This window comes from Cytobacillus sp. SAFR-174, from assembly GCF_051964675.1.
GTDB lineage: Bacteria > Bacillota > Bacilli > Bacillales > Cytobacillaceae > Cytobacillus.
The window spans coordinates 57672-115342 of sequence record NZ_JBQCMZ010000010.1; the positions used below are offsets into that span (position 1 = coordinate 57672).

Here is a 57671-nt window from a genome sequence, read left to right on the forward strand (position 1 = left end):
ACAAATGAAAAACTTTACCGGGTGGATGCTACCTCATTAAATGTCCGGAAAGGTTCAGGTACAAATTACGGGAAAATAGGGTCCTTGAAAAACGGATCTGAATTGAATGTTATACATAAGGAAAGCAATGGCTGGTATAAAATTTCCTACAATGGCGGCACGGGTTATGTAAGCGGTGATTATGTGACAGTCAGTGACGCCCGCCTGTCCAAGACCAATGTGCCGCTCATTGCCCAGCGGCCAGAGCTGCCAAGCGGATGTGAAGTCACTTCACTGGCGATGGCACTGAAGTTTTATGGAGTGAATGTCAGCAAAACCACACTAGCAAAAAAAATGCCATATGACTCAACCAAGCTGGTAAGAAATGCAGACGGATCAATTAAAACCTGGGGGGACCCTGATGTCGGGTTTGTTGGAACACCTTTTGGCAACGGACACACGATAAATCCGGGGCCGCTGAAAAAGCTGCTTGATCAATATCGTCCTGGCGGTGTAAATTTGACCGGGAAGGATTTCTCGGAAATAGAAAAAGCTGTTTCAGAGGGTAACCCTGTACTGGCATGGTTTACAATCAGCCATGAAATGCCGAATAAAAGAACCTGGAAAACGCCTGCAGGCAAAACGATCAGTGCACCGACACCTCTGCACTGTATTGTCGTAACCGGTGTGGATGCCGATTATGTTTATTTTAATGACAGTGAAGCTGTTAAAAAAGATGTTAAAATGCCAAAAGAGAAGTTCATTAAGATCTACAATGCCATGGGCAAGCGTGCATTGGCGGTTAAATAGCCATAAAACACCTGCGGAAAATTTCCGCAGGTGCTTTTTTTTACAAAATATACGTCTCAGGTCTTAGCAACGATTACTTTTGTGGTCTATGGCGGGCAATCGTGTTATTTTGTATCGTATAACTTGAGAAGTTTTTTAAAAGTGTTTTAATAGATTTAAGGATATATGCCTTTTTTGCTGAAAGATGTCTGTGGATGAAACTTTAGGTTTATCAATTACGTATAAATAAGTAGGACTATGAGTAGGAGTCGATAAATATGAATTCCTTTTTAGCATTTGCTTTTCGCCTGCTGACGGCTGTTCCATTGTCTGTCAGTGTCTGGCTGGCCAGTTACTTTGCTTTCGGGCAAACATTTTTTCTGTCAGGGGTTTATGGAGCTGGAGCCGGGCTGCTCACTTATTGGGCCGGAGGATTGATTCAGCGCCGCCGCTTTTTGAAAAAGCATGGATTGACGAAAAGGGAATACCAATATATAAAGCGAAATCTTGATGAGGCACGCCGCAAAATAACCCGTCTGCACAAAGCGATGTTCTCAATACGGCATTTCCCGACACTGAAGCAGCGCATGGAGTTCATGAGGGTGACAAGGAGGATTTACAGACTGACCAGAAGTGAGCCGAAACGGTTCTATCAGGCGGAGCAGTTTTATTTTTCCCATTTGGATTCTGCTGTGGAGCTGGCGGAAAAGTATGTCTTTCTATCTTCCCAGCCGAGAAAATCCCGTGAACTGGATCAGTCCCTCCAGGAAACGAGACGTACACTTGATGCACTTACCCATCATGTGGAGGAAGATCTTCACCGGGTTATAGCGGAAGATATTGATCAGCTTCATCTTGAAATTGATGTTGCCAGGAATTCGATTGAGAAGATAAAAGAATCAAGAATTCATGATGAAAGCAGGAGATTAAAATGACCGAAGAAAAACCGTCCCTGTTAAAAAATACTGATTTGATGGATGATTTGCTGGCAGATCCTTTCGGGGTGAATCAGCAGCCTGTTTCCTCGCCGCTGCAATCGGAAAAGCGGACAAGGCTGATAGATGTGATCCCGGAAGAAAACCGCGAAAAAGCCTATCAGCTTGCAAAGCAAATCGATCCTGCCAATCACCAGGCGATGATCTCATACGGAACACCAGCTCAATCAAAGCTGTTATCGTTCTCCCATACTATGCTCGAGCATGTTCAGAAAAAGGACGTTGGTGAAGTGGGAACGATCATCAATGACCTGATGAAAAAATTCAGCGATGTGAATCCGGATGAGCTGAAGCCGGAGAAATCATCCTTTTTTGCGCGTATGTTCGGAAAGATTTCCGGTTCAGTTCAGGAAGTCTTGTCCAAATACCAGAAAACGGGAGCTCAAATCGACCGCATCAGCGTCAAATTGGAAAGAAGCAAGAATGCGCTTCTTTCCGACATTGTCATGTTAGATAAGCTTTATGATAATAATAAAGAGTATTTTCATGCGTTAAATGTCTATATTGCAGCCGGTGAACTGAAGCTTGAAGAACTTCATGAAAAGACGATTCCTGAACTGAAGAAGAAGGCAGAAGAGTCAAATGATCAGATGAAGTTCCAAGAAGTAAACGATATGATTCAGTTTGCTGACCGCCTGGATAAACGCCTTTATGACTTGAAGCTGAGCCGTGAAATAACGATTCAAAGTGCGCCGCAGATCCGGCTGATACAGAATACCAATCAGGCATTGGTTGAAAAAATCCAGTCTTCCATCATGACCGCCATCCCTCTTTGGAAAAATCAGGTGGCCATTGCCTTGACGCTGCTTCGCCAGCGCCATGCCGTCGAAGCCCAGAAGAAGGTTTCAAAAACCACCAATGATCTTCTATTGAAAAATGCGGAGATGCTGAAAGTGAATACGATTGAAACGGCACGTGAAAATGAGCGGGGCCTTGTCGATATTGAAACATTAAAGAAAACACAGGAGAACCTGATCTCTACTCTTGAAGAAACCTTGAGGATCCAGGAAGAAGGCAGGAATAAGCGCCGGCAGGCGGAACATGACCTGGCCAATATGGAAAATGACTTGAGACTGAAGCTGCTGGAGATTAAGGGAAATTAAAAGAAGAGCGATGTTCAATCAAACGTTTGATTGAACATCGCTCTTTTGCTGTTTAAACTGTTAATTCAGTTTCAGTGGCAGGTGTTTGTTTTTTTACAGGGAGCTTGATGACAGCTTCTGTTCCTTTCCCTTTCTCGCTATTGAAATAAATGGAACCATTATGGGATTGGACAATCTTGAAGCTGACTGTGAGTCCGAGGCCTGTTCCCTTCTCCTTTGACGAATAAAAAGGTTCACCGATCCTATTTAGGCGATCTTCCGACATGCCGCAGCCATTATCTTTAACCAGGATAGTCAGCAGATGGTCTTCCGCCAGCAGTGTAACGGTTACTTTGCCGCCTTCTTTAGATGCCTCGATGGCATTTTTTATGATATTGATAAAAAGCTGCTTTAGCTGATTTGGTTCACATTCAATCATATAAACATCAGATTTTAACAGAAATTCAATCTGGACATTGTGCATGCTGGCTTCTGTTTTTAAAAGCGAAATGACATTAAACAGGATCTTTTGGACATCTGCTTTTGTAAAACAAATATCCTGAGGTTTGGCAAGAAGCAGCAGCTCGCCGACAATATGGTTGATCCGGTCCAGTTCCTCCTGCATGATCTGATAATAGAACTGATGCTTTTCATCTTCCAGCTGCATGAGCTGCACAAAGCCTTTTAAGGATGTCAGAGGATTTCTGATTTCGTGCGCAACACTTGCAGAAAGCTCCCCAACCACAGAAAGCTTTTCAGTGCGGCGCAGTCTTTCTTCAGCCTGACGAAGCTTTGTCACATCTTTCCCATATCCGATGACCCCGGCAATTTGACCATTCACAATAAGCGGAAGGGCAGTGCATTGAATAGTCAGTGTGCTGCCATTTTTATGATTGAAATCAAACTCACAGGTCTTTGGCTGTTTATCTTCAAGGATGCCTGTAAAGTCTTCAATGGCCTTCGCTTTATAAGGAACCGGTATTATTTCATTGATGCTTTTACCCAATGTTTCATCAGGGCTGTATCCTGTCACGGCTTTAAATTGGGGATTTACTTTCGTAATTGTGCTATGAAGGTCTGTCATAAAGACTATCTCGGTATTATATTCAAACAGGGATTTATACTGCTGCTGGCTTTCGGCAAGCAGCTTCTCCACATGCTTTCTTTCTGTAATGTCCCGGCCGATAATAACCAGTCCTTTGCGGCTTCCATCGGCATGGAAGAGCGGAACTTTAATTGTATCGAACGTTTTTTCTGTTCCGTCAGGTAAAGGAATAACTTCTTCAATGCGTGTAATTTTACCGTTTCTCCAGGTTTCTTCATCTGATGTTTCACAGTAGCGAAGTGCGTCTGCATAAAAATCAGTGTACTCGGCCAGTTCTGAGTCCTTCTTGCCTTTATAATCGACATTTTCGAGATTGAATAACTTAAGTCCAAACTCATTAGACTCAATCCAGCGGCCTTGACCGTCTTTGAAATTAACGAAATCCACCATGGAATTAATTAAAGTGGAAAGGCGCTTTTCTTCTTCTCTTGAGGCGCTGAGCTCATCTCTTTTGCCTATAAAATAATAGAGCAGCCATCCTGTAGCAATGATGTACAGAAATTCTTTAGCTCTGAATAGAAAACTGACAAGAGAAGAAGGTTCAAGCATATGTAAAAGGTAATTCGTTCCGAATACCCAAATAAGGCTGATGATCACATATAAGCCCAATACCTTTTTTTTATTCATTAGCTTATATTTCTCCTGTTCTTTATTTGGCTGAAAAAAAGCTGGAATTCAGTCAAATTAGTATTTTTCACGTATAATAATAGAATATACAGGTTGCATATACAGATTATATATAGCTTCTATTCTATATGATTTTGGCAGAGTCTTCTAGTGCCAGGAAATTAGTAAAATCATATTATAAGGAAAAAGAAAGGGAAGGACAAGCATGTATCTGACCATTAAAGAAACCGCAGAATATTTATCTTACCCTGAGTCATATGTAGAAAGCCTGATTCAGCAAAGGAAAATACGCGCCATTTATGACGGAGAACAGTATTTAATTTACAAGGAACAGTTTAATGCCCATCTAAAGCAGGTGGAAAAATACAGGGAGCTGGTGGAGGAAATTTTAAATGAGCCGATACCGGAGGACCGGGATATCAAAGATGAGGATTAAATTGTACAATTTCCCTTGAATCACATTATTTTACAATTATTATTAGCTTGGATAAACTATAAGTAAATAATGTGTTAAAGGAGGAAGTATGGATGTTTGATATTTTAATAGTGGGTGCAGGTCCTGCCGGTGCAAGTGCTGCGCTGTTTGCCGCCAAAGCGGGCAAGAAGGTAGTGGTTGTGGATAATGATAAAAGCATGACTAAACGTGCATGGGTTGAAAATCATTATGGCGTTATGGAAATCACTGGCCCGGAACTGATTGAAACAGGCAAAAAGCAAGCTGTTAAGTTTGGGGCAGAGATCACTGAAGGAACTGTAGAAAACATTGAAAAAGCTGAAAGTGGTTTTACTGTAACAGCAGGAGAAAAATCATATTCAGCGAAACATGTGATTGTAGCAGCTGGTCTTTCAACTGATTTAGCAGAAAAAGCCGGTTTGAAAACAAAAGCAGGGACTGAGCCTCGCATTAAAACGGTTCTGGATGCTGATGCTGACGGTAAGACGAATGTTGATGGCATTTGGGCAGCCGGAACTATTGCAGGAGTCAGCGTCCATACAATCATTACAGCTGGAGACGGTGCGAAAGTGGCGATTAATGTAATCAGTGAATTGAACGGCGAGCGTTATGTGGACCATGATTTAATGAAATAGAATGGGAGAAGGCTTGCATTGAGCAGCCTTCTTTTTTGTCTATTCTTCCTATTATAAATTTACTAATAATAACAAAATATCCAAAATATAGATTTTTGTACCTACAGGATTCTAGTATCTTGTACCCTTATAAGAGTTTTCGAAACATTATAATATTTAATGAGCGGAATCTATTATTCTATTGGAGGTACTAGATGAGGAAGCCAATTTTAAAAGTAGCGTTAGCTTCAACTCTTGTTTTTGGGGCAGTCGGAGCACAAGCAGCTTTTGCACAGCCAGTCGGCGTAAACCAGAACCAGCCGGTAAATGTATTCGATAAGAAAGCAGTCAATAAAATTAATGCAGAAAATATCTATAATAATATTGATTTTCTTTCACAAACCCCGCGTGTAGCCGGTACGGAATCGGAGTATAACGCTGTTCAGTATATTAAAAGCCAATTCGAGTCCTATGGCTATGAAACGGAGATTCAGCCATTCACGTTTTATGGATATACACCTCCAAGCAGTATGGAAGTGACCATTGACGGCTATGAAGGAGAACTGCAGCCAAGATCCTTTACCTATTCAGTCAATGGGAATGTGAGCGGGGAGCTGGCATTTGCCGGTCTGGGCACAGTCGAAGAACTGGAAGGTGCTGATCTCACAGGCAAAATTGCACTAATTCAGCGAGGTTCCATTTCTTTTGCTGAGAAAGTACTAAACGCAGCCGAAAAAGGCGCTGCCGGTGTAATTGTTTTTAATAATGCAGAGGGTCCATTAAGCGGCACACTTGGAGAACATAATGAAGAGTATATTCCGGCGTTAGCCCTGTCAAAAGCAGAAGGTGAGGCCATACTTGCTTTGCTGGAGAGCGGTGAAACCTTAACAGCTTCCCTGACCATTGAAGGTGCGGAGGCAGGAGAAAAAGTTTCCCATAACGTGATTGCCACAAAAAAACCGACCAGCAAAAAGAAAGCGAACGATGACATTATTGTAGTCGGCTCACACCATGATTCTGTAGCCGGGGCGCCTGGGGCGAATGACGATGCTTCCGGAACAGCGATGACATTAGAGCTTGCACGCGTATTCAAGAACATTCCGACTGATACAGAAATCCGCTTCGTGACTTTCGGAGCTGAAGAGCTGGGATTGATTGGGTCTTATCATTATGTTGACAGCCTTTCTGACGATGAGATCAGCAGGACGATTGCGAACTTTAATCTTGATATGGTTGGAAGCAGGGATGCAGGCGATTTAGTGATGATGACATTGGATGGAAAAGAAAATCTGGTAACAGAGCTATCACAAGCATCAAGTGAAAGGCTGAACGGTGAGCCGACACCAGTATATCAGGGCGGCAGAAGTGATCATGTTCCATTCGCAGAAGCGGGCATACCGGCCGCATTATTCATTCACAGCCCTACAGAGCCGTGGTACCATTCTCCAGAGGACACAATTGATAAAATCAGCAAGGAAAAGCTCCAGGATGCAGCAGAAATTGTGGGTGCTGCCATTTATGATAAAGCGCGTTTTGATAACATGGGCCCTAAGCCGAAAAAGAAGCATAAAATGAAAGCAGCACCAGAGATGGTTTATGAGCAAGAAGTGAAATAAGTATGAGAGCAGCCGTTCCTTTAAGGGAGGCTGCTCTTTTACTTGTGTTTTTCACGCGTATTCATCCATCGAAAAACTCTGGTAAGCCAGTAGGCCAGCAGGAATAGGGTAATGTAAATAAGAAATATATAAATATAATTAACCCATTTATACTTTTGGAATAAGCCATGTGCGACAAGCAAGGGCTTAAAGCCAAATCCGAAAGCCAATGCAGTTAATAGAGCATAAAGGTAGTAATTTTTATTGTTTTTCAAGGTCCATTGATATACGAGCATAATAGTGACGGGGATAATGGCTGCATCTAATGACAAGCTGGGTATGAAAGGCAGCAGCTGATACGGGTAGGCCCACAAACCGAAACGGATTCCCGCTGCGTCCACATATGAAAAAAGGACATGAACAGCAAAACCAAAAAAGCCGATGTGAAAAATGAGCTTCCGGTCAATTTTAAAATATACAAGCACCAGGGGCAGGATGAGCAGACATGCAACAGTCCAAAACTGCCATGTGCCGAGGTGGGAATATTGCTGCCAGTATTCAATCCCATGCCGGGTAAGATCGCCTTGAATAGCAACGAGTTTGTTGAAGAATTTATCTTGAGCGGGTGACAAACAGATCCCTCCCTTCATTCTGCTGATGGTTATTTTGTCCAGAAGGGTGTTTTTCATGCCCGTTAACTTTCACTTTTTAAAGCTTTAAATAGACATATTCCCATTTGAAATATGATAAAATGATACAAATTATGAATTTGGATTTTTTGGAAAGAAGGATCAATGTGAAGAACATAAAAACATACATTCTCCTCACGTCCATCATGGCTTTATGGGGATTGAATGTCAGCATAATTAAGATTCTTGTCAGTTATTTTCCTCCGGTTTCAATTACTTCTCTGCGAATATTAACTGCAGGCATAACGGTGTTTTTACTATTAGGCATAATGGGAAAAGTGAGGAAGCCGAGCGTTAGGGAAATCTCGTATATTATTTTTGGCGGCCTTCTGAGTGTTGTCAGCCACCATCTTTTTCTGGCAATAGGCCTAACGGGGACAAGTGCAGTGAATGGAGGGCTTATTTTAGGTGCGGGTCCTCTTTTGACAGCTATCCTGTCTTCCATTTTGCTGCGCCACAAGCCTACAGGCATCCAGGTGCTTGGTTTTTTGCTTGGCGGTGCAGGCGTGACTTTTATTGTTCTTTCAGGAAATAAAGGGATATCGAGCTTAACACCGGGCGATTTCTTTGTGTTCCTGTCCATTCTTTCACAGGCTCTTAGCTTCATTGTGATCAGCAAGGCTTCGAAAACGCTTGATCCGCGATTGCTGACAGGCTATATGCTGGTTTTTGGGGGAGTGATCCTGTTTGTAATGGCGAGCGTAATGGAACCTGGCGGACTTAAGGGCATATCAGAAGCGCCAGCCTATGTCTGGGCTGCGTTTGCCGCATCTGCCGTATTGGCAACAGCTGTCGGCCATATGGTTTATAACACAGCCATCCGTAATATAGGGCCGGCAGAAGCCAGTATTTTTTTGAACCTGAATACCTTTTTCTCACTGGCAGGCTCAGCGCTGATTCTTGGTGAAGTTATCACCATCAACCACTTGCTTGGGCTGGTTCTTATTGTGGGAGGTGTCCTTTCAGGATCTGGAGCATTGGAGGATTTATTATTCAGGAAGCGGAGAAAAGAAAACAGCCAGTATATGTAAAGTATCTTTTAATAGCGGTGACAGGCACCTATACCAGTCAGACAAAGTGGTATAGGTACCTGTCACCTTTTCTTTTTTTTGCAAAAAGTGGAATAGTGGGAAAGGTGTATTCAAAGACCGCAAAGGGGAATAGAGAGGCTATAGAGAGAGGAGGAGCTTGGATGTATTTATCAATAACACTAAAAATGGCTGTGGGGCTGGTAACACTGTTAGCGGTAACCCGTATTCTTGGAAAGAAGGAGCTTTCACAGGTAACCCCGTTTGATTTTGTCTATGCGGTTGTTCTTGGAGGGATCATTGAGGAAACGATTTATGATGAAAAAGTAACGGAGCTTCAAGTTATCTATTCTGCATTCCTATGGGGAGCTTTTATTTATATGATTGAAATTCTGGCAAAAAAGAAAAATATTTTCAGAAGGATTTTAAAGGGCAGCGAGTCGATCCTTGTCAAGGAAGGCAAGCTGGATGTGAAAGAGGTGGAAAAAAACCATCTTGAAATGGAGCAGCTGAGGACTATGCTGCGCCAGAAAGGGATATTCAGCATGAATGAAGTCAAATATGCTTACCTTGAAACCAATGGGGGCTTAAGTGTAATGAAATACCAAAAAGAAGAGCCTGTCACTCCGGAAATGATGAAACTTGAGGTGAAGGAAAAGAATCCTTCCATTTTACTGATCGATGAAGGAGAAGTAGTGGAAGACGGCCTGAAATTACTGGGTAAAGATGGAGAGTGGCTGAGGGAGTCTATTAAAACTGAAGGCTATCACAATATCAAAGAAATATTCTGTGCGGAATGGTTGGAAGAAGAGGGGTTTTATATCGTAGCTTATAAAAAATGAGCCTTGCATCTGCAAGGCCCTCTCTATTAATATCCCTTTTGATAATCAACGAGATTAATGCCTGGTATACCGTTGGTTATATACTCTTTTAAATTGGGAATAAATATATCTTCAATCACACGTCTGGTATAGTGTTCCGTCGATCCGGCTGTATGCGGAGTAACGATGACATTATCAAGCTCCCACAGCGGGCTGTCTTCAGAAAGCGGTTCTTTTTCAAATACATCAAGCCCTGCACCGGCAATCACGCCGTTCTGCAGTGCGTCGATCAAATCTCTTTCTTTTACAATTTCACCCCGTCCGATATTGATAAAGAAGGAAGAATCCTTCATGAGAGCAAACTGTTCGGAGCGGAATAGTTGCCGGGTTTCCTGTGTAAGCGGAAGGGTGACGACAACATAATCACATTGAGGAAGCACATCGTTCAGCTGTCCGGACGTATACATTTCATCAAAATACTCTTCAGATTTTCCGGAGTGGCGAACTCCAATTACCTTCATGCCGAATGCTTGGGCAATCCTGGCCGTTTCTTTTCCGATGGCTCCTGCGCCAATCAGGCCGATGGTTTTATTATGTATTTCGAGCTTTAACCCGGAATGGTGCCATACTTTGCCTTGCTGATTTTTCACATATGTATGGATTTTGCGGGTAAGCCCGAGCATGAGAGCGAAAATGGTTTCAGAAATAGGGTTGGCATGTACGCCATTGGCGCTCGTAATCTGGATGTCCTGTGATTCCATTTCTGCCAGGGGGAGGGAATCGACACCTGCACTCCAGGATTGGAACCAGCGGAGTTTGCTGTCCCCCTCGAGAACCATCTCTTTAAGTTCCTTTTTCCAGCCGGCGATGACTTCGGCTTTTTTCATTTCATTTTGCCAGTTTGCGGAATCTTTGCCGGAGATGAGCTCCCAATCGGGAATGATTTCTTTTATTTTTTCAAGCTGTGAGGGTTCCAGATCGTGTGTAATGATACAGGTTCTTTTTGTCATGTGTGTGCCTCCGTATTATTTTTTGAAAAGTCGGTAAATATATCATAGTCTATAAAGGGAAACTTTTCTAATAAAAAATCCCCGGGTGTAAAGCACCGGGGGATATCTATCTATTATGAGGGCTGAAAACCTATTAATTTGGCTTTCTTATCAACACCGAGCGTCGTCTTGTCCGGGAAGGTAATGACAGAACTGATGTAATCCCAGCGGATCAGAAAATGGGTGACGCAATCTTCTTCCTTTTGCTGTTCTTCCGGAATGTTGGTACCGTCTTCTTTTTGTACCATTGTTCGCTTGAAGCAAGGGTTCTCAACCCAGATTCCCATGCTTTCTGTTTTGATCAGTTTAACAAGGTACCACTCATCAGGCTGAAAAATACCTGTAATGGAGCCGACGAGATCATTTGGAAAGTTCTTAAATTTTATTTGGATCTTTTGACCTGTAAAGTTTTCAAGATGCATATATGAACCTCCTGAACTATTAAAATTCGTTTTTTATACTCTTCCTTTATTTGAGTGTTTTAAACATCAAAAAAGCAAGATCCAGTCATTTTGCTGGACCCTGCTTTTTGTCTAGCGTTCCCCGTCTACATATTTTCCGTGATCTGGAACGGCTATTTCATCAAAATCATTCACAAGTCTGGTGAGGCTTTCTCTTAATACAGCGGCAGCCATGGGTATGCCGTGTCCAGTAATGGCTACATCCGGCTGAAGGGCTTCAAGTTTCTGTACGGATGTCCTGGCCGCATCCCAATCTGTCGTCAGATAGCGGGGCGGGCCGCTGATTTCCTGTTCCTGGGTGAGGACACTGTATAAGGATTCCTGTTTCACTGTTACGAAAGCATCACCTGCAATCAGCACACGATCCGATTCCCTGAACAAGGAAACATGGCCAGGGGTATGACCTGGTGTGTGGATCCATTTCCATCCTTCCATATGGGGAACATTTCCGTCGTCAGGCAAAGGCTGTATATGGGTTCCGAGATCGATGCCTTCATGCGGAAAAGTGGGGGACATCTTTGCGACAAGTCCGCCTTCAACACTCGCGTCGGGTTTTGGGTAATCCTGCTGTCCGGTTAAGAAGGGCATTTCCAGTGTGTGTGCGTATACAGGAACCTGCCAGCGCTCAACCAAATCAATAATTGCACCAACATGGTCAAAGTGGCCGTGTGTAAGAATAATGGCCTTCGGTCTGGCGTTCTCCCCAAAAATTTCTTCGGCGGCATCCATGATTTTCTCTGCAGATTTTGGCATACCTGCGTCAACCAAAACCCAGTCGCCGGGCTTTTCTGATATTCGCACAAAACAAACATTAACAATCTGAACTGTCAGGCAGTAAACTCCATCCGCTTCGTTTACAATCATCCCGCTCGTGGAGGAAGTCATGGGCATATAGCGTTCAGTTGATGAACTTTCCTTCAAAAATATTACCTCCTTTTAAAATAACAGACCTCTTATCTTTTTGAGTATACCCGCATGTGACCTTTGTATGCGGCATATTCAGGAGGCGGAGGGAATAAATGCAAAAAAAAGCTCTGCCGCATTAGGGCAGAGCTTTGAAAAATCAGGATAGAAATTCATGCGGGTTTAATCCGAGTTCCATGCAGATTTCTGTAACAGCCTGTTTTTCATTTTGATCAAAGTTCCCATCAGCATAACCGATCGCGATGCAATAACGGGCTACAAGGCGGGCGATCTCAGGCTTATTTCTTACCCGGCCAACTGCTTTGAAGGCTTCAGCCCGGCCGATGATCGGGTCCATCTCAATCCGCTGGACGAACATATTGAATTGCTGTATCACCTTTTGGGTATCAAATACTTTTAACTCCTGGCTGCTGTTTACAAATTCGATCATCTTTTGGCGTTCAGATGGATCAAGTCTGCCATCTGCCATGCCGACAAGAGCGCATGAAGCTACAACGGCATCCATGACATCCTGGCTCTTGAATCGGGTGAACAGCTCCTGTGCGCGGCGCTTTTGGTCATTGGCCCACTGAGCGTAATCTGTCTGGTTAGGCGACCATGAATTGCCGCAGGCATTACAGGTGAGCTTCAGCTGATTTTTACCAATAAAGCCGCCAAGAAGTCCTACAGGGCCAAGGATGAGTCCTCCGATTGCTGCTTTTCCAAGGCCAAATCCCTTTTGACCGGTGCGGATGTTAGTAGATCCGCACCGGGTGCAGGCAATATTCCCATCTGTATAGGATTGAGCCTGTACCGGCTGTCCAAAACCTGTTTGGCCGCCCATGGCAGAAGGCTGGGAAGGAGGTGTGCTATATGCAGTCTGATTGTAGGCAGGCTGGCCAAAAGACGACGGGCTGTAGCCTGATTGAGTCTGCTGGCTTTGCTGTGGGCTGAATCCATGAGACTGCTGTCCGTAATTTGCCTGCTGCTGAAACTGGCCATGGCCGAATGACGGCTGCTGACTTGGAACAGGTTCATCATCTACGGAAACACCGAAATTGCGGCAGAGGGCAGCTAATCCTCCCTGAAATCCGCTTGCAATGGCATTGAATTTCCACTCGCCATTGTGGCGGTAAAGCTCTGCAGCGACGATGGCTGTTTCAACAGTAAAATCACGGCCAAGGTCGAAGCGGAGCAGTTCCTCGTTCGTCATGGCATTAAAAATTCTCACATAGGCATTTGAAACTTGTCCGAAGTTCTGACCCTTCATCTGGGCATCATGAATGGTAATAGTAAATGCAATTCGATGGATATGCTGCGGCACCTTATTCAACTCGATGCGGATTTGTTCATCATCCCCGGTGCCGGCTCCCGTTCTGTTGTCACTGCTGTAGAGAATCGATCCGTTTCCGCCGGAAGGATTATTATAAAACACAAAGTCACTGTCACTTTGCACTTTGCCGGATGCGCCTGTTAAAAATGCTGAAGCATCCAGGTCGTATTGAGATTGATTGTGGCTGACATCCCAGCCCAATCCTGCCATCACAACCTGCAAACCAGGATTGGTTTTGGTCAAATCTACTTTTTGTCCCTTGCTCAATCGAACTCCCACAGATTTCACTCCTAAATTCGTTTTTATGTATGGATAATTTGTTATACGTACTGGAAAGAAAGAAGTTTCATAGTTTTCATTATAATGGAATCTAATGCGAAGTGAAACTTGAGCGGGCTTTCTTGGAATGAAAAAATGATTTTGGTACTGGTTGTAGAATAGAATATTAATGATGATGTTTTTGTCATAGGAGGAGATAAATTGAATAAAAAAGCGAAAGTATTTGCGCATCGCGGTGTCAGTGGACGTTTTCCGGAAAACACGATGGCCGCTTTTCAGGCTGCATTGGAGACAGGAGCAGATGGCATTGAATTGGATGTGCAAATGGCGAAGGATGGTACGCTTGTAATCATTCATGACGAAAAAGTGGACAGAACGACTGGCGGAACCGGCTATATAAAGGACATGACCTTTGAAGAAATCCTGAAGCTTGATGCCGGGAGCTGGTTTGCGGATGTGAACGCAGGAGAAACAATCCCTGACCTGGAGAAATTTTTAAAATGGGCAGTGATGGAGGGCAATGAACTGCTGATTAATATTGAATTGAAAAATGATTTGATTGACTATCCTGGGATGGAGAGAAAGGTGATTGACCTTATACTTAAATATGGATTGGAACAGCGTGTCATTATCTCATCCTTCAATGCGGAGAGCCTGAGGAGAGTCCGGGACTCTCATGCAGCTATACAGACGGGGTATTTGATTGAAGGCATTCCTGAAAATACACTCGAAATTGCCAAAAAAATCGATGCAGACAGCATTCATTGTGAAGAGAGGTTTGCTCTATCCGAGTTTGGGAGGAAAGCAAAAGAAGCAGGATTTCCGCTTCGGGTGTATACCGTAAATGATGAAACCCGCAGCGGATTGTTAAATAATGCAGGAGTCGAAGTGATTATGACCGATTTTCCGGAAAGGTTTTTGAAATAATGAGTTAGTTGCAAGGGTGAAAATTCTGATTATTCGCGCAGAGGTTGTATAATGCCAAGATAGACACCGCATATTCAGCAAAAGTGAATAGAAGCTGCATCAAGCCGAGAAAATATGAATTTATCCATGCATAAAAAAACAAGCGCACATCATGAGCGCTTGTTTTGATTCCTACCAAAGCACCGGCTTGGCTACCATGAACCAGAGCATGAGCATTAACAAAAATAGATAGATCCAGACGGAGCGGGTGAGCTTTCTGATTAGGAAATGCTGATCTGCTCCCGGCTCATCAAATTTCCTAAGGACGGGAGTGAAGGCCCGGGCGAGAAAAAAGACTGAGCCTCCCATGACTGCCAGGGTAGCGACGATCCAAGATGTCGTCCAGGCCCAGTGGCTGTTCACGATTAGAAGGATACCCGAGCCTACAAGTACATGTCCTGCATGCTTGACAAGGCGCACGGACGTCCTGAAGATGCCGATATATGCCTGCTGGACCCCGGGATGAGCCGTTCCCAATTTATTGACGATTGGGATCAGAATAAAAAATGGTCCAACAGAAAGAATGGCACTGCTGACATGGATATACAGCAGTATTCGGTACAATATGTCCATTCCGGCAGATTACTTCTTCACTGCGCTGAATTCATGAACCCATACACGCATTTGCGGAAGCCAAGGCATTCCCGGATGCATGGAAAGGATGGATTGCTTGTAGTCTTCCAAATTTTCAAAGCCTTCCTGGCGGGCATCTTCGTCAGTTAACTCTCCGAGAGACTGTGAATAAACTTTTTCTACAACAAAGTCCTGTCCCTCAAGTGTCATGATTTCTCCCACATCAGCATAGCGGCCGTTGCGGCGTGTAGCTGTTTTCTTTCCTGCAAGAACCTTTTCAACGTCCTCTTTAACTGTCACCATACGGTCTACTGAACATGTTTTCGGCGGTAATGTATTTGGGTCATGCTGATTTGACATAATCTATTCCTCCTTATGTAAATGCTTACTTTTTAAACCTTACCATACTTTCCTGCGGAAATGCAGTTTATGAATCGCTTTACGGGTAAAAAAGCCTGAGGAAAGCATCCCTCAAGCTTAATGCCTATTTCAATTTAAATGAACTCTTCAGTGAAACAATCCGGTTAAAGACAGGTTTTTCTGCTGTCGTATATTTCGGGTCTGCATTGAAATAGCCATGGCGGAAGAATTGGAACTTATCCTGGGCTTTTACATCCTTCATATTTGGCTCGATGAAACCATGAACAATTTCAAGCGAATTCGGATTCACGTAGTCAAGGAAGGTTTTGCCTTCTGCTTCGTTTTCAAGAGCTTCATCTGTATCTGCCTCAGCGTTCTGATCGGCATCTTCGTCAAGGATCAATGGCTCGTACAAACGGAATTCAGCCGGAATGGCACTCTTGGCATCAACCCAGTGAAGCGTACCCTTAACCTTTCGGCCAGTAAAGCCTGATCCGCTCTTTGTTTCAGGGTCATATGTGCAATGAAGCTCTACAACATTGCCATTCTCATCCTTGATGACATCGTTGCACTTGATGAAGTAAGCATGCTTTAAGCGGACTTCATTGCCAGGGAAGAGGCGGAAATATTTTTTCGGCGGATCTTCCATGAAGTCGTCCTGCTCTACATAAATCTCTCTTGAAAATGGAATTTGGCGCATGCCCATTTCCGGGTTCTCCGGATTGATTTCTGCATCAAGCATTTCAGTCTGATCTTCCGGATAGTTTGTAATTACCACCTTTAATGGACGGAGTACACCCATTGTACGGGGAGCCTTCATTTTCAGGTCTTCGCGCACAAAATGCTCAAGCATTGCTTCATCCACTACACCAGAGCCTTTTGACACACCCGTTTCTTTTACGAACTCGCGGATTGCTTCCGGAGTGTAGCCCTTGCGTCTTAAACCGGAAATCGTCGGCATGCGCGGGTCATCCCAGCCATCAACATAATTTTCTTCTACAAGCTGCTTTAACTTTCTTTTACTCATTACTGTATTAGTAATATTCAGGCGGCCAAACTCGATTTGCTGTGGCGTGCTTTCCATTTCACACTCTGAGACAACCCAGTTATATAGCGGGCGCTGGTCTCCAAATTCAGTGGTGCATAAAGAATGGGTAACCCCTTCGATTGCATCTTCAAGCGGGTGGGCAAAAGCATACATCGGGTAGATGCACCATGTATCACCTGTATTATGGTGAGTTGCATGTGAAACACGGTAGATAACCGGATCGCGCAAATTCACGTTCGGTGAAGACATGTCAATCTTCGCTCTAAGAACTTTTGCTCCGTTTTCGAATTCACCTTTGCGCATGCGTTCAAATAAATCCAGATTTTCTTCAACTGAACGGCTGCGGTATGGACTTTCTTTTCCAGGCTCTGTCAGTGTTCCGCGGTATTGGCGGATCTCTTCCTGGCTTAAGTCATCCACATAGGCTTTTCCTTTTTTAATTAAAAGAACAGCGCGGTTATACATTTCTTCGAAGTAGTTTGAAGCAAAATGAAGCTCCTCCCACTCGTAGCCAAGCCATTTAACATCTTCTTTAATGGCATCCACATATTCCTGATCTTCCTTAAGCGGGTTCGTGTCATCAAAACGAAGATTCGTCTTGCCGTTAAAGTCGTCTGCCAGGCCGAAGTTGATGACAATCGATTTGGCATGTCCGATATGAAGATAACCGTTCGGCTCAGGAGGGAAACGGGTAATGACCTCTTTGCGCTTACCCGACTCCAGATCCTCTTTAATAATCGTTCGTATAAAATTTGAATTGTTTTCCAAACCGGTATCAGCCTTTCTGTTTATGTAGTTAGTACTTATTTTAATAATATCGGGAAGGAAAATAAAGCGAAACTTCCCTTAGCTGTGTTTGCTATCGTTTTTAGGGCAATACTCTTTATTCATTCTATCTATTATAAACAAGACGATGGTGGAAAAAAAGTTTTTCTCAATGCTGGATGCGAAGTTTTACAAAAATGTTAAATACTTTCAAAGGAGGAGGAATAGAGGGAGTTGAACAGAATATCTCTTAATAGGAAATAATCTATTGAATGGAGGAAGGAACATGTCTGTAAAGTATCCGGTTTTAGAAGGAGCAGAACCTTTTTATTTTGAAGGAAATGAGATTGGGATTCTGGTTTCTCATGGCTTTACCGGTTCAACTCAAAGTATGCGTCCGCTAGGGGAAGCTTATGCAAATGCTGGATATACGGTCTGCGGTCCACGCCTTAGGGGACATGGCACTCATTATGAAGAAATGGAAACAACGACCTATCAGGACTGGATTCATTCTGTTGAAGAAGGTTATCGGTGGCTGAAAGAGCGCTGCAGTACGATATTCGTTACAGGTCTGTCAATGGGCGGCACCCTGACATTGTATATGGCCGAGAAATATCCCGAGATTAAGGGGATTATCCCGATTAATGCAGCGGTTGAGATTCCTGATATGGCGGCAGCAGCCAGCCTGGAGGATGTCCGTTTCCTTGATGCAATTGGTTCAGACATAAAAAATCCTGAAATAAAAGAGCTTGCCTATGAAAAGACACCGGTAAAATCGCTAGGTGAAATAACGGAACTTATGAAGAAGGTGAAAGCCGATTTAGGGAAAGTGACTTGTCCTGCGCTGATTTTTGTCTCAAAAGAAGATCATGTAGTTCCTCCTTCTAATTCACAGGAAATATACAGCGGCATTAAATCAGCTGCCAAGGAATTAGTCACCCTGGACAACAGCTATCATGTGGCTACGTTGGATAACGATCAGGATATCATTATAGATAGAACACTGCATTTTCTGCAGCGGGCACTGGAAACAAGCAGCCTTCAGGGGTGATGAGGGGAGCTTAATCAGGCTCCTTTTTTTTTGACTTTAAAAGGATATTCCCATTGTCCCATTCGTTGTTGTATGCCTTGATCTGATGCAAATTCCCGTTCCTTTTTGCAGCCAGTTATGATAGCATTTAGTGATGCGAAATAATTTAAAATCATTTTCTTTACTGGATGAAAGGGGGATGCACTTGGAAAAGGCTGCAAAAGAGACTTTATGGACAAAGTCTTTCATTATGCTGATGGTCGGGAATTTATTTGTTTTTATGTCGTTTCAGATGCTGATCCCAACATTGCCTCCATATATCAAGTCCATAGGGGCAACTGGTCTTGAAATTGGGCTGGTAACAGCACTGTTTTCGATTGGAGCCGTTTTGAGCAGGCCTTTCATCGGATTCATGCTCGAATATAAAGCAAGAAAGCAGCTGGTGCTAATTGGGGCAGCAGCGCTTTTGGCAATAACCATTATTTATCCGCTTTCAAGCGTGGTGATGATTTTTCTGCTGTTCCGATTCATCCATGGGCTTGCCTGGGGCTGGTCAACTACTGTGAATGGGACAGCGGCTGTAGATGTAGTGCCTAATTCCAGGCTCGGAGAGGGAATGGGTTACTATGGCCTGAGCGTTACGATTGGAATGATCATTGCTCCAAGTCTTGGAATCTACCTATATCAGATTACTTCCTTTACAAATCTTATTTATATCTCAAGCCTACTTGGGGTGATTGCCATTGTGCTCCTGGCCATTGTCCGCTACGAAACACCTGAGGCTGTTATGAAAACAAGGAAAGAGGATCTTAAATTCTCTTACCTGGGCTCTTTAGTTGAAAAATCCAGCTGGTTTCCTGCGTTCATCACCATAATTGTGACATTTGGATATGGCTCCATCGTAACGTTCATCGTTATTTTTGGCGAAGAGCGGGGCATTGATCAGATATTTCTTTTCTACCTGTTTAATGCGATTATGGCATCACTATCAAGGCCGGTTGCCGGAAAGTGGTTTGACCAGCGGGGGCCTATGGGGCTCGTGCTGCTTTGCACGTTCCTGACTTTCATAGGAATGTGGGTACTTTCCTTCGCTCATTCGAATTTGTTTATTATCATTAGCGGAATCTTGTTTGGAATTGGCTTTGGCTCATTGATTCCTACTCTGCAGTCCTGGACGTTATCAATGACACCATCCAACCGGCGCGGTGTGGCAAATGGAATGTTCTTCTCCTCCATCGACCTTGGCATTGGACTAAGCGGGCTTGTGTTTGGGGTGCTTGCACAGTATGTGGAAACGGCGGCACTCTTCCAAATATCAAGTGTGTTCCTGATTCTGGGCATGGCTGTTACAGTCTTCTATGGGAAACGGCGCCGGGCCGCCCGGCCGCAGCAGGCCTCATAATGAAGAATGAAAACTGGCAGGCAGGAATATATATTTCTGTCTGCCAGTTTTTATTTTGATTAGAGGTGGTATTAATAGAGAGAAGCTGATTCTAACTATTAAAAATATTACACAGGAATACAGCAATGTTTCAAAAATGATAGAGAAATGAAATTTTTTGCAGAAAAGTTTTTGCTACAATATAAGGATAAAGGATGAAAATTGGCGTATTATGCGTTTTTTTATAAAGTATGCTGATAAAGCCCTATGAAAGTAGGAAATCAGCAGGCTGGATCAATAAAATTCTTTTAAAAGCCGCCGCCTTTAGGCGAGCTTTTAAAAATAGCACTGCGGGGGATCAAGATGACTTTAGAGAAGCAGCTAATCAGCAAAACCTTTTATAAGACCTTCATGGAATCTAATGAAAATGTACATCCGATCAGGGTTTTGGGTGAACTGTATGTGGCTGAGCAGCAGAACGAGGTGCCTGATTTAACTAATATCCGCTTCGCCCAGGGTGAAGTCTATTTCCTTAACAAGGATTACGAAGCGGCCATTTTTAAGTGGGAAAGCATTCCGAATGAATTGGGGCCATGGGCACAGAAAAATATGGCTGATGCCTATTTTGAATTAGATCTGCTTTCAAATGCAGAGGACTTTTATAAATCGATTGAAACAGACTCAGAGGTGTTGAAGACCGAGGTGCTCCTCCAGCTGTTTTCACTTTACATACAGCGCGGCAAGCTTGAATTGGCTGTTGAATCTATTAAAGAGGCTGTCCGGTTAAATCCGGATTATCCGGATGTGACCGATCTGGCACGCGGATTCTTTGAAGAACACAGCGATTGGGGAAATGCAGTGGAGCTGGCTGTCAATGAAGCCATCAGGACCGAGTCCCTAGCCTGGTTTGAAGTTCTTCATTCATATGTGGAACAGGGGCGGACAGCAAAGATGGAGCCGAACTATTTCAATGAGGCGCTTTCAGTGCTGTACCGTACAGATCAGGCTAACTTTGAAGGGTTATCAGCGGCTCTTTGGGTTAGCTACAAGACATCAGATCTGTATTTCCCATGGCTGAAAGAATACAATCATCTTCTCCTGGATATGGAGCCGGGACGATCACATACATGGAGCGAGCTTTCGGAGCTTTATAAAGATACTTATCTTGAAATGATCAGCGGGAAGCATTTAATCCGGGACTTATCCCATCTGATTCCAAATCATATAACGAATTGGGTGAAAATAGCTGCTCCTTCTCATTATCTTGTGTCGGCATCGGCAGTGCTGGCATGGAGCGAAATATTTCCATCCAATATTGATTCTTCTGCTGTCAGTGAAGCAGAAAGCCTTGTGAACCGTTCTGTCCGTTATCAGGAAGGCCTGGAGGAAAGCTTTAAGCTTTTCGAAAATATCATGAAATGGGCAAAGGATAAAGGCGTCCTGATGGGTGAGCGATTTGAATGGATGGTCCGTGAGCTCCTTGATTTGGATTCCGGCCACTTGCTGATTGCCGGTGCAGCATCAAATGGAAAATCCTCGTTTGTGAACACTCTTCTCGGTGAAGAACTGATGGGGGATTCAACCTCTGCTTCGGTGCTGTTCAAGGATAGTGATGAAGCGGAAATCCATGCTATTACAGACGAGGAAGTCAGAAGCATTTCTGATCTTGAGGATTTTAGGCAAAGTGCAGAGAAAAGCCAGCAGACGCTCATACGCTGCAAGATGCCATTCAATTTTTTACAGAATAACAGACTCGCTGTCATAGATACCCCGGGTCTTGCGGGGCAGAGCAAGTTCAGAAATGGTGTGTTCCAATACCTCCATTTCGCTGACAGTATGCTATTTGTCCTGAATGCGGATTCCCCTTTGACAGATAAAGAGCTGGATCTTGCTGTAAGAATGCGAGAGCAGGCTCCGGAACTGCCTATTCATTTTCTTCTCAGTAAAATGGATCGGATTCCGGACAGCCAGGATGCCATTGAGCTTCTTGACGAAACTCAGTCCCGTGTTCAAACCTATTTCCCGAAAGCAAAGGTGTTTGCTTTCTCCGCCTATTATGAAAGCGAAAGCCAGCTCAATGATTTAGCTGTCTTTATCAAGTCGATGATCGATGGACGGAACAGGAAAGAAGAACGTACAGCTAAGGTTCTTTACTATATAAAAAAATCCATCAAATTCCTGCTTGAAAAACGTGTTGAGATGGAAAATAGCTTGATTGATACGATTAAATGGAATGAAGAGATGGTGACAAAACTAAAGGGTGCCAAGAATCAGCTGATGGATATGGAAGAAGAGAAGGTCCGGACGATTAAAAGATCGTACAGCAAGATTAAAGATGAAATGAGAGCGGATCTTGAGAAGCAGATTCCGGAACTGCTTCGGAATTGTTCAGAAATGGTGACAGAAGACAGTGATTTTGGAAAAATCCATACTGAACTAAATGAGGAAATGAATAATCGGGTACATCAATATATTGAAGACACAGTTTTGCCGGAGTTTCATGTTTCCATTCAGGAATGGATTGCGGAAAGTGAAGGAGAGTTCAGAAGCAGCCAGGCGTATTTGGATGAAATGAGCCAAGGCTTCAATGAGCTATACGGCGAGGATAAAATCGCGCTGGACTGTGATTTCAGGGTCCTGGATGACTGGCGCCGCGACGCTGACCGGATGACGCGAGGGAGTGTTCAGCTTGAAAAGGCCAATATTCTAAACCGCTTTTCACCATCACAGTTCCTGCTCAAGAGTGCAGGAAAGCTGTTTGGAGCCATTCAGCAGAATAAAACCATGCTTCATAATAAATATAAACAGTTCATTGAGCATGAAGACTATAGCGAAATTGCAGAATTCATTACCGATAAATTCATGCAGCAATTCGAACTCTTCGAGAAATCGCTTGAGCGGGATATTAAGATGTTCTTCAGAAATCCGTTTGACGTATTGAATCATACAGTTGAAGAGACATATACGAACATTGCGGAAAATAAAGAAGCATTAAGCGATATGCGCAAAAATCCTGAGATTTACCAGGATCCTCTGACACTATTTGAACTGAAGCTCCGCCAGTTTGAATGGATGACTTCAGCAGGGGAAAGAGTTAAGGAATATCGTTAAACATTGGGAAGGAGTAATCCTTCCTCTTTTTTTATGAAAAAAATAGAAAAATAGGTTTGGTTTGTATCAAATAAGGGTAAAGAAGCTGGTCTATAAAACCTTAATCTCATAAAGCATGAACATGTAAAAGAAAAATGTGAAGAAAAATCGGGGGAAAGAAGGAGAGAACAGGTGAGCTTTAAAAGAAAGCAAATAATGGGATTGGGCTTAACCGTATTTTTTTTGTTTATTCTGATGTTTGTCATTCTGTCTATGGTAAACGGAATGAAGGCAAACATGCTGGAAATTGTGGAGGATCGATATTATAAGGTAAACCAGGCTACAGAGATCAGACAGCTTTTTTACCAGACTGACCAGCAGCTGCTGAGTGTGCTCACCGACAAAGACACAAGCGATTCAGCCATGACAGCTGAATTGGTGAAAGCCAACCATGAGGGGATACAAAACCGAATAATTAATCTAGAGCAAGAATTAAATAGACAGAAATCGAAATTGCTCTTAAAAGAAGTGGAGCAGGCATACGAATCATATGCCCACATGCAAAACAGCTTTACTGATTTAATGGCAAGCGGTGAAATGGATTCTTTAGAAGCGCTATACAGAAGTGAGAGAGAAAACCGAAACGCACTGCTGAACAAGCTGGCTGAATTTAAAGAATATCAGGAATCCCTTATGGCGGAATCGCTGAATGGTGCAAATGACACGTATAGCCAGTTAGTATCAACTTTGGTTGCTGCGGTTGCATTATCCATTGTTTTAATCGTAGGAGTAACCGTATGGGTGATCAGAAGCACAGGCAGAAGCATCAGCTTGATTACAAAAGGGATTAAGGAGATTGATTATCAGGACCTTTCTTCCATTTCAAGACTGAATATCGAAACAAAAGATGAAATCGGTGAAATTGCGAAAGCCTTCAACTCGATGGCTGATTCCCTTGAGAACTATTATAAGAAAGAACAGCGCTATTCGGCTGAAATCAGTGAGCAAAACTGGATCCAAAGCCAGTCTGCTGCATTAGTAAGCATCTATAGCCAGCATGTGACCATAGCCAATTTGGCAGATGATTTTATATCAAGGCTGGCACCTGCCGCCGGAGCTGATCTCGGAGCCATTTATGTGAAAGATGACAGCGGAAGCAAGCTTATATTTAAAAAACAAGCTGCATATGCAGATGGAGCCGAAGATGCTGGAAGAGACTTTTTCTATGAGGGGGAAGGTTTAGCAGGGCAAACTGTCAGGGATAAGAAAACAATCTTCCTCGAGGACGTTCCTGAGGATTACAAGGTCTTATCAACCGGTTTGGGAGATGTCAGGCCGAAAAGCATCATGATGGCTCCCGTTATGCTTAAGGACGAGGCAGTGGCAGTTGTGGAACTGGCAAGTCTGAGGCCATTCACTCCTGCACAAATCAAACTAATAGAAAAAGTAATTGAAACACTAGGAATAGCCATTACGAATATTTCTGGAAGAATGGAGATTGAACGCTTACTGGCCGAATCCCAGGCACAGACAGAGGAACTGCAGGCACAGGCTGAAGAGCTGCAATCCCAGTCTGAGGAGCTGCAGGCGCAATCTGAAGAAATGCAGAGTCAATCCGAAGAGCTGCGTATCATCAATGAGCAGCTTGAAGAGCGCTCCAGAGATGCTGAAATGAAATCTGAAGAACTTCAGGCTGCCAAGGAAGAACTGGAGGAAAAAGCAAAACAGCTGGGTCTAAGCTCAAAATACAAGTCAGAGTTCCTCGCAAATATGTCCCACGAGCTGCGCACGCCGCTTAACAGCATCCTGCTTTTATCAGAAATGCTGGCAGAAGACCCGGATCAAATCCTTACTGAGGAGCAGAAAGAGTTTTCCAAGGTTATACATACATCTGGACAGGATTTACTAGCTCTCATTAACGATATCCTCGACCTTTCAAAAGTAGAGGTAGGGAAACTGGAAATCAGCTTTGAGGAAGTCAATATGGGAGAAATGTCGCAGCGTCTGCAGCAGCATTTTACACAGGTGGCAAAGCATAAAAATCTTAAATTTACTGTAAGCTCTTCTGAAGAAGTTCCTTCTGTATTCAATACTGATGAGCAGCGGCTGCAGCAAATTGTGAAGAACCTCCTTTCAAATGCATTTAAGTTTACGGAAGAAGGTTCAGTAGCAGTTACGTTTGAAAAAGCTTCAAAAAGCGATTTCTTTGGCTTGCCGTTATCCAGCTATACAAATGACTGGCTGAAAATTACAGTGCTCGACACAGGTATTGGCATTCCGTCCGAGAAGCAGGAGCTGATTTTTGAAGCCTTCCAGCAGGCTGATGGCGCAACGATGAGAAAATATGGCGGAACGGGCCTGGGATTGTCCATCTCCAAGGAATTTGCCCAGCTGCTCGGCGGTATCTGCAAAGTGGAGAGTGAAGAAGGAAAAGGAAGCCGGTTTACACTCGTTATCCCGAATCTTCCAAACGGAATGCCTGAACTAGAGGCCGGTTCGCTTGCTTTCGAAGAAGCTGCTGTAACCGTTGAGCCTGTCATGGAAGTTTCTGAGACACCTGAAGCACAAGATGCTAAAGAAGATACGGAAGCAGGGCATCAGCAGACAGGTACAGAGCTTAAAGACAAAACAGTCATTGTCGTAGATGATGACCACAGAAATATTTATGCGCTGAAAAATGCTTTGAAAAAAGAAGGCATGAATGTCCTAACAGCAGAAAACGGGATGCAGTGCCTCGATTTGATAATGGGTACAGAACAGATCGATATTGTTCTAATGGATATTATGATGCCGGTTATGGATGGTTATGAAACCATGAAGAGGCTTCGCGGGCTGGACAGACACCAGGATGTTCCAATCATTGCCCTTACTGCCAAGGCAATGAAAGGCGATAGGGAAAAATGCATGGAAGCGGGTGCAACAGATTATATCAGCAAGCCTTTAAAGCTGGACCAGCTGCTGTCTGTTATGAGAGTATGGCTTTCATAGATGGCAGAGAGGAGTCCGGACAACATCCGGAAACCGTCAACATCATTTTATTCTCGAAAGTTGAGGAATGAAGGAATTGAAAAAGGAAGAATTAGAAATAGAATTGCTTTTAAAGGCTATATACAGTTTATCCGGATATGATTTCCGGCAATATATGCGCTCTTCAATTGCCAGGAGAATTCAAGCTCGTCTTAGCAGGGATCGGCTGCCCAGCATAACAAGTCTCACAGAAAAGGTTATACATGAAGAGGGGTACCTGCAAAAGGTACTGAGCGATTTTTCAATCAATGTGACAGAAATGTTCCGGGACCCTTCTTTTTTTAAGGCTTTTCGGAATGAGGTTGTCCCGGTGCTCAGGGAATTGCCGGAGATCAGAATTTGGCATGCAGGCTGTTCGACTGGGGAAGAAGCTTACTCCATGTCTATTTTAATGGAAGAAGAGGGGCTGGGAGAGCGAACGAAGATTTATGCCACAGACATCAATGAAAAGGTGCTTAAAAAAGCAGAGAGCGGAATAATCCCGCTGCAAAAAATGCAGCTCTATACAAAGAACTACATTATGGCAGGCGGAAAAAAATCCTTTTCTGAATACTATACAACCGATTGTGAAGCGGCTTATTTGAATGCATCCCTGCTTGATCGAATGGTTTTTGCCCAGCATAATCTGGTGACTGATGGCTCCTTTAATGAGTTTCATGTGATTATGTGCCGCAATGTGATGATCTATTTTAATACAGACCTGCAAAGCCACGTTTTTAATCTTTTTAATGAAAGCCTCAGCATGGGAGGGTTTCTGGGGCTTGGCAGCAAGGAAGCGCTGCGGATGGAATACCCGGTATTCGAAGAAATCAACCTGCAGGAAAAGATATTCAGGAAGGTTTCTCATGTAAAATAAAACAGAGTGCGGTCCCCATTTTTGAGGGACTGCACTCTGTTTTTATGTAAAAAATATGTATTCATCCTAATCTGCCTGAATAAGAACAATACACATATCATCATCAGCGCTTGCCTGCTGCTGCTTAGTCAGTATCATATCGATTGGCTCTGCTGTTCTGGCTGCATTCCAGTGAAACGATGCGAAGCGCTGAAGATACTCACATGGATTGAGATTATTCTGCTCTACAGCTTCTTCCACCCCGTCTGTAAACAAGAGCAGCTGAATGGAATCTGTATAGGGAATTGTTTCTTTTTGTATCGAAATATCTTCAAAAAAGCCGACTGCACACATATTACTGGATAACCTGACCATCTCATCTTTGTCTACAAGCGCATATCCCGCTGGATGTCCGGCATTTACATACTCGATTGTTTTGTCTTTTTTATTAAGGACGAGGTAAATAGCTGTAAAATAATATGGAATTCGCTGATTGCGCTGGTTAAGGGAATTCATCCACCGATTTAGTTCGTTCATGACGTATTCAGGATCACTGCATGTTCTGATGGCATCTCTGAGAACAGAAGAGATAAACATGCATACAAGAGAAGCAGAAATTCCGTGGCCCATCATATCCAGCTGTATGGCAGCATAGCGATGTTCATCTATCTGGTGCCAGTAATACATATCTCCTGCAAGTTTGTTGGCTGGCAGGTAGGAAGCCTTTAACAGTGTATGTTCATGATAAATCGGTTCGCTCAGCATGCTGGTTTGTACCTGCATGGATAAATCCAGTTCATTCCTGATTTTATTTTCCTGCTCCTTATGCCAGTCCTTCTCATATTTAAGCCTTAAGGCAGCACGAATGCGGGCAAGCAGTTCCGTCTTATTAATGGGCTTCATTACATAATCGGTCCCGCCCGCATCAAGAGCTTCTGCAACTTTATTTGAGTCCTCCAATGCAGTTACAAAAATCACTGGGATATCCTTCAAATGTGGAATTTGCTGAAGCCGGCGGCATGCTTCAATTCCATCCATTTCCGGCATCATTATATCCATCAGAATCACGTCTGCTTTTATATCAGCTGAAAAAGGTGAATATCCCTGGAGATGCTGAAACATATCCTTTGCAGAAGAAAACGTTAAATGCTCTTTATACCCTGCGCGTTTTAATATATGTTGAATTACAAATAAGTTGGCTTGGTTATCGTCCACAACTAGGATTCCCATAGACTTTTTCCCTTCCTGTGTTTTACGATTTAATTCTTTATATAAATATCCTTAACATATACCCTATTGCAGGAGAGTGAAAACCACTAATTTGATCATTTTTTGCTTTAGTTAATCCCAAAAAATAAACAGTAAGTGTAAGCGCTTTCCTTTGTTTTCTTAAAATAATATTATTTAACGGTGTATTCATAAAAAACAAGTAAAAATATTATATTCGGATATTATAATGTGTTTTTAAGATGAACATTTGTTTTTGTAGGGTGGAATTTTCTCTTGATTTCTGTGAGGATAAGAGTAAAATAAAGATTAAATTTTCAGAGATTGGGAGATGTCAGAATGAAAGTGGTGAAGTTCGGAGGATCTTCTTTAGCATCAGGAAAGCAAATCGAGAAGGTATTCAATATTGTAATTGCGGATCCAGAGCGGAAGATCATTGTTGTCTCGGCTCCTGGAAAGCGATTTTCAGAGGATGACAAGGTTACTGATTTATTAATCGCATGTGCAGAGAAACGGATTCAGGGGGAAGCTGCAGATGGTTTGGCTGAAGCTGTATTGGATCGGTATGGCCAAATCGCTGATGAATTAGAGCTTGGTCCGGAAATTAAAGATATCATCAGGGAGGACCTTATTGCGAGGCTTTCCAGTGATACGCATGATCCTGAAGTTTTCATGGATTTGATCAAAGCGAGTGGTGAAGATAACAACGCTAAGCTTGTAGCAGCCTATTTTCAGCAGCAGGGAATAGAAGCAAGATATGTGAGCCCGAAGGAAGCAGGATTGCTTGTCAGTCCGGAGCCCGGCAATGCTCAGGTCCTTCCTGAAGCATATGACAAGCTGCTTGCATTAAGGGAGCAGGACGGGATCATCATTTTTCCGGGTTTCTTTGGATATAGCACGGATGGCAAGGTCTTCACATTTTCTAGAAGCGGATCGGATGTGACAGGCTCCATTTTGGCTGGTGCAGCCAAGGCGGATTTATATGAAAACTTTACAGATGTGGATGCGGTCTATTCGGTAAATCCCTTTATTGTAGAAAGCCCTAAAGAAATCAAAGAATTGACATACCGGGAAATGCGGGAGCTTTCCTATGCAGGCTTTACTGTCCTGCATGATGAAGCGCTTGTACCGGCATTTCGGGCTGGAATTCCTGTGCAGATAAAAAATACCAATAATCCGTCTGCTCCCGGCACCAGGATTGTGAACGAGCGGGATAACACGAACGGACCTGTGATCGGGATTGCCAGTGATCAGGGATTCTGCAGCATCTATGTCGGCAAATACTTAATGAACAGGGAAGTCGGCTTTGGGAGGAGGCTGCTGACCATTTTGGAAGAGTATGGCCTCAGCTATGAGCATACACCATCAGGAATTGATGACATCTCCATTATCCTGCGGGAAAACCAATTTACTGATGGGATGGAGGAAGAAATTCTGAGCCGCATACAGCATGAGCTTCATGCAGATGAAGTGAAAATTCAGCACAGCCTTTCACTAATTATGGTGGTTGGAGAGGGGATGCGCCAGAACATCGGAACAATGGCCCGTGCCTCCAAAGCTCTCGCTAAAGCAAAAGTAAATATGGAAATGATCAATCAGGGCTCCTCTGAAGTGAGCATGATGTTCGGCGTCCAGGCAGTGGATGAGGTACGTGCGGTACAGGCGCTTTATAATGAGTTTTTTGCTGCGGTGGCAGCGGTGTGATCATTTTGTGAAGGTAAATCTGTTTAAACGAAAAGAGCCAAAGTAAATAGGCTATATATGCAAATCAATCAAACGTTTGATTGAAAAAGCTTGGGGCATTAGCCTCGGGCTTTATTTTTTTGGAATGAAAAATCTTAAGATAATCAAAATAAGAAGGAAACTTTTTCAATTTGGAAGGAGAAAAGGATATGAAGAAATTACTGATCATAGGAATAATGCTGCTCATGCCCCTGAATATGCTGACAGCACCGGGCAGTGCAGCTGCACAAAAACCGTGTCTCACCCAATCAGAGGTTAAATTTGAAAACGAATTCCGCAAGCTTTGGATCGACCATGTATTATGGACAAGCAACTATATTACAAGTGCCTCAACTGCCGGAGCAGAGGATCAGAAGCAGGTATTGGCCCGCCTGCTTAGAAATCAGGAGGACATAGGAAATTCCATTAAGCCTTATTACGGCGAAGCTGCAGGAGCTAAGCTGACAGAACTTCTTAAAGAGCATATTGTCATTGCGGGTGATATTGTAGAGGCAGCTAAGAGCGGGCAGGGAGCAAAGGTGAACCAGCTGAACAAAAAATGGTATCGCAATGCCGATGATATCGCTGCTTTTCTAAGCGGAGCCAATCCAAATCTGAAAAATGAAGATGTGAAAAAACTGCTTTATAAGCATTTAGAATTAGTAACAGATGATCTGACAGCAAGTCTTGTTAAGGATTGGGAAGCAAGAATTGTTTCGATTGATGAGGGAGTGTCGCATATTATTATGATGGCAGATGTCATTTCTGATGCGGTTGTTAAGCAATTCCCGGACAAATTTAAAGGGTAATTAAAAGAGGCTTCAGCTTTGCTGGAGCTTCTCTATTTTTTCCTTTGACAAAGCAGCATGTCTCATTATAAGCTATTTAGCGTGCCGAAAAAAATAATGTAAATTTTTCACATATAGAAGGAGGGGTATCCGTTTTGTCAGGGGATCAGAAGAAAAAGATGATCATTTTGATGATCAATATGTTTATTGCAATCGGAAGCTTTGGGATTATCATTCCGATTTTGCCGGCTTATCTGGAATCCATCAATCAGGGAGGAACGGCAGCAGGCCTGATGATTGCCATTTTTGCGGGTGCCCAGCTGATTTTTTCTCCCATTGCAGGGAAGTGGGCTGACCAGTACGGCCGCAGAAAGATGATTATTTACGGGTTAGCTGGTTTGACATTATCCATGCTGGTCTTTTATGCAGTAGATTCCATTTGGCTGCTATACTTTTCACGTGTTATTGGTGGCGTTGGAGCTGCCTTGCTGATTCCAGCCATTTTTGCTTACATTGCTGATATTACTACCATGGAGCAGCGTGCAAAAGGGAATGGCCTTGTATCAGCTGCGATGTCACTTGGAATTGTGGTTGGACCTGGAATTGGCGGGTTTTTGGCAGACTTCGGCCTGAAAATGCCGTTTTTGATCTCAGCGCTAGTATCTCTAGTGGCTGTTCTATTCTCCATTGTCCTCCTCGAAGAAAGCAGCACTTTGCAGACAGTGCCGGGTGAGATGCCTGAAGAGGAACCGATGGTCAAGAAACTGGCCATGTCCGTTAAGAAGCCATATTTTATTCCGCTTGTCATTACATTGGTGATGAGCTTTGGACTAATGGCGTATGAATCAGTGCTGGGGCTCTACCTTGATAATGAGTTTGCTGCTACTCCGCAGGAAATTGCCATTATGGTGACTTCAACGGGTGTCATTAGTGTTATTGTTCAGTTATTCGTAGTCGATCGGGTGGTTAATAAATTCGGAGAGGGAAAGGTATTGAATATCTTTTTGGCTGTTGCCGCGTCAGGATTCCTAGTTTCACTGTTTGCAGGCAGCTATGCACTTTTCTTCGTTATTTCGCTGATCATTTTCCTTGCAACTTCCATTCTGCGCCCGGTTTTAACCACGCTAATCTCAAAAATGGCCGGTAATGAACAGGGGTTTGCGATGGGAATGAACAATGCTTATATGAGCATTGGAAACGTTCTGGGGCCAACGATTGCCGGTGTGCTTTACGATGTACGGATAACCTATCCGTTTGTTCTCGGTCTGGCCTTATTGATTGTTACGTTATTTATCACGGTTGCATGGCAAAAAAGGGAGCCAAAACCGAAGGCTGCTGTGTAAAAAAGCTTGGAGACATTGTCTTCAAGCTTTTCTTTTTCCCAAAGGAAATCAGCTATAAATACAGGCTGAGAATTGTGGCAATTTTGTGAAAGAAACCTAGTTCGATTGACATAAGTTAAAAAATATATTATTCTGAAAATAACAAAAATATTGAGCGAATGACGGCTGCGGGAGAGAGCATACAGTAGCCACCGAAGGAGCAAGCTTCAAAAATACCCTTGAAGCCAATCTCTCAGGTAGACAGAACCTCAGTCGGACGCATCTCTGGAGAGCGCGCATGGACTATGCGACACCAAAGGGGTCAAACTCTCAGGTAAAAGGACAGAGAAGGGGGATAAAGAAGCCGCCTTTTTTCTGTCCTTTTTATATGGATGGCAAGGCAGTTGGAGGAATCTAGATGAATATAAATGTTAACGCAAACCGGGCGACATTGCTGATATCCTGTCCAGAGAGGCCAGGCATCATCTCCACAGTCTCTAACTTTCTGCTGGAGCATAACGCGAACATTGTGCATTTTGACCAGCACACAACCGATCCGCTGGCAGGCATCTTCTTCATGCGGATTGAATTCGATATGAATCATTTTGATGAGTCCTTTTCAAAACTGAAAGAAGATCTGCCTGAGATGGCCAGGGAATACTCTATGGAGTGGAAGCTGAGCGGCAAAGGCGAGCGCAAGCGGATGGCCATATTTGTTTCTAAAATGGATCACTGTCTGCTCGAGCTGCTGTGGCGATGGAAATCAAAGGAGCTTGAAGTGGATATTCCCTTAGTGATCAGCAATCACCCTGACATGAGGGAAGTGGTGGAGGGTTTTGGAATACCATATCATCATGTTCCGATTACGCCGGATACTAAAGCGGAAGCTGAGCAAAAGGCGGTTGAGCTGCTGGATGGAAAAGCGGATTTCATTGTGCTTGCGAGATATATGCAGATTCTTTCACCAAGCTTTATTTCCAAATATCCAAACAGGATTATCAATATCCATCACAGCTTTCTGCCGGCCTTCGTGGGAGCCAATCCTTATGCCCGGGCGTTTAACCGCGGAGTCAAGCTGATTGGGGCAACCGCCCATTATGTAACAAATGATTTGGATGAAGGGCCGATCATTGAGCAGGATGTCCAGCGGGTTAACCACCGGCACACTGCACAGGATCTCAAAATTGCCGGCAGGCATGTGGAGAGGCAGGTCCTCGCACAGGCAGTCGCCTGGCATGTGGAAGACAAAGTCATAGTGCATGGTAATAAGACGATTGTTTTTTAAGCGGCACTGAAAAAAAGATCTTGCATCCAGAAAGATTACCATCATGAAAGAAGGTGAGCAGAAATGAAAAAGAAAAAATTATCAATGCTTGAAATGATAAAGGTTAATAGAGAAGAACTTTTAAAAGATCGCCGTGAGCTTGAGAAGATCGAAAAAAAAATAGACGATAAATATGCAAAAGCACAGTAAGAAAGTACACCCGGCCTGGGAATAAAACAGGCCGGGTTTTTAAATGAATTAAAAACGCCCAGGGAATCCCCGGGCGCCTACTCTTTATTTTTGTCTGAAGAAATCTGTGAAAGCATGATACATTTCCATCCCCTGATAAAAGAACAGGCTGGAAGCTGTTAATGAAAATAACCCAATCATTAAAAATCTAATCCACATTATGTCTTCCTCCTTTAATTGTTTTGCTGGACAATTAAGGAGCTTGAATGACATAATTCGCCTCGTAGAAAATTGGAGTATAAAGTATCTTTTTCCTGCGGGCGATGTGCAGAGCACTATATACAAAAAGGATAACTGTCAGGATTGTAATGGATAAAGAGATGATATCCAACGTGAAGATATGCTTTTTGGGATCATCTTTTAATAGGAAGCTCTCGGTAAAGTCCGAAACTGTTACCGCTTTGCTTTGGTCCATCGGAATGTCATTATAATGGACTCCAGGGTATTGGGTAATGAGAAAGGATAAAAACACAGACAGCAGTAAAAGTGGCATTACCTGACGTTTCGTCATTCCCTCACCCCTTTTCAAGATTATAACTATCATCATAACCACTATTTATAGATTAGTAAACTAAAAGAATCTGACAGGATTCGTTAATATTCTATGTTTATATTGTAAAAAAATCTGGGGCAAAAGGTGCGGGAATACAAAGGATTGTTGACCGCAAATATAGATTATAGGCTGTATGAACAACCAATCCTTACAAAAGTCCTGATAAAATAGGCAGAGAATCTATTTTCTTCCTTTACATGTCTTCATATTACTTTAAAAAACACCTCTTATAATCAATTGTGAATCCATGTTAAGAGGTGAAGAAAATGAACAATGAGAGATCGATTGATGATTTAATCAGGAAATTTAATGAAGAGAACCTGAAGAGGGACATTGACCGCCGGAGCTTTCTATCTGGTGCAGGGAAAATAGCCGGTTTTTCGCTGGCGCTGGCTATGGCGCAATCTTTAGGGGTGGGTAATCTAACGGTTGATGCTGCGCCTAAGTTCAGCAAATACCCTTTTACGCTCGGTGTCGCATCAGGAGATCCTCTTTCGGACAGTGTGGTTTTATGGACAAGGCTAGCACCCGATCCGCTTAATGGAGGCGGGATGCCAAATCATGCTGTACCAGTCAAATGGGAACTTGCTGCAGATGAACACTTCCGAAAAGTTGTTAAACGCGGAACAGAAATTGCGGTGCCGGATTTGGCGCATTCAGTGCACGTGGAGGCAGAAGGCTTAATGCCGGACACTGTCTATTATTATCGTTTTAAAAGCGGCAATGAACTAAGCCCAATCGGCAAAACAAAGACACTTCCGCCTGCGGGTGCCAAAGTTTCAGGGCTATCATTTGCATTTGCTTCATGTCAGCAGTATGAACATGGATTTTTTACAGCCTATCAGCATATGGCAAAGGAAAATTTGGATTTTGTCATTCACCTTGGCGACTACATATATGAATATGGACCAAATGAATATATTTCACCAACAGGAAACGTCCGCCACCATAGCGGACCGGAAATTATCTCTATAGAAGATTACAGGAATCGCCATGCCCAGTATAAAACTGATCCGCATCTGAGAGAAGCTCATGCTGCTTTCCCTTGGGTGGTCACTTGGGATGACCACGAGGTGGAAAATAACTATGCAGCAGGGATTCCGGAAAAGGGCCAGTCAGCTGAAGCATTTATTAAACGCAGGGCAGCCGCTTATCAGGCATATTATGAGCACATGCCGCTCCGGTTATCTTCCATGCCAAATGGTGATGGTATGCAATTGTATAGGGAGTTCAGCTATGGCAGCCTGGCGTCATTCCTTGTGCTTGATTCCCGGCAATATCGGGATGACCAGGCAAATGGTGATGCAGCCGCATACACCGGATTCGCTTGATCCAGCCCGGACTCTCCTTGGCAAGGAACAGGAACAATGGGTTGAAAGCAATCTAAGCAGATCTAATGTGCATTGGAATGTACTGGCACAGCAGGTGTTCTTTGCCCAGAGAAATTTCGGGACAATTGCTTCGCCGAAGTTCAGCATGGATGCATGGGATGGATACCCTGCTGCCCGGCAGCGTTTGGCTGATTTTGCTGCTTCAAACAATATCGGAAACCTGATTGTCCTGACTGGGGACGTTCATGCAAGCTGGGCTTCCAATATTCTCACAGACTATAATGATCCAAATGCAAAGCTGATTGGTGCCGAATTTGTCGGAACCTCTATCACATCAGGAGGGAACGGATCAGATGTGAGAGCAGATACGGAAAAGACGCTTGCAGAGAATCCGCATATTAAGTTCTTTAATAATTATAGAGGCTATGTCCGCTGCCGGGTAACAGCAGAGCAATGGCGTGCGGATTATCGGGTTCTTCCATTCGTAACAGAGCCTGGAGCGGATATTTCAACAAGAGCATCATTTGTTTTTGAAAAAGATCAGGCTGGCTTGAAGCAGGTATCGGCATCTGCTGTACCTCAGGGGGCTGGAATCTCTTCTGAGGTGGAAGAAGATCGCCATCGTGCCCATACCCGGGCACATGAAAAGCAACTTAAAAAACAGCGTGAAAAAGTATTACATTAAAGCGATGGTGAGAAGATGATATCCAACATTGGCATTCCAGGCTTAATTCTTGTTCTTGTCATTGCCTTGATCATATTTGGGCCATCCAAGCTTCCCGAGATTGGGCGGGCATTTGGGCGGACATTAACTGAGTTTAAAAGCGCGGCAAAGGACTTAGTGTCAGATGAGGGAAAGAATGAAGAGAAAAAACCGGTACTTTCAGCTCTGAAAAAAGAAAAATAGGGAATAAAAATACAGGCGCAAATTAGCCTGTATTTTTATTGTGTGTTAACCTGTGAAACATTTCACATAATGTTCATTTTTGAATAATCCACTGGAATGAAAAGTATAATATATTAATACTGTACTTATATTGTTTATATAATTTTAAATGCCATCAAGGAGGCACAATAAACCATGAAAAAAATATTTCAGTTATTATTAATATCAGGCTTAGTCATGACACCTTTTTTTACAAGCGCTCATGTGAAATGGTTCACGAATGTGGCGCCTCAAAAGGAAACCATTGAAAATATATTATCACCTCTATTTATGGGACTGGCCCTGGCGGCTGCGATTGTCCTTGCGCTATTGACATTGATTATCCCAAGGACATCCCAATGGGCCAAAGTCAAAAAGCTGGATGACTGGCTCTCAGGGTTCCGCAAATACAGCAGATATATCCTGAAGTATGGAACTGCTGCGGCGTTAATCATCCAGGTAACGAACGGAACATTGTTTGCGCCTGAATTTCATTTAACCAGCACGATTGCTATGATATTAACATGGGCAACGATTGGCTTTCTGCTAATTCCGCATCATATTTCAACAAAGGCCGGGGCTGTTATTTTACTGGGACTGTTTGTGTACGTTACCATGCAGAATGGCATTTTCCATATGCTTGATTATGGATATTATGTAGCTATTATTGGAGTCCTGCTGGTCGGCAGCACGAAGCTGGAGAAGGTTGGATTTCCATTCTTATATTTGGGCACAGGTTTATCTTTATGCTGGGTGGCTGTTGAGAAATGGGTATATCCAAGCATGTCTCTGGATATTGTGGCCAATCACGGAGTCCCGACATTCGGCTTTGCACCTGCTGCATTCGTTGTTATGGCTGCATTCATTGAGTTTGTAGTCGGTTACCTTCTTGTAGTAGGAATTCTTAACCGTGTAGTTGGCTTCGTGGTGACTGTTATTTTCATCACTACCACAATGCTGTTTGGCATGACAGAAGTGATCGGGCATTTTATGATCCATATTGTGCTGATTATTTTCATCATTGAAGGGGTGTCTTTCTATAACCCGCCGATCAAGCTGCATAAAACTAAAGCAGATCAATTTGTGTTTGTATTCCTGAACTTTATTTTCGTCCTTGCGACATTCATTTTAATTTATTACCGATTTGCATAAGCATTGACATTTTGAACAAATTGGAATATGATTAATTTAAATAGTTGAATAGTTTCTCCTAAAGGGGAGTAGCTTTTACAGCAGAGTCGTCATTTCGGAGTTAAGAGCTCCCGGCTTTGTTGGCAACCTAAACGTTGTTAGCAAGACCTTTGCCTGTTTCGGGTAAAGGTCTTTTTGTTTTTTTAAAACCTTTACCGCTTGCTGGTAGAGGTTTTTTTATTGCCTGATATAGCTTGGCAATGAAAATCCTCAATCGACATAACTGCAGGGAAACAGCGCGAAGCTTTCAATACTTAAAAAATAGAAGGAAAGGAGACCGAAATGAAAAAAGCTAAGATATCTTTTGCTGAATTAATTAAGAAAAACAAAGAAGAGCTGCTGAGAGATCAAGCAATGCTTGAGAAAATTGAAAAGCGTTTAGACGAAAAATACACAAAGGTGAAATGAGGGAGGGTGCTTAGATGGAATTATCACTAATACTTGAGTATGGATGGGTGCTGCTGCTGCTTGTGGCGCTGGAGGGTTTATTGGCTGCTGATAACGCGCTGGTGCTGGCGATTATGGTTAAGCATCTTCCGGAGGAGCAGAGGAAAAAAGCATTATTCTACGGATTGGCAGGAGCCTTTGTTTTCCGCTTTGGATCTTTATTTGCGATTTCTTATTTAGTTGACGTATGGCAGGTTCAGGCGATTGGAGCACTGTATCTTCTGTTCATTGCGGCTAATCATATATTAAGAAAGTTTCTTGTGAAAAAAGGCGAGGAAGAAGCAGAGATCACGAAACCAAAAAAACAATCAGGCTTTTGGCTGACGGTTTTTAAAGTAGAACTTGCTGATATTGCTTTCGCTGTAGACTCTATTCTGGCAGCGGTCGCCCTGGCTGTTGCTCTTCCGGATTCAGGACTTGGCCATGTAGGCGGGCTTGACGGCGGAAAGTTCTTTGTCATCTTTGCCGGCGGTATGATCGGATTGATTATTATGCGTTTTGCTGCAAACCTCTTTGTGGATCTTCTTCACAGGAGACCTGGACTTGAGATTGCAGCGTTTGGTATTGTCGGATGGGTTGGTGTTAAACTGGCTGTCTACACAATGTCCCATCCGGCGCTGGCCATCCTGCCAGAAGGATTTGCCAAGTCGGCCGGATGGAAAGTTACTTTCTATGCAGTCTTAATTGGTATTGCGTTAGCTGGATGGTTCCTTTCCAAGGAAAAACAGGAAATGCCAGCAGAGGAAAAAGCAAGCTGATCAAGCAGGGCGGGGTTTTTCCGCCCTGTTTTTTTAATGAGCACTATTCAATCAAACGTTTGATTGAATACCCATGAGCCCGGCGCTAGCTTGCCATTCTTCTTTCAGGATGCTCATTTCTATTAAGCTCCAATAATCATTTTTAACTTTATTGGTCTGCCTGAGAAGTCCTTCTTTTTGGAAACCTGCCTGCTCGTAAATCTTAATAGCAGGGAGATTAAAATCAAAAACCCCGAGACTGACTCTCTTTAATTTTAGCTCCTGGAAGGCTAAGTTCAGGATTTGATGAATCATTTCTGAAGCATACCCTTTCCCCCGTGCTGCGGAGTGGATGAAAACCTTGCCAACCCTCGCAGTTTCGTTGACACGGTCTACTCTTCCAAGGGAAATATGACCGATGATTTCATCGTTTGCCATAACTTTGCAGATATAATCCGAGCTGGTTTCCAGATTCGCAGAGCGTATATACTTAGCAAGCTGCACATGATCAAGCGGGAATTCGAAATGAGCACCGCTCCACTGAACCATTAATTCCGGTGTGCTGATCCAGCTGATGAGCAAATCGAAATCTTTTTCTGTAAAAGGTTCTAATTTTACCATGGTAATCTCCTTTTTATTAATCATCTGATTGTGCTGTTTTTTTATCTATTTTACAGGATTCAGGAAAAATCCTTCTAAAGTATGCTTTAAATATTAGTAATGAGCACATATTAATTTTGAGAACTATAAGGAAGGAGCAAATGAATTGACCAGAAGGGATGAGCAAAATAAAAAACAGGCACAAGGTCCAAAAGAGGAGAGGGAGCTTGTCAATGAGTTTGGAAAATATAAGGGGGATCAGCCGGTTCCGCAGCCTAAGGATTATGATGAGATCGAATACTAAATCAATTAATTCACAATGATCATAAAGGAAAAAAGAGACCCTGCCAAGAGGTCTCTTCAAATATTACTCACGTCCATCATAATCAAAAACACGTTTATCCAAGTAGACATGGAAGAACCATTCACCTGCACCTATCAAAAGAGCCGAGATAAATGCCGCCATTGCCAAGTCGTCTTTCCCTGATGCCATTAATTCGCTTAAAAGCCAGATGACAACAAAGCTTAAACCAATGTCAGATAAGGTTGCAATGGTATTCCTTTTCGTATGCTCTGTTTCATCACCGGACATACGGAATATCATCATATCCCCAATTACATAAGCCCCTAGAGTGAGAATGAAACTAATAATAAGTGTTTCCGTAAAGCTGATATCAAAAATTCCAGTTAAAATAATTCCCAGCACAGCTGTAATCATAACAAATTTAATCAATATCGCTTTAATATGCTCCATGTTGAAATCCTCCCTCTTGATTTTTGTAACTATACCCGAAGGAAGGGGGGATAATCATTAGATTACAAGAAAATTGGAGGTCTGGATATCTGATCCTTGTCGGATAAATCAGGCAATCTGTGTGACTGAGAGGGTCTAAAAGAGAAACAAAAGACTCACATAGAAGAGATGCAGCTATATGATTTTCTAAAGAGGAAATATGGACAGCCAATACCGCAAAGGTTATTTCATCATTTTTATATTCACATACCCAAGTAAAATGACATAGCCCACCAGCAAAATGGGAAAAAGTATCTGGGCATCCGGATGGTTTATGAAACCTCCGGCTATCAGCAAAAGCCCCATTACTAAATTGTATATGCCTATAATCTTTGCCAGTTTATCTTTATCACTGACCCTTTGCTGATTGAACCCCGACAAAAGCCATGTCTGCTTTTTTACTCCGATCAAAAATGCAAGAATTAACAGGACTGCTCCGATAATAATAAAATGCTGATTCATGAAAACTCCTCCTTATCTTCTTTTTATAATGACTGGAACGATATAAAAACCTAAAAATAATGTAATGACTAAATACCAGATTAAAAGTTCAATATTAATCGATATGTTATTTAATATTTGGCTGGAGATGATGAGATAGCTCAGGAGGAGGACAAGGGCCCCAGAGTAGACATATAGAGAGCACTGCAAAATATTGAGGTTCACCCTTTCATCGTACTCCAGTTCTTCCTTGGCCTCCTTTCTTTTAATCCTTAGCCATTTGAAGCCGCCAACGCTTATGGACAATCCGGCGACAAACCCCCATTGAATATTGTCTGTCATAAGTGTAATAGCTAGAAAAGCAAGAAAAGCTCCTAAACAGATAGTCCAGCTGTTTACATTCATTACATTTCCTCCTTTAATGGTTCTCATCAATCCAAAACAGCTCATCTAAAGGTGTTTCCAAGTGTTTGCTGATTAAGAGGCAGACACGTATGGTCGGGTTGTATTTTTGTGCTTCAATCAAATTCATCGTTTGCCGGGTTACGCCAACAAGCTTTGCAAGTTCTCCCTGAGTTAAACGCTCTTTTTCAATGCGTACAAGCTTTACCTTGTTTTTTATAGTGAACTCTTTCAAGTGCCTCACTCATTTCCTTTTCTTACCTTTATTGTAATATATATTTGCAAAAAGTAAAATATATATTACATTTTTTTCGAAAAAAAGCCTCTGCAGGCTTAGAATCTACTTAAGCAAGATCTGATAATTCTTTTACGATATGCTCTATAGCGTATTCCCTATATTATTGATAGCTGCGAAAATCCCCGATGCTTTGGCAACCACCTGATCCTGATCGTTATAAATCAGGCAATCCGTGTGGCTGAGGCTTCTTCCTCTTTTCACAAGGTGAGCATCTGCAACAAGATATTCCCCTGTGGCCCCCTTTAAGAAACTGACCTTCAAATCAGCGGTGACCACGGATTGCATCTGGTTTTCATCCGGCTCGAAAATATTCCCCATTGCTACATCCGCAAGAGTGGAAATGATCCCTCCATGCACCAGTCCGGCGCTGTTAATAAAGAGAGGCTGGATGGGCAAAGTGACTTTCATTTTGCTTTCATTGATTCTTTCGTAATGGAATTTCAGGAATTCATCAAAAGGCTGTTTGATTAGCATTTGCTACACTCCAATTTCTTTTAGTTAAAATGGTTATTCCCGATTTTTTGTGAAATCCCTGCTAATTTGCAGAGAAGAGGCTCCAAAATTATTACATGGTTTCTTAAAATCAAAAAAAGTGATATTATTTTCAATAAATTCAAAAAAAGGCGGGGCTGGAAGATGGCAAAAGTAGAGAATATTAGTTTCGCAGAAAATTTTCCTATTTCATTTAAGGAACTGGAAGAAGAAGCAGAGAAAGTGATGGGGGCTGGCGGATTTGGCTATGTCCAATCAGGAGCCGGCGGGGAAGAAACGCTGAAAAAGAATATCGAATCCTTTGCAAAATACTCAATTGTTCCGAGAATGCTGAGGGATGTTTCATTGCCGGATATAAGTGTGAATTTATTTGGTAAAACGTATCCTTATCCAGTATTCCTTGCGCCGATTGGAATGCAGCGGCTTGAACACAGTGAGGGTGAGCTGGCATCTGCCCGGGCGGCAGCTTCGTTTGGAGTTCCTTTTATTCAGAGCACAGTATCCAGTTATTCCATTGAAGAAATTGCAAAGGCAACAGATTCGAGTCCAAAATGGTTCCAATTATATTGGTCCAATTATGAAGAAGCCTCCTTCAGCATGGTTCGCCGTGCGGAGAAAGCAGGGTATGAGGCAATTGTGTTAACGGTTGATACGGTGATGATGGGATGGAGGGAAGCTGATCTAAGAAACAATTTTTCCCCGTTAAAGATTGGCTATGGAAAAGCAAATTATGAAAGCGATCCAGTCTTTATGGCTTCTCTCCAGGACGGCGATGTCGTACAGGCAATCCTTGATAATATTCATCATCCAACATTAAGCTGGGAGCATATTTCCAGATTAAAAGAGAAAACCAGCCTGCCGATTTTATTAAAGGGCATTCTCCACCCTGAAGATGCCAGGCTGGCCGTTGAAAGAGGGATAGACGGAATCATTGTCTCTAATCATGGCGGCAGACAGCTTGATGGAGTGATTGCGGCGATTGATGCGCTTGAACCGATCGCGAAGGAAGTTAAAGGAAGGATTCCAGTATTGTTTGACAGCGGCATTCGACGAGGTTCAGATGTGGTTAAAGCTCTGGCACTTGGAGCTGACGCCGTTTGTCTGGGACGGCCGTATGTGTACGGCTTGGCCATTGGCGGGGAGGATGGAGTTGAAAAAGTGCTTGCCAACTTTATAGAAGAAACAAAAGTGTCGCTTTCTCTGGCAGGGGTGGGGAGCTTAAAGGATATTGCTGGTCTGCAGTTAATTCGATAAAGCATTCTAACAAAAGCTTGGCATGTTGACAGTTAAGACTGTGTTTATTACTATACCTATAGGGGTACATGATTAATATGCCAATACTAAAGGAGATGCAGTCATGTTCGATTACACAGCTGAAACCGAAAAATCAATTGAAGAAGCGATATCCTCACTGGAAGGAAGTCTGAAGGACGAAAAGTTTGGAGTTCTATGGCAGTTTAATGTTCAGGAGAAGCTGCAGGAAAAAGGCCTGGAATATAACGAGGCATTCCATGTGTTAGAGGTTTGTAATCCGAATGAAGCACATCGCGTTTTAACACAGAATAAAATGGCCGGCTACTTCCTGCCTTGTAAAATTGTCGTTTATGAAGACAAGGGCAAAACGAAAATTGGGATGCCTAAGCCGACAAGTATGATTGAGCTAATCAATGACGAATCTGTTCAAAGCTTCGCAGCAGAAATTGAAGAGCGCTTAATCCAGTGCATCAGGAAAAGTATATAAGTTAAAAGTTTGATGACAGTGCCGGAATAATTTGTTAAGCTTGAAACAGCTTATCAAATTAAATATCTATGTAACTACTAGGGGTGCCCCGAATGTGCGGGCTGAGAGGAAAGCGCTTATAGCTTTCCGACTCTTATGGACCTGATCTGGTTAATGCCAGCGGAGGGAAGTAGGATTTGACAATCTGTCGATTCATATACTTAAACCAAGCCGGGTCCTTTGTGGGGATCCGGCCTTTTTGTATACATACTTCTCATCCTGATAAGCAATCAGGCTGCCCTTTTAGAAAGGAGGTTTAGATGAAAAGAACCCGATTGTTAACTACTATGGCTTTATTTACGGCGATTGGGACACTGGGATCCCATTTGCTCTGGTTCCCGGCAGGTATAGCCAAAGCCTATCCGGTCCAGCATGCGGTGAATGTATTGGCCGCGGTGACGCTTGGCCCCTTGCCTGCAGCAGGCGTCGCTTTTATGATTGCTTTGCTTCGTAATCTGCTTGGATTCGGGACGCTGCTTGCGTTTCCAGGCGGCATGATCGGTGCGTTTTTGGCTGGTGTCCTTTATTTGAAATTCGGCCGGAAAATATGGGCTGTAGTGGGAGAGGTGGTGGGCACCGGCATAATCGGTGCATTGTTTGCCGTTCCATACGCAAAGTTTCTCATGGGCAGTGCAGCTGGTGCATTCTTCTTTGTGCCGCCGTTTCTGGTCAGCAGCATTGCCGGTGCGTCGATAGGCTGGATAGTATTAGCGAAGGTTAAAGAGAAGAATTTGGTTCAGAATATGTGATGATTTTGGGCTGGTAAAGCTAGTTGAGTAAGCAGGTAAGCGAGTGCAGCATAGCAACCTGACTTTATGAGCATTTTCAAGAGTTATGGGCAAAATTCAAAATTTATGAGCGAAAACATCAAGTTAGACAATCGATAAAAAATAATTAATAATGTGAGAAAACTGCTAGGGGCGCTACGGCTGAGATAAGGAGCTTTTCCTTTGTCCCTTGGAACCTGATCTGGATAATGCCAGCGCAGGGAAGCAGTGAGGACCTCAATATAAATCCTCATGCTTTTTCCCCGGCAGCTTCTGTATTTAATTAAGGAGGCTATTTTTTATGACTTTTTCAGAGATACTGCGCAAGGAAAATGAAGATTTGTTTCAGCTGATATTTGAACATCCATTTGTCCAGGGTATCGGGAGAGGGGATGTGCCGAAAGAGGCACTGGCTCATTACATTAAAGCGGACTTTGAGTATTTGAATGCGTTCATGCATATTTATGGGATTGCCATTTCAAAGTCTGCAGAGCGTAAGGATATTGCTTATTTTAATCAGCAAATAGAATTCGTATTGAACAGCGAAGTACATCCCCACCATAATTTTTGCCAGCAGATTGGCGTGGATTACGAAGCATTGCAGGGTTATCCGCTCCCGCCAACAGCTGATCATTATGTTAAGCACATGATGTATCATGCCCACACAGGCGGCATGGGTGAAATCCTTTCTGCATTATTGCCTTGTCCATGGACTTATTGGGAGATTGGGCTTGAGCTCATGAAGCAATATGAGCCAGATGAGAACCATCCGTTTTATCCGTGGATCTCTTTTTATGCAAATTTAAGGGTCGAAGCTGTGACCATGAATATGAGAAACCGTTTGGATGAGCTTGCTGATGCGGCATCACCGGAAGAAAGGCAGCGAATGAAGGACGCTTTCCGAAAAAGCTGCCAGCTGGAGCTTGGCTTCTGGGAGATGGCTTATACCTGCGAAGAGTGGCCGGCGGGCAGTCCGGCGGCAGTAAGATAAGAAAAACGCCTGCATCTGCTTTATGGCAGCGCAGGCGTTTTTTCAAAATCCCATCTGTAATGAGCGGTAATGGGAGTCTTAAAAGAAGATAGTTTTACTTCTGCTGCAAATGGTGTGGAGTTATGTATCACGTATGGAATGCCATCCTTCGTCCGCTTGTCAGATATGATTGCCGCATGGTCGAATTTAGGGGAAAGAAAAACCACGATGTCACCCGGCTGCCATTGCTTAAGGTTCTTAACATCTCCTGGAATCAGTTCTGTTGTTAATGACATTGCGAACCGGCTAAAAAAGATATTCTGGTTTGGCACCCTTCTGAAATCAATGTTCGGGTCAGGCTTGCCCTGGACTCTTGAATACAAGTCCGTATTCCCGGCGATATCCTGATCAATAAGATCCTTTATGATTACATCAGCTCCTTGGAATCCTCTCCATATCACGTCTGTACAGACACCTTCGCCATCGGGCGGATAGCCTCCCGCATAGTAGGCACTTTTATATGGCGTGCGCTGTTCCACTTCTTTTCTGGCTGTCTGGACCATATCAAGCGGATCAGCAATGCCGTTTTGATTTGAATCGGCCTGTGAGTAATCAGAGGGCACCTCCAGTTTCTTTGCAATTGGATTTCCAAAATGAATGCCGATGGAATCCAGAATAATTCCGCTCCGGAAAAAAAGAATGAATAATAACATTACTCCAATTATTGATGTAAATACCTTTTTAAACATAAAGTACACCTCACCTATTTTACTGAATAGACGGCATTATTTCCCAATAAGTTACATGAAGGTATGATAAGATTGTTATAACAATTCATAAGAGAGGGGATATAATGGTTCATAAAATAGGGGTATCAGGAAGCGTCATTTTGTCAGACAGCAAGCTGTTTCATAAACTTTTTAAAAGTTATTTGCCGCATATTGAGATAGGGGAATTTCAAGATGAGGAATCCTTTCAATGCTTTATTGAATTGCTGGGCAAAACAAACAAAAGCTTTGGTCTTCATTCGCCTCTTTTCCGGGGACAAAGCAAATACGATCTTCTGGAAAAGGTCAGTATGAATCCAGAGGAAGCCTGGATCCAGTTAGAGGCGGAAGTGGAAAGGATGTCCCGGCTTGGTGCTGAATACATATTGGTGCACTTTCCTTACTTTAAAAAGGAAACAAGTGGGAATCCGGCAGAGATCATTGAGGAGGGACTCAAGAAACTCAGTGCTCTTCAGAGAAAATATGGGATTATGATTGTGTGTGAACCTAAAGTGGGATTCAAGCAATCGCCAGCAGGAATTCAATATCTTGACCATTTTCCTGTAGAGACATGGAGGAAATACGGACTTGGCCTTTGTGTTGATATCGGGGATTATATATTAGCCGCAGGGGAGAAGGCCATAAATTATATAGAAAAATGGTCCGGGTTTGTAAGAGTTGTTCATTTACATAACATTGAATACCAGGGCGATAAATATATTTGGGTGCCTGTGCATCCATCTCATGAGAATGATGGGCATCATAAAATTAAGAAGCTGATGGATTTTTTAGCAACGGAATGTGAGGGTGTATTTTTTGTCATGGAGTACACACCACACACAAACCCTTCGGAAAAAATGGCAGAAGAAGGAGTTGAATGGGCAATAGAAGTCATTGAGGCCGGGTCTGTCAGGTAGGGGAGCAGGCCTCCCCACATTCCTTCTGCGCAACTTTATATAGGGAGTATGGGAAATGCCTTGTTTGTATGCTGTATATATGTGAAATTAATCACAATATAAAGGGAGGGAATTTATATCAATGCTGGGATCAAAAATAAAAACGGCCCTGCAGGCTTCCATTCTTTTTACCTTTGGATTTTGGCTTCTCTTTTTCTTTTCTGAGGGGGAACTGTTTTCTTTTTTCCTGATCGTGGTTTTTTTGTACTGTTTATTCGGAAATGTTATATACGGCATTCCGGTTTCACTGCTTTCTGAGTTTCTAACCAGAAATCTGGCAGTATGGCGATTCCCGGCATCTGCATTTATACATACCTTTTTAGCTGCTGTGACTTATTTTATTGTGGAAGGGTTTGCTTATTATGCAGTAATTGCTGCGGTTCTTTTCTTTTTGGTTGACGAGTGGCGAAAGTGGGACCGTGAGATGCCAGGAGGCAGGAGAATTACCATAAATACAGCCGGGTTTCTCATCGCCTGTCTGCTCCCGGCAGGGTTCTTTTGGATGCTCCAGCAGGCAGATCTGGAAGAGAAAACGCATGACCTTTATCTAATTCCAAAAGGGTATACTGGTCAGGTGAGAATTGTTCATGAGATAGAGATTGCTCCTGCGCCTGAGACAGAAGGGGAGTATGATGTATTTCGGGTGAATGACAGGGGATATGCCATTACCTCTTTACCGCAGAGTGAAGGGTATATTGAAGACTTGTACTATTATGTGGATGACAAGGGAAAGCGTGAACCTATACCGGACAGCTGTATTTCACATGGCGGAGCAGGCGGTGTACAGGGAGACGGATATGATTATTCGTATACCTATTTTTCGGTTGGCTGTGAGGAAGACATAGCTGATCAGGGCGATGGCCCAGGTATTGAGGATATTCTTTATGAAGAAGGATTAATCAATCAAACGTTTGATTGAAAATGCAAGACAGCCTGGAGATTCCAGGCTGTTTATATATTTTTATGACCTGAAGGTTTACTTGATAGTTGGAACGGCTCTCAAGGAATGAACAGTGTCCGGCGTTTTTCTGCCGGTGCTTTTAATTGAAATGAAGATGGCATAGTCCAAAGGGCAAGTGACTTTTTCCAGATAAGAATCAATGTGTTTTCTTAGACTAATTATAGCTTCTTCGTTTTTAAGCTGTTCAGTAATTTGTTTGTCGGAAATGACCGTCACCAGATGTTTCTCAAGCAAATAGTCCAAATTGATTTCCTCTTGTCCCGGAAGTGAGGTATGGACCAGAATCGGAAGCTTCTTTTGCAGCGCTTCACTAATTGTCACTCCGCCTGGTTTGGTCAAAATAGCATCCGCTTTATTATACAGCCGGTTCATTTCGTAGGGGTCTTCAATATATCCAATTGGCTCGATCTGCTTTGAATCAAGTGCATTGAGTGAGCTATATAATTCGTCATTATTTCCGCACAGGATCAGAAATCGAATATGAGGAACCTTTTGTATAGATTCTATAAAATCACAGTTTACTAAGCCGCTGTTTCCTCCTGCAACCAGGATATGGCGTATCCGGTTATCTTTCTTAAATGGAACCGGGAGGTGATAGGCAGAATGAACCGGAATGCCCGTAACAAAAATTTGATCATCCGGTATATGGTGTTTATTAATAAGCTTTTCCTTCGCCTCAGTATGAGGGACGAAATGAAAGTCTATTCCCCGTTTTCCCCAAATATCATTTATAAAAAAATCCGTGTAAACATTCACCGCAGTAATGTCCCGGTATCGTCCCTTTTGCTTGAGTGAACTGATGATCCCGGATGGAAAAGAATGAGTGCAAAATATTAAATCAGGATTTTCTTCATCAAGGAACTTCTGCATTTTTCTTTCAAAATAATAGGATAGAACCTGTAAATCAGGCTGCAATTTAAAAGGATGCTGTTTATACATAATCGTGTAATATAAGGCTCTGTAAAGGAAAGGAGCACCCAGGAATCCTTTTAAGTATATACCTGAGACCAGCTTTTCAAGCTTATCACTGCAATAGGAAAGAAAGTCGACTATTTTGATTTCCGCATCAGGATATTGGCTTTGAATATGGTCCTGAAGTGTGTTGGCAACTTTTGAATGCCCCGTGGGGAATTGAAATAAAGGGAGCAGGAGAACTTTCATGATACCCTCCTTTCTGTCAGTTGGATTTAGTTTTCGTATTTTTAACTAGCATGTAAATTATAAATAAAACTAATAATACAACCCCTAGATATGGAACATACTCAGGATTTATATCTAAGAAACTTCCTGCAAAGTATCCTGCTGCGATGACTGGGAGCACCCAGCATAAGGATCCTGCCGCAGAATATAGAAGATACTGATGAAAAGGAACTTTTGAAATGCCGGCAAAGTACGGGCTAATCTGACGTATTCCCGGCATATAAAAACCCGCAAAAATCATAAAGCGATGATTTTCCATGTACTTTTTCTGTGCGGTATTCCATCTCTTTTCCGTGATGCCAATATACCTGCCATATTTTCTGAGAAAGGGCGTCCCTGCTTTCTTACCGATCCAATAGGCTGAAAGCATTCCGAGCAGCACACCTGCTTCAGCGCACACAGCAGATTCAGCAAAGCTTAATTTGTGATTTCCAATTAACACGCCAATCAGGAATAATAGCGATTCTTCCGGAGCTGGAATGCCGACAATCCCGAAAAATAAAAAGAGAAAGATGATCCAGTACCCGTATGACGAAATAAATTCAATAATGGTTTCAGTACTCATGTGCGATGCCCCTGATATTCTTCTTTAAAGAAATAAATTGGATCCCTTTCAGTGCTGCCTGCTGCAAATACTCGTCCAGATGGTTAATCATATGTTCAGGTGCACTGGAGTCGGCCCCAAGAGTTTCACCGCTGTCGTGGAGAAGAAAAATACGGCCAGGCACGGTTTCTTTTGCAAGCGACTCGGAAAGGGTGTTCCTGATATGCTTGATCTTCCAATCATTGAAAATTCCCGACCACATAATAATCTTATAATTCCTTGCTGTCCAAAGGGTAAATAAATTGAAGTGGCCCCATGGCGGACGGTAGAAATAGACTTCTTCATTAATTGCAGCTTCTATAACTTGTTTTGTTTGCTCCAGTTGTTTTTTTAATGATCCCGGTGAAAGGATCCAGCTTGAGATATGCCGATAATGATGGATTCCAATTGTATGCCCTTCTGCCTGCATTCTTTTAAGAAGCAATGGATGCTTGGCTGCTTTTTCCCCGACAACAAAAAAGGCTGCCTTTGCTTCATGCTTTTTTAAGACATCCAGGAGCCTCGCAGTATACTGGGGATCTGGACCATCATCAAAGGTTAAAGCAATGGAATTTGGTTCCGTTATATCTTTTACAATTCCCCAATTCAGCGAACGTATGAGTAAAGTGGGCAGAACTGCGTAACTAATAAATATAATCAATGCGGCGGTAAAAAAATAAATCATGCAAACTAGATCCTTTCCGGCGGTTGAATTATTTATTTTCATTCCCTTTTAATAGTGAGGGTAACCTTAATGTTCAGAGTGAATGCAAGGAAATTATTCTATTCAGGATTTAAGGTGAGATGGTTTTATCATATAAAAAATTTGAAGGAAGTCAATGGAGAGGATGGATATGAAAGAGGAAAACCAGCCCAATTCAATCAAACGTTTGATTGAAAAAACAACCAGGCTGAATGCTTCAGCCTGTCTTGTTCGGAATTTATTTTAAATCCATTGGCAATGTGTTATGAAGATTTGGAGGTGCCGGCTTAAGCATTGGCTTGTCACCTTCCGGCTTTGGATTGCTTACATATTTGTATTCTCCCTGGCCATCAAGAGCAGGGCCCTGTGCCCATCTGCCAGCGCTGCTTTCTTCGCCTGCTGACAGGTTGTAGAGTGTGTAGGCGACATCTGTGCGCTCATTTTCACGAGGGAAGGTGCTAGGGACAAGCAGGCCTTCTTTTTCCTCAAGCTCTGCAATCGCAGCAGCCCATTGGTTTTGGTGGTAGGCGTCTCTTGCAATCAGAACGGAAAGCAGATCTTTAATGCCCTTATCATCAGTCATTTCATAGAGACGGGCAGCCTGCAGGCGGCCCTGCGATTCTGCATTTAAGTTTGAACGGAAGTCTGCTAATAAGTTTCCGCTGGCTGTAATATAAGTGCCCATCCAGGGGTTCCCAACACTGTCAGCCGGCCGTGCGCCAAGTCCGGAGACAATGGCATGCTGAGGATTCATTCCTCCCATGATCGCGCCAACAACTGGATCCTTCGCTGCTTCTTCCTGCTGATTAACTGGGGCATCGTCCATCAGTCTGGCAACCATTGTAGCGAGCATTTCCACATGTCCAATTTCCTCAGTTCCAATATCGAGGAGAAGATCACGATATTTTTCATTTCCGCGAGTGGCCCAGCCCTGAAACATGTATTGCATGGCAACGGTCATTTCACCATATTGGCCGCCAATCAATTCCTGAAGTTTTTTCGCAAAAACCGGATCCGGACGTTCCGGCTTTGCTTCAAATTGCAATTCTTTTACATGAAAAAACATCTAAATTCCTCCAATCTATTAAACTGTTAAATGATGAGACTCTATATATTTGCCCAGTAATTCCAGAAAAAAACATAAATAATAAAAAAATGACGTGCAGGCCGGCACGTCATTTCTTTAATAATAGATACATAAAATACGGAGCTCCGATAACTGCAACCATAATTCCGGCTGGCAGGCCGTCCGGATCAGCCAGGTTCCGGCCGAGCGTGTCGGCGAATAGGAGCAGCCAGCCGCCTAAAAGAATGGCGATCGGAAGGAAAAGCTGATTCCGCGGCCCGACAAGTGCTTTAGCCATATGCGGTGCAATTAATCCAATAAAGGCAATTCCGCCGGTTACAGACACAGCCGAAGCCGCCAGTGCAACGGCTGTAAGCAGAAGGGTGATCCGCTCTTTTTCAATGGATACTCCAATGCCGATGGCGACAGGCTCACTTAAGCTTAATAGATTCAAACGATTTGCTTTATATAATGTGAATGGAATAAGCACAAGCAACCAGGGGAGTAGTGCCCAGATGAAAGGCCAATCTGTTCCCCAGATATTCCCTGACAGCCATTTTGCTATGAAATCGACTTTCTCTCTTTCAGCTGAGGAAATCAGGACAATCATCACACCGGATAGCGCCATGGAGAACCCGACTCCGACGAGCACCATTTTTACAGGCGAAAGCCCCTCGTCTTTTTTATAAGAAAAAGCATAGATGAGAATAGCAGTAAGCAAAGCACCGAAAAATGCGCATAATGGCAGCATGTAGACGAAAGTGCCTGCTTCAATCGGGATGAACAGAAAGAAAACGGCGATCGCAACCCCTGCACCGGAATTTATGCCGATGATGCCTGGGTCCGCCAGGTCATTGCGTGTGATTCCCTGTAAAATCGCACCCGATAACGCAAGTGCCATGCCGGCTAACACAGTGATAAACACTCTCGGCAGCCGTATGGAAAATAACACAAACTCCTCTTTAAAAGTTCCCTGTCCCAGGAGGGCCGGGATTAACCGGTCATAGGAAAGGGATGCATAGCCTAATCCCATTCCAATAACAATGGTAACAATAATAAGTACGGATAAAAAGGCCATTAAAATTCGCTGTTTTTTTACTAACTCTGGCTGAATCATGAGAACGCCTTACCCCCTTTATGAACAATGAACAGGAAGAAAGGCAGCCCCATTACGGCAATGATGGCCGCCACAGGAGTTTCGTAAGGAGCATTGATGGTTCTCCCGAGTGTATCGGCAAGAAGCATGAATGACGCTCCTGTGAGAGCTGACATGGGAAGAATAAAACGATAATCGGTACCGACTATAGCACGGACGATATGAGGCACCATCAATCCGATAAATGCCATATTGCCGACCAGTGCAACAGCTGCCCCTGCAAGCAGGGTGACTAAGATAAACAGGATGACTTTAATTTGAGTTGTATTTTGTCCCAATCCTACAGCCACTTCTTCGTTTAAGCTTAGTATCGTAAGCTGCCTGGAAAGAAAAAGGGAAACAAGTATGCCTGCTGATATAACCGGTACAATCATTTGCAGCTGGGTCCAGGATGTGCCGACGAGCCCGCCTGCTGTCCACAAGCTGACATCTTTTGAAATCTTAAAAAAGATGCCGGTGCCTTCAGCTATTGCAAAAAGGAAGGCAGAAACGGCGGCTCCGGCTAAAACGATTCGAATCGGAGAAAAGCCTCCTTTTTTCATGGCGCCAATGCCGAAAACCATCCCTGCACCGATAGCCGCACCGATGAAACAGGCGAACAGAATTCCAATGTAATTTGCTGAAGGGATAAGAACAAGAGTTATGGCAAGCGCAGCATTTGCTCCGGCCGTTAATCCGAGCAGGCCTGGATCAGCAAGAGGGTTTCTTGTCATTCCCTGCATGATGGCGCCAGAGATGCTAAGAGATGCTCCGACAAAAATGGCCGCAATTTCACGGGGCAGACGGATTTCACGAATGATGGAGATTTTTTCTCCGGAAGCATTGGAGGTTAGTGCAAGCCAAACATCTCTGACCGTAACATCGGCTGCCCCGAACACACAGGCAGCCACAAACATGCCGGCAAAAATGATGAGGCCTGCCGCAAGTTTATATATAAATGGAATAAAGGGTTGAGCATCTTTAGTCATTGTACTTCCATCTTTCTTCGGGTTTATTTTTGCCAGTCGGGAGCTGTGTTTTTAAATAGGAAAGAGGAATTCCTAAAAATTAAGAATCCCTCCTGCAGTATTAGTTGCCTAAAAATGATTCTTTAAAGAACTCCAGCTGTGCATCAAGTGTGATTGGATCACTGAAGGAAGCGCCATTGCCTTCCATTTCAAAGACACGATTATTTTTCACAGCAGGGATATTTTTGTACGTATCGGTTTCCTGGAATGAATGATCTGCATCAGAGTATTTGCTTATCACCATATAATCTCCTGCATACTCCGGAAGCACTTCAGCTGAAATGGCATAGTAGCCATCTTTTAAGGCCATTTCCTTAACCTTTTCAGGCATTTTTAAGTCCATTGCCTGATACAGGATTTCAGTTCCGCGTGCCCAGTTATCGCCAAAAACATAAAGCTGTTTGTCGAAGATTTCAAATACTGAAACGGTTGCATCTTCGCCAATTTTTGCGCGGATGTCTTCCCCGGCCGCTTCAGCACGCTGTTTGAAATCAGCTACCCATTTCTTTGCTTCTTCCTCTTTATTAAGAAGCTTTCCGATTTCCTCATGCTGAGAAAGATAATCTAATTTACCCCATGTATACGTTACAGTTGGTGCAATTTCCTTAAGTTTATCGTAGTTTTTAACAGTAGATAAGGCAATAATCAAGTCTGGTTCCAGTTCAATTATTTTTTCAAGGTTATCTTCTGATACTTCTTCAGCATCCTTCAATTGCTCTTCAAAACGAGGATTGTTTTTGGACCAGGTATCCACTCCGACGATATTTACGCCTAATTGCATAACATTTCCTGTGAAGCCTGAAAGAAGGACAACTCTCTTAGGATCAGCCGGGACCTCAACCGGACCTGTTTCAGAATCGTATGTGATCGTACCTGACTTTTTATCTTCCTTTGGTTCAGACGAGCTTGTATCTTTTTCTTCTGTATTGCCGCAGGCGCTAATTAGCAGAAGCAGCAAGATCATAAATGGGATCAATAGTTTCTTCATGTTGATTTTCTCCTTTTAGTAAATTATAAGTAATACACATTGGTTTATTTGTGCGGGGATCGCGTCCAATGACTGCATCAATATTGAACACCTTCCTTAAAACATCCTGTGTAATAACTTCTTCATAGCTTCCTGATTTAACAATCTCACCATCTTTTAATGCGACGATATGATCGGCAAAACGGGCTGCCTGGTTTAAATCATGGAGGACCATTACAATGGTGCGCTCCTGTTCCTCATTCAGCTTTTGAAGAAGCTCGAGAACTTCAAGCTGGTGTGCCATATCTAAATAGGTGGTTGGTTCATCAAGGAAAATGATGTCTGTTTCCTGTGCAAGTGCCATGGCGATCCACACTCTCTGGCGCTGGCCGCCTGACAGAGCATCAACAGGCCGGAATTTAAATTCTTTGATGCCTGTCACTTCGAGTGCCCAGTCGATGACTTCATAATCCCTTTTTGTCAATCTTCCGAATCCCTTTTGATAAGGGAAACGACCGTATGAGACTAGCTCGCCTACTGTTAAACCGCTTGCACTTTCAGGTGTTTGAGGCAGGATCGCCATCTTCCTGGCAAGGATTTTCGTATTTTCCTTTGAAATGTTTTCCCCATCTAAGATGACAGTGCCTGATTGATGGGAAATGATTCGGGTAATGGCTTTTAGAAGGGTTGATTTCCCACAGCCATTTGGACCAATGATGGTTGTGATTTTCTTATCGGGAATCTGGACGCTGAGATCCTTTACAATTAGCCGTTCGCTATACCCAATGTTCAAGCCATCTGTATATAGACGGACCATTATGTAACCTCCGTTTATGTGAGAATTTATTTCAAATTAGTGATAATGATTATCAGTGTCGGTTCTTTTTTACTATAAGTCTAGTTAAGGTATTAGTCAACAGTATTTTAAGGAAAAGTAGAAAGGGAAATTTTCATTGTCAAAGGAGAAGAAAGGACGTATAGTTGAAGTGAGAATGATAATCAATAATAATTGGTTATAGGAGTGAACGGATATGAAGCAGATGGATATTTACGATATTACGATTATAGGAGGAGGTCCGGCGGGACTTTACTCCACTTTTTACAGCGGATTAAGGGAAATGAAAACGAAACTGATTGAATTTCAGCCGCAGCTGGGCGGAAAGATTCATGTGTACCCCGAAAAAATGATTTGGGATGTCGGCGGGTTGACTCCAACTCCTGGAGCAAAGCTGATTGAACAGCTGGTCGAGCAGGGGCTGACCTTTAATCCAACGGTTGTCCTAAATGAAAAGGTGGAATCCATCAGTAAGAATGAAGATGGAGTTTTTGTTTTGAAAGGGTCTTCAGGCGAAGAGCATTTTTCAAAAACAGTGATTGTGGCCGTAGGCAGCGGAATTCTTAAACCGCAAAAGCTGCAAATTGAAGGCGCAGAGCGCTTTGAGGTCTCCAATCTGAACTATACTGTTAAGTCTCTTGCACACTTTAAGGATAAAACAGTTATTGTTTCAGGAGGAGGGAATTCGGCAGTGGATTGGGCCAATGAATTAGAGCCCGTTGCCAGGCAGGTATACATCACTTGCAGAAGGGATGCCCTAACTGGTCATGAAGCTCAGGTTTCACAGCTGATGAATAGTTCGGTTATCTGCATTAACCATACGTCCATCACCAAATTAATTGCCAGCGGAAATCACGAGGAAATTGAACAGGTGGAATTGACCAATAATGAAACAGGCGAGATTTCATATCTTGCGATCGATGAAGTGGTGATTAACCATGGATATGAGCAGGATACGGAACTCTTGAAAAATAGCAATTTGCATATTAATATGCTGGAAGATTTCTATATTGCCGGTAATGCAAACAGCGAGACGTCAGTTGAAGGGCTATATGCTGCCGGGGATATTCTTAAGCATGATGGCAAGCTTCACTTGATTGCGGGAGCCTTCCAGGATGCTGCGAATGCAGTCAATAAAGCGAAGCAGTACATTGAACCTGATGCAGCCGGGGCAGCGATGGTTTCATCACATAATGATGTTTTTAAAAAGAGGAACCGGGAATTGGTGAAGCAGCTGGTTCGCTAGGGGCATAAGCGCACATAAAATAAGGCTATCCGGACATAAACTATAAAAACACCAGGCAATAAGGCAAAATAGCAGTAAAAAAACGGCCCACACGATGTGAGCCGTTTTTTTTACGTACTGATCTTTTCTTTTATCTGTACTTCGGTCCGAATCTGTTTGGATTTAACAAAGAAAGCAGCCGTCATGACTAAGGATAGAATACCGAAGATCACGACCATTACCTGAAGTCCAACGGCATCCAGCAGGAATCCTGTCAGCAGGAGCACAATTTGGAAAATAACACGATCAAGCATGTTTCGGAAGGAGAAGAATCTTCCGTGGAATTCCTTTGGCACCCTTGTTTGAAAAATGGTGGCTGCAGTTGGGAAGAAGCAGCCAACGGCAAATCCGAATACAAAGAAGGCCGCAATGGATAGAACAGGCACATCCGCAAAGTACAGAAGCAGCTGTGAGACGCCAATGACAAATGAGAAGAAAAATAAAATAGCATATGGCGAACGCTTTTGGCTGATTTGCTTGACGATAAATGCGCCGAGCATGAAGCCAATTCCTTCTGCAGTATAAATTAACCCTTTAATAGATGAACTGTCCTGAAGCTCGCTGATGTTGATGACCATCAGATTGAACCCCCCAAGAAACAGCAGCGGGACCAGGGTTAAGATCAGTGTCATGAATACAATGGGGAGGCCTTTAATAATCGGGAAAACCTCCTTGAATCCTCCACTGTTTTTCGCAGACTCTTTTCCAGGGCCTTGCTTTTCCCCTTTTTCTTCGAAGTCCATAAACCAGGTTAAACCGAATAGAGCCAGATAAGCGACCAGCGACCCGATATAAAGCATGGATAATGGCAAAATGACTAATAGAACACCGGCCAGTGCTGTACCCAATATCCTCGAAAGGGTGGACACATTCATGTGCACACCATTCAGCTGAAGCAAATCTTTCTCGGCAACTACAAGAGGGATGGCTGCCTGCAGTGCAGGAAAGTAAAAGGCCGCTGACAATTGAATCATAACCAGGAACAGAACCATCCACCACACAGATCCC

General features: G+C 43.1%; 58 protein-coding genes, 1 pseudogene and 3 riboswitches (2 of these 62 cut by a window edge). Of the genes and pseudogenes, 32 read left to right on the forward strand and 27 right to left on the reverse strand.

Annotation, left to right across the window (positions count from 1 at the left end):
* The 3 genes from ACTHRG_RS12025 to ACTHRG_RS12035 form a co-directional block, all read left to right on the forward strand.
* Positions 1–789: the 3' portion of an SH3 domain-containing protein gene (locus ACTHRG_RS12025; RefSeq protein ID WP_076258246.1), read on the forward strand. 315 nt of this gene lie to the left of the window's left edge; 789 of the gene's 1104 nt are visible here — the last part of the coding sequence; its start codon lies beyond the left edge, outside the window; its stop codon occupies positions 787–789.
* A gap of 257 nt (positions 790–1046) precedes the next feature.
* A complete protein-coding gene (locus ACTHRG_RS12030; protein WP_048009740.1) occupies positions 1047–1703 on the forward strand; it encodes a 5-bromo-4-chloroindolyl phosphate hydrolysis family protein in 657 nt (218 codons plus the stop codon).
* Positions 1700–2866: a toxic anion resistance protein gene (locus tag ACTHRG_RS12035; RefSeq protein ID WP_076258248.1), complete on the forward strand. Its 1167-nt coding sequence runs from the start codon at positions 1700–1702 to the stop codon at positions 2864–2866. Before ACTHRG_RS12030 ends, ACTHRG_RS12035 begins: the two co-directional genes overlap by 4 nt.
* A gap of 52 nt (positions 2867–2918) precedes the next feature.
* On the opposite strand, the gene ACTHRG_RS12040 is transcribed toward ACTHRG_RS12035, so the two are convergent.
* Entirely contained in the window at positions 2919–4577 is a 1659-nt protein-coding gene (locus ACTHRG_RS12040; RefSeq protein WP_076258251.1) for a PAS domain-containing sensor histidine kinase, read from the reverse strand.
* Positions 4578–4782: 205 nt separating this feature from the next.
* Here ACTHRG_RS12040 and ACTHRG_RS12045 point away from each other — a divergent pair, with 205 nt between their 5' ends.
* The 3 genes from ACTHRG_RS12045 to ACTHRG_RS12055 all read left to right on the forward strand — a co-directional run bounded on the left by ACTHRG_RS12045 (position 4783) and on the right by ACTHRG_RS12055 (position 7261).
* Positions 4783–5013: an excisionase family DNA-binding protein gene (locus ACTHRG_RS12045; protein ID WP_076258253.1), complete on the forward strand. Its 231-nt coding sequence runs from the start codon at positions 4783–4785 to the stop codon at positions 5011–5013.
* 92 nt (positions 5014–5105) lie between these two features.
* Positions 5106–5666 carry an FAD-dependent oxidoreductase gene (locus tag ACTHRG_RS12050; RefSeq protein ID WP_076258255.1) on the forward strand — a complete coding sequence of 187 codons (561 nt, stop codon included), beginning with the start codon at positions 5106–5108 and terminating at the stop codon, positions 5664–5666.
* A 194-nt stretch (positions 5667–5860) separates the two neighbouring features.
* A complete protein-coding gene (locus ACTHRG_RS12055; RefSeq protein WP_440231246.1) occupies positions 5861–7261 on the forward strand; it encodes a M28 family peptidase in 1401 nt (466 codons plus the stop codon).
* 38 nt (positions 7262–7299) lie between these two features.
* Here ACTHRG_RS12055 and ACTHRG_RS12060 read toward each other — a convergent pair whose 3' ends face one another.
* Entirely contained in the window at positions 7300–7872 is a 573-nt protein-coding gene (locus ACTHRG_RS12060) for a CBO0543 family protein (RefSeq protein WP_440231247.1), read from the reverse strand.
* A gap of 164 nt (positions 7873–8036) precedes the next feature.
* On the opposite strand from ACTHRG_RS12060, the gene ACTHRG_RS12065 reads away from it, so the two are divergent.
* Both ACTHRG_RS12065 and ACTHRG_RS12070 read left to right on the forward strand, forming a co-directional pair.
* Positions 8037–8960, forward strand: a complete 924-nt coding sequence (locus ACTHRG_RS12065) for a DMT family transporter (RefSeq protein ID WP_353615006.1) — start codon at positions 8037–8039, stop codon at positions 8958–8960.
* A gap of 161 nt (positions 8961–9121) precedes the next feature.
* On the forward strand, positions 9122–9799 hold the full coding sequence (locus ACTHRG_RS12070; RefSeq protein ID WP_440231248.1) for a DUF421 domain-containing protein: 678 nt from the start codon (positions 9122–9124) through the stop codon (positions 9797–9799).
* A gap of 26 nt (positions 9800–9825) precedes the next feature.
* On the opposite strand, the gene ACTHRG_RS12075 is transcribed toward ACTHRG_RS12070, so the two are convergent.
* The 4 genes from ACTHRG_RS12075 to ACTHRG_RS12090 all read right to left on the reverse strand — a co-directional run bounded on the left by ACTHRG_RS12075 (position 9826) and on the right by ACTHRG_RS12090 (position 13803).
* Positions 9826–10788, reverse strand: a complete 963-nt coding sequence (locus tag ACTHRG_RS12075; protein ID WP_440231249.1) for a D-2-hydroxyacid dehydrogenase — start codon at positions 10786–10788, stop codon at positions 9826–9828.
* A gap of 113 nt (positions 10789–10901) precedes the next feature.
* The gene (locus ACTHRG_RS12080) at positions 10902–11249 is read right to left on the reverse strand and encodes a hypothetical protein (RefSeq protein WP_048009723.1); all 348 of its coding nucleotides are present in this window, start codon (positions 11247–11249) and stop codon (positions 10902–10904) included.
* 111 nt (positions 11250–11360) lie between these two features.
* Positions 11361–12179 (reverse strand): MBL fold metallo-hydrolase, encoded by an 819-nt coding sequence (locus ACTHRG_RS12085; protein ID WP_286148509.1) that lies wholly within the window; start codon positions 12177–12179, stop codon positions 11361–11363.
* 172 nt (positions 12180–12351) lie between these two features.
* A complete protein-coding gene (locus ACTHRG_RS12090; protein WP_076258267.1) occupies positions 12352–13803 on the reverse strand; it encodes a TerD family protein in 1452 nt (483 codons plus the stop codon).
* Between the two features lie 201 nt (positions 13804–14004).
* Here ACTHRG_RS12090 and ACTHRG_RS12095 point away from each other — a divergent pair, with 201 nt between their 5' ends.
* Positions 14005–14730, forward strand: coding sequence for a glycerophosphodiester phosphodiesterase (locus ACTHRG_RS12095; protein WP_335449873.1), 726 nt, complete (start codon positions 14005–14007; stop codon positions 14728–14730).
* A 171-nt stretch (positions 14731–14901) separates the two neighbouring features.
* Here ACTHRG_RS12095 and ACTHRG_RS12100 read toward each other — a convergent pair whose 3' ends face one another.
* The 3 genes from ACTHRG_RS12100 to ACTHRG_RS12110 all read right to left on the reverse strand — a co-directional run bounded on the left by ACTHRG_RS12100 (position 14902) and on the right by ACTHRG_RS12110 (position 17518).
* Positions 14902–15342: a hypothetical protein gene (locus ACTHRG_RS12100; RefSeq protein WP_076258271.1), complete on the reverse strand. Its 441-nt coding sequence runs from the start codon at positions 15340–15342 to the stop codon at positions 14902–14904.
* Positions 15343–15351: 9 nt separating this feature from the next.
* The gene (locus tag ACTHRG_RS12105; protein WP_076258274.1) at positions 15352–15702 is read right to left on the reverse strand and encodes an ASCH domain-containing protein; all 351 of its coding nucleotides are present in this window, start codon (positions 15700–15702) and stop codon (positions 15352–15354) included.
* A gap of 124 nt (positions 15703–15826) precedes the next feature.
* Positions 15827–17518: a glutamine--tRNA ligase/YqeY domain fusion protein gene (locus ACTHRG_RS12110; protein ID WP_440231250.1), complete on the reverse strand. Its 1692-nt coding sequence runs from the start codon at positions 17516–17518 to the stop codon at positions 15827–15829.
* Between the two features lie 283 nt (positions 17519–17801).
* Between ACTHRG_RS12110 and ACTHRG_RS12115 the strand changes: the two genes are divergently transcribed.
* The 5 genes from ACTHRG_RS12115 to ACTHRG_RS12135 all read left to right on the forward strand — a co-directional run bounded on the left by ACTHRG_RS12115 (position 17802) and on the right by ACTHRG_RS12135 (position 26899).
* On the forward strand, positions 17802–18566 hold the full coding sequence (locus ACTHRG_RS12115; protein WP_076258278.1) for an alpha/beta hydrolase: 765 nt from the start codon (positions 17802–17804) through the stop codon (positions 18564–18566).
* Between the two features lie 178 nt (positions 18567–18744).
* Positions 18745–19947: an MFS transporter gene (locus ACTHRG_RS12120; protein WP_076258280.1), complete on the forward strand. Its 1203-nt coding sequence runs from the start codon at positions 18745–18747 to the stop codon at positions 19945–19947.
* A gap of 342 nt (positions 19948–20289) precedes the next feature.
* Complete coding sequence (locus ACTHRG_RS12125) at positions 20290–23037, forward strand: dynamin family protein (protein ID WP_076258282.1); 2748 nt, start codon at positions 20290–20292, stop codon at positions 23035–23037.
* Between the two features lie 171 nt (positions 23038–23208).
* A complete protein-coding gene (locus ACTHRG_RS12130) occupies positions 23209–26004 on the forward strand; it encodes a response regulator (RefSeq protein ID WP_076258284.1) in 2796 nt (931 codons plus the stop codon).
* 67 nt (positions 26005–26071) lie between these two features.
* Positions 26072–26899, forward strand: coding sequence for a CheR family methyltransferase (locus ACTHRG_RS12135; RefSeq protein ID WP_175609097.1), 828 nt, complete (start codon positions 26072–26074; stop codon positions 26897–26899).
* A 66-nt stretch (positions 26900–26965) separates the two neighbouring features.
* Here the strand turns inward: ACTHRG_RS12135 and ACTHRG_RS12140 are convergent, their stop codons facing one another.
* Entirely contained in the window at positions 26966–28108 is a 1143-nt protein-coding gene (locus tag ACTHRG_RS12140; RefSeq protein WP_076258288.1) for a SpoIIE family protein phosphatase, read from the reverse strand.
* 336 nt (positions 28109–28444) lie between these two features.
* Here ACTHRG_RS12140 and ACTHRG_RS12145 point away from each other — a divergent pair, with 336 nt between their 5' ends.
* From ACTHRG_RS12145 to ACTHRG_RS12165, 5 genes are all read left to right on the forward strand, one after another.
* The gene (locus tag ACTHRG_RS12145) at positions 28445–29809 is read left to right on the forward strand and encodes an aspartate kinase (RefSeq protein ID WP_076258290.1); all 1365 of its coding nucleotides are present in this window, start codon (positions 28445–28447) and stop codon (positions 29807–29809) included.
* A gap of 188 nt (positions 29810–29997) precedes the next feature.
* Positions 29998–30636, forward strand: coding sequence for a glycosyltransferase (locus tag ACTHRG_RS12150; RefSeq protein WP_076258292.1), 639 nt, complete (start codon positions 29998–30000; stop codon positions 30634–30636).
* A 134-nt stretch (positions 30637–30770) separates the two neighbouring features.
* The gene (locus ACTHRG_RS12155; protein WP_076258295.1) at positions 30771–31958 is read left to right on the forward strand and encodes an MFS transporter; all 1188 of its coding nucleotides are present in this window, start codon (positions 30771–30773) and stop codon (positions 31956–31958) included.
* Between the two features lie 158 nt (positions 31959–32116).
* Positions 32117–32217, forward strand: a riboswitch (glycine riboswitch).
* 138 nt (positions 32218–32355) lie between these two features.
* Positions 32356–33222, forward strand: coding sequence for a formyltetrahydrofolate deformylase (gene purU, locus ACTHRG_RS12160; protein ID WP_076258298.1), 867 nt, complete (start codon positions 32356–32358; stop codon positions 33220–33222).
* Positions 33223–33285: 63 nt separating this feature from the next.
* Positions 33286–33411 (forward strand): FbpB family small basic protein, encoded by a 126-nt coding sequence (locus tag ACTHRG_RS12165; RefSeq protein WP_139325615.1) that lies wholly within the window; start codon positions 33286–33288, stop codon positions 33409–33411.
* A gap of 232 nt (positions 33412–33643) precedes the next feature.
* Here the strand turns inward: ACTHRG_RS12165 and ACTHRG_RS12170 are convergent, their stop codons facing one another.
* Positions 33644–33961 carry a hypothetical protein gene (locus ACTHRG_RS12170; RefSeq protein WP_076258301.1) on the reverse strand — a complete coding sequence of 106 codons (318 nt, stop codon included), beginning with the start codon at positions 33959–33961 and terminating at the stop codon, positions 33644–33646.
* Between the two features lie 308 nt (positions 33962–34269).
* Between ACTHRG_RS12170 and ACTHRG_RS12175 the strand changes: the two are divergent.
* The 5 genes and pseudogenes from ACTHRG_RS12175 to ACTHRG_RS12195 all read left to right on the forward strand — a co-directional run bounded on the left by ACTHRG_RS12175 (position 34270) and on the right by ACTHRG_RS12195 (position 38655).
* Positions 34270–36019: pseudogene (locus tag ACTHRG_RS12175) on the forward strand (alkaline phosphatase D family protein).
* Between the two features lie 15 nt (positions 36020–36034).
* Positions 36035–36241, forward strand: a complete 207-nt coding sequence (locus ACTHRG_RS12180) for a twin-arginine translocase TatA/TatE family subunit (RefSeq protein WP_076258303.1) — start codon at positions 36035–36037, stop codon at positions 36239–36241.
* Between the two features lie 174 nt (positions 36242–36415).
* Positions 36416–37411 (forward strand): hypothetical protein, encoded by a 996-nt coding sequence (locus ACTHRG_RS12185; protein ID WP_076258306.1) that lies wholly within the window; start codon positions 36416–36418, stop codon positions 37409–37411.
* Between the two features lie 321 nt (positions 37412–37732).
* Complete coding sequence (locus ACTHRG_RS12190) at positions 37733–37858, forward strand: FbpB family small basic protein (RefSeq protein WP_076258308.1); 126 nt, start codon at positions 37733–37735, stop codon at positions 37856–37858.
* A 14-nt stretch (positions 37859–37872) separates the two neighbouring features.
* Positions 37873–38655, forward strand: coding sequence for a TerC family protein (locus ACTHRG_RS12195; protein ID WP_076258311.1), 783 nt, complete (start codon positions 37873–37875; stop codon positions 38653–38655).
* Between the two features lie 51 nt (positions 38656–38706).
* Here ACTHRG_RS12195 and ACTHRG_RS12200 read toward each other — a convergent pair whose 3' ends face one another.
* Complete coding sequence (locus ACTHRG_RS12200; protein ID WP_076258314.1) at positions 38707–39255, reverse strand: GNAT family N-acetyltransferase; 549 nt, start codon at positions 39253–39255, stop codon at positions 38707–38709.
* Between the two features lie 145 nt (positions 39256–39400).
* Between ACTHRG_RS12200 and ACTHRG_RS12205 the strand changes: the two genes are divergently transcribed.
* Complete coding sequence (locus ACTHRG_RS12205; protein WP_160169269.1) at positions 39401–39538, forward strand: hypothetical protein; 138 nt, start codon at positions 39401–39403, stop codon at positions 39536–39538.
* A 63-nt stretch (positions 39539–39601) separates the two neighbouring features.
* Here ACTHRG_RS12205 and ACTHRG_RS12210 read toward each other — a convergent pair whose 3' ends face one another.
* From ACTHRG_RS12210 to ACTHRG_RS12230, 5 genes are all read right to left on the reverse strand, one after another.
* Positions 39602–39988 carry a DUF2512 family protein gene (locus ACTHRG_RS12210; RefSeq protein WP_076258316.1) on the reverse strand — a complete coding sequence of 129 codons (387 nt, stop codon included), beginning with the start codon at positions 39986–39988 and terminating at the stop codon, positions 39602–39604.
* A gap of 222 nt (positions 39989–40210) precedes the next feature.
* A complete protein-coding gene (locus ACTHRG_RS12215; RefSeq protein ID WP_076258318.1) occupies positions 40211–40489 on the reverse strand; it encodes a DUF3784 domain-containing protein in 279 nt (92 codons plus the stop codon).
* Positions 40490–40501: 12 nt separating this feature from the next.
* Positions 40502–40873, reverse strand: coding sequence for a hypothetical protein (locus ACTHRG_RS12220; protein WP_076258320.1), 372 nt, complete (start codon positions 40871–40873; stop codon positions 40502–40504).
* 13 nt (positions 40874–40886) lie between these two features.
* A complete protein-coding gene (locus tag ACTHRG_RS12225; protein ID WP_175609098.1) occupies positions 40887–41105 on the reverse strand; it encodes a helix-turn-helix transcriptional regulator in 219 nt (72 codons plus the stop codon).
* A 144-nt stretch (positions 41106–41249) separates the two neighbouring features.
* On the reverse strand, positions 41250–41642 hold the full coding sequence (locus ACTHRG_RS12230; protein WP_076258323.1) for a PaaI family thioesterase: 393 nt from the start codon (positions 41640–41642) through the stop codon (positions 41250–41252).
* 162 nt (positions 41643–41804) lie between these two features.
* Here ACTHRG_RS12230 and ACTHRG_RS12235 point away from each other — a divergent pair, with 162 nt between their 5' ends.
* From ACTHRG_RS12235 to tenA, 4 genes are all read left to right on the forward strand, one after another.
* The gene (locus ACTHRG_RS12235) at positions 41805–42914 is read left to right on the forward strand and encodes an alpha-hydroxy-acid oxidizing protein (RefSeq protein ID WP_076258326.1); all 1110 of its coding nucleotides are present in this window, start codon (positions 41805–41807) and stop codon (positions 42912–42914) included.
* 103 nt (positions 42915–43017) lie between these two features.
* Positions 43018–43401 carry a DUF302 domain-containing protein gene (locus ACTHRG_RS12240; protein WP_076258328.1) on the forward strand — a complete coding sequence of 128 codons (384 nt, stop codon included), beginning with the start codon at positions 43018–43020 and terminating at the stop codon, positions 43399–43401.
* A 69-nt stretch (positions 43402–43470) separates the two neighbouring features.
* Positions 43471–43586, forward strand: a riboswitch (TPP riboswitch).
* A 114-nt stretch (positions 43587–43700) separates the two neighbouring features.
* Positions 43701–44189 (forward strand): energy coupling factor transporter S component ThiW, encoded by a 489-nt coding sequence (gene thiW / locus ACTHRG_RS12245; RefSeq protein ID WP_440231251.1) that lies wholly within the window; start codon positions 43701–43703, stop codon positions 44187–44189.
* A 157-nt stretch (positions 44190–44346) separates the two neighbouring features.
* A riboswitch (TPP riboswitch) is annotated at positions 44347–44448 on the forward strand.
* Between the two features lie 60 nt (positions 44449–44508).
* On the forward strand, positions 44509–45198 hold the full coding sequence (gene tenA / locus ACTHRG_RS12250; protein WP_076258332.1) for a thiaminase II: 690 nt from the start codon (positions 44509–44511) through the stop codon (positions 45196–45198).
* 20 nt (positions 45199–45218) lie between these two features.
* Here tenA and ACTHRG_RS12255 read toward each other — a convergent pair whose 3' ends face one another.
* On the reverse strand, positions 45219–45926 hold the full coding sequence (locus ACTHRG_RS12255) for a DUF1287 domain-containing protein (protein ID WP_076258334.1): 708 nt from the start codon (positions 45924–45926) through the stop codon (positions 45219–45221).
* Between the two features lie 104 nt (positions 45927–46030).
* Between ACTHRG_RS12255 and ACTHRG_RS12260 the strand changes: the two genes are divergently transcribed.
* Complete coding sequence (locus ACTHRG_RS12260; protein WP_076258336.1) at positions 46031–46861, forward strand: TIM barrel protein; 831 nt, start codon at positions 46031–46033, stop codon at positions 46859–46861.
* Positions 46862–46982: 121 nt separating this feature from the next.
* Complete coding sequence (locus ACTHRG_RS12265; RefSeq protein WP_076258338.1) at positions 46983–47819, forward strand: DUF6843 domain-containing protein; 837 nt, start codon at positions 46983–46985, stop codon at positions 47817–47819.
* 57 nt (positions 47820–47876) lie between these two features.
* On the opposite strand, the gene ACTHRG_RS12270 is transcribed toward ACTHRG_RS12265, so the two are convergent.
* The 8 genes from ACTHRG_RS12270 to ACTHRG_RS12305 all read right to left on the reverse strand — a co-directional run bounded on the left by ACTHRG_RS12270 (position 47877) and on the right by ACTHRG_RS12305 (position 55360).
* Positions 47877–49022, reverse strand: a complete 1146-nt coding sequence (locus ACTHRG_RS12270) for an MGDG synthase family glycosyltransferase (protein WP_076258340.1) — start codon at positions 49020–49022, stop codon at positions 47877–47879.
* 16 nt (positions 49023–49038) lie between these two features.
* A complete protein-coding gene (locus ACTHRG_RS12275) occupies positions 49039–49626 on the reverse strand; it encodes a DedA family protein (RefSeq protein ID WP_440231252.1) in 588 nt (195 codons plus the stop codon).
* Positions 49616–50329 (reverse strand): polysaccharide deacetylase family protein, encoded by a 714-nt coding sequence (locus tag ACTHRG_RS12280; RefSeq protein WP_440231253.1) that lies wholly within the window; start codon positions 50327–50329, stop codon positions 49616–49618. The genes ACTHRG_RS12275 and ACTHRG_RS12280 overlap by 11 nt, the downstream gene beginning before the upstream one ends.
* 256 nt (positions 50330–50585) lie before the next feature.
* Positions 50586–51413: a manganese catalase family protein gene (locus tag ACTHRG_RS12285; protein ID WP_440231254.1), complete on the reverse strand. Its 828-nt coding sequence runs from the start codon at positions 51411–51413 to the stop codon at positions 50586–50588.
* A 109-nt stretch (positions 51414–51522) separates the two neighbouring features.
* Positions 51523–52530 carry a FecCD family ABC transporter permease gene (locus tag ACTHRG_RS12290; RefSeq protein ID WP_440231255.1) on the reverse strand — a complete coding sequence of 336 codons (1008 nt, stop codon included), beginning with the start codon at positions 52528–52530 and terminating at the stop codon, positions 51523–51525.
* Positions 52527–53537: a FecCD family ABC transporter permease gene (locus ACTHRG_RS12295; RefSeq protein ID WP_440231257.1), complete on the reverse strand. Its 1011-nt coding sequence runs from the start codon at positions 53535–53537 to the stop codon at positions 52527–52529. The genes ACTHRG_RS12290 and ACTHRG_RS12295 overlap by 4 nt, the downstream gene beginning before the upstream one ends.
* A 100-nt stretch (positions 53538–53637) precedes the next feature.
* The gene (locus ACTHRG_RS12300; protein ID WP_440231258.1) at positions 53638–54564 is read right to left on the reverse strand and encodes an ABC transporter substrate-binding protein; all 927 of its coding nucleotides are present in this window, start codon (positions 54562–54564) and stop codon (positions 53638–53640) included.
* Complete coding sequence (locus tag ACTHRG_RS12305; protein WP_440231259.1) at positions 54515–55360, reverse strand: ABC transporter ATP-binding protein; 846 nt, start codon at positions 55358–55360, stop codon at positions 54515–54517. Before ACTHRG_RS12305 ends, ACTHRG_RS12300 begins: the two co-directional genes overlap by 50 nt.
* A 214-nt stretch (positions 55361–55574) precedes the next feature.
* On the opposite strand from ACTHRG_RS12305, the gene ACTHRG_RS12310 reads away from it, so the two are divergent.
* Complete coding sequence (locus ACTHRG_RS12310) at positions 55575–56624, forward strand: NAD(P)/FAD-dependent oxidoreductase (protein WP_440231260.1); 1050 nt, start codon at positions 55575–55577, stop codon at positions 56622–56624.
* Positions 56625–56734: 110 nt separating this feature from the next.
* Here ACTHRG_RS12310 and ACTHRG_RS12315 read toward each other — a convergent pair whose 3' ends face one another.
* Positions 56735–57671, reverse strand: partial view of an MFS transporter gene (locus ACTHRG_RS12315; protein WP_440231261.1) — the 3' portion only. It continues 278 nt past the right edge of the window; the window shows 937 of its 1215 coding nt (coding positions 279–1215); the start codon falls outside the window, past its right edge; its stop codon occupies positions 56735–56737.

Coding starts and splice junctions, on each gene's coding strand:
- ACTHRG_RS12030 (WP_048009740.1), top strand. CDS start 1,047: ATGAATTCCTTTTTAGCATTTGCTTTTCGCCTGCTGACGGCTGTTCCA.
- ACTHRG_RS12035 (WP_076258248.1), top strand. CDS start 1,700: ATGACCGAAGAAAAACCGTCCCTGTTAAAAAATACTGATTTGATGGAT.
- ACTHRG_RS12040 (WP_076258251.1), bottom strand. CDS start 4,577: ATGAATAAAAAAAAGGTATTGGGCTTATATGTGATCATCAGCCTTATT.
- ACTHRG_RS12045 (WP_076258253.1), top strand. CDS start 4,783: ATGTATCTGACCATTAAAGAAACCGCAGAATATTTATCTTACCCTGAG.
- ACTHRG_RS12050 (WP_076258255.1), top strand. CDS start 5,106: ATGTTTGATATTTTAATAGTGGGTGCAGGTCCTGCCGGTGCAAGTGCT.
- ACTHRG_RS12055 (WP_440231246.1), top strand. CDS start 5,861: ATGAGGAAGCCAATTTTAAAAGTAGCGTTAGCTTCAACTCTTGTTTTT.
- ACTHRG_RS12070 (WP_440231248.1), top strand. CDS start 9,122: ATGTATTTATCAATAACACTAAAAATGGCTGTGGGGCTGGTAACACTG.
- ACTHRG_RS12075 (WP_440231249.1), bottom strand. CDS start 10,788: ATGACAAAAAGAACCTGTATCATTACACACGATCTGGAACCCTCACAG.
- ACTHRG_RS12080 (WP_048009723.1), bottom strand. CDS start 11,249: ATGCATCTTGAAAACTTTACAGGTCAAAAGATCCAAATAAAATTTAAG.
- ACTHRG_RS12085 (WP_286148509.1), bottom strand. CDS start 12,179: ATGCCCATGACTTCCTCCACGAGCGGGATGATTGTAAACGAAGCGGAT.
- ACTHRG_RS12100 (WP_076258271.1), bottom strand. CDS start 15,342: ATGGACATATTGTACCGAATACTGCTGTATATCCATGTCAGCAGTGCC.
- ACTHRG_RS12105 (WP_076258274.1), bottom strand. CDS start 15,702: ATGTCAAATCAGCATGACCCAAATACATTACCGCCGAAAACATGTTCA.
- ACTHRG_RS12115 (WP_076258278.1), top strand. CDS start 17,802: ATGTCTGTAAAGTATCCGGTTTTAGAAGGAGCAGAACCTTTTTATTTT.
- ACTHRG_RS12120 (WP_076258280.1), top strand. CDS start 18,745: ATGCACTTGGAAAAGGCTGCAAAAGAGACTTTATGGACAAAGTCTTTC.
- ACTHRG_RS12125 (WP_076258282.1), top strand. CDS start 20,290: ATGACTTTAGAGAAGCAGCTAATCAGCAAAACCTTTTATAAGACCTTC.
- ACTHRG_RS12135 (WP_175609097.1), top strand. CDS start 26,072: ATGAAGGAATTGAAAAAGGAAGAATTAGAAATAGAATTGCTTTTAAAG.
- ACTHRG_RS12140 (WP_076258288.1), bottom strand. CDS start 28,108: ATGGGAATCCTAGTTGTGGACGATAACCAAGCCAACTTATTTGTAATT.
- ACTHRG_RS12145 (WP_076258290.1), top strand. CDS start 28,445: ATGAAAGTGGTGAAGTTCGGAGGATCTTCTTTAGCATCAGGAAAGCAA.
- ACTHRG_RS12150 (WP_076258292.1), top strand. CDS start 29,998: ATGAAGAAATTACTGATCATAGGAATAATGCTGCTCATGCCCCTGAAT.
- purU (WP_076258298.1), top strand. CDS start 32,356: ATGAATATAAATGTTAACGCAAACCGGGCGACATTGCTGATATCCTGT.
- ACTHRG_RS12165 (WP_139325615.1), top strand. CDS start 33,286: ATGAAAAAGAAAAAATTATCAATGCTTGAAATGATAAAGGTTAATAGA.
- ACTHRG_RS12170 (WP_076258301.1), bottom strand. CDS start 33,961: ATGACGAAACGTCAGGTAATGCCACTTTTACTGCTGTCTGTGTTTTTA.
- ACTHRG_RS12180 (WP_076258303.1), top strand. CDS start 36,035: ATGATATCCAACATTGGCATTCCAGGCTTAATTCTTGTTCTTGTCATT.
- ACTHRG_RS12185 (WP_076258306.1), top strand. CDS start 36,416: ATGAAAAAAATATTTCAGTTATTATTAATATCAGGCTTAGTCATGACA.
- ACTHRG_RS12190 (WP_076258308.1), top strand. CDS start 37,733: ATGAAAAAAGCTAAGATATCTTTTGCTGAATTAATTAAGAAAAACAAA.
- ACTHRG_RS12195 (WP_076258311.1), top strand. CDS start 37,873: ATGGAATTATCACTAATACTTGAGTATGGATGGGTGCTGCTGCTGCTT.
- ACTHRG_RS12200 (WP_076258314.1), bottom strand. CDS start 39,255: ATGGTAAAATTAGAACCTTTTACAGAAAAAGATTTCGATTTGCTCATC.
- ACTHRG_RS12210 (WP_076258316.1), bottom strand. CDS start 39,988: ATGGAGCATATTAAAGCGATATTGATTAAATTTGTTATGATTACAGCT.
- ACTHRG_RS12215 (WP_076258318.1), bottom strand. CDS start 40,489: ATGAATCAGCATTTTATTATTATCGGAGCAGTCCTGTTAATTCTTGCA.
- ACTHRG_RS12220 (WP_076258320.1), bottom strand. CDS start 40,873: ATGAATGTAAACAGCTGGACTATCTGTTTAGGAGCTTTTCTTGCTTTT.
- ACTHRG_RS12230 (WP_076258323.1), bottom strand. CDS start 41,642: ATGCTAATCAAACAGCCTTTTGATGAATTCCTGAAATTCCATTACGAA.
- ACTHRG_RS12235 (WP_076258326.1), top strand. CDS start 41,805: ATGGCAAAAGTAGAGAATATTAGTTTCGCAGAAAATTTTCCTATTTCA.
- ACTHRG_RS12240 (WP_076258328.1), top strand. CDS start 43,018: ATGTTCGATTACACAGCTGAAACCGAAAAATCAATTGAAGAAGCGATA.
- thiW (WP_440231251.1), top strand. CDS start 43,701: ATGAAAAGAACCCGATTGTTAACTACTATGGCTTTATTTACGGCGATT.
- tenA (WP_076258332.1), top strand. CDS start 44,509: ATGACTTTTTCAGAGATACTGCGCAAGGAAAATGAAGATTTGTTTCAG.
- ACTHRG_RS12255 (WP_076258334.1), bottom strand. CDS start 45,926: ATGTTTAAAAAGGTATTTACATCAATAATTGGAGTAATGTTATTATTC.
- ACTHRG_RS12260 (WP_076258336.1), top strand. CDS start 46,031: ATGGTTCATAAAATAGGGGTATCAGGAAGCGTCATTTTGTCAGACAGC.
- ACTHRG_RS12265 (WP_076258338.1), top strand. CDS start 46,983: ATGCTGGGATCAAAAATAAAAACGGCCCTGCAGGCTTCCATTCTTTTT.
- ACTHRG_RS12270 (WP_076258340.1), bottom strand. CDS start 49,022: ATGAAAGTTCTCCTGCTCCCTTTATTTCAATTCCCCACGGGGCATTCA.
- ACTHRG_RS12275 (WP_440231252.1), bottom strand. CDS start 49,626: ATGAGTACTGAAACCATTATTGAATTTATTTCGTCATACGGGTACTGG.
- ACTHRG_RS12280 (WP_440231253.1), bottom strand. CDS start 50,329: ATGATTTATTTTTTTACCGCCGCATTGATTATATTTATTAGTTACGCA.
- ACTHRG_RS12285 (WP_440231254.1), bottom strand. CDS start 51,413: ATGTTTTTTCATGTAAAAGAATTGCAATTTGAAGCAAAGCCGGAACGT.
- ACTHRG_RS12290 (WP_440231255.1), bottom strand. CDS start 52,530: ATGATTCAGCCAGAGTTAGTAAAAAAACAGCGAATTTTAATGGCCTTT.
- ACTHRG_RS12295 (WP_440231257.1), bottom strand. CDS start 53,537: ATGACTAAAGATGCTCAACCCTTTATTCCATTTATATATAAACTTGCG.
- ACTHRG_RS12300 (WP_440231258.1), bottom strand. CDS start 54,564: ATGAAGAAACTATTGATCCCATTTATGATCTTGCTGCTTCTGCTAATT.
- ACTHRG_RS12305 (WP_440231259.1), bottom strand. CDS start 55,360: ATGGTCCGTCTATATACAGATGGCTTGAACATTGGGTATAGCGAACGG.
- ACTHRG_RS12310 (WP_440231260.1), top strand. CDS start 55,575: ATGAAGCAGATGGATATTTACGATATTACGATTATAGGAGGAGGTCCG.